Origin of the sequence: Salipiger sp. CCB-MM3 (assembly GCF_001687105.1) — a bacterium.
Taxonomy (GTDB): Bacteria; Pseudomonadota; Alphaproteobacteria; order Rhodobacterales; family Rhodobacteraceae; genus Salipiger.
This window is the reverse complement of record NZ_CP014596.1, coordinates 540,637-596,326: the sequence shown is the minus strand read 5'-3', so window position 1 is coordinate 596,326 and position 55,690 is coordinate 540,637. Positions and strand designations below refer to the sequence as shown.

51 protein-coding genes (1 of these 51 cut by a window edge) are annotated in these 55,690 nt (G+C 66.6%); 20 read left to right on the top strand and 31 right to left on the bottom strand.

The genetic code is table 11. From position 1 onward, the window contains the following. Positions 1 to 1,955, bottom strand: the 5' portion of a protein-coding gene (locus AYJ57_RS16590; protein WP_066108484.1) for a lytic transglycosylase domain-containing protein. Its footprint begins 1 nt before the window's first position; the window shows 1,955 of its 1,956 coding nt (coding positions 1-1,955); the start codon lies at positions 1,953 to 1,955; only part of the stop codon is in view: it crosses the left edge, with 2 bases visible at positions 1 to 2. 140 nt (positions 1,956 to 2,095) lie between these two features. Here AYJ57_RS16590 and dapA point away from each other — a divergent pair, with 140 nt between their 5' ends. Beyond that, positions 2,096 to 2,971, top strand: coding sequence for a 4-hydroxy-tetrahydrodipicolinate synthase (gene dapA, locus AYJ57_RS16585; protein WP_066108481.1), 876 nt, complete (start codon positions 2,096 to 2,098; stop codon positions 2,969 to 2,971). 181 nt (positions 2,972 to 3,152) lie between these two features. Here dapA and AYJ57_RS16580 read toward each other — a convergent pair whose 3' ends face one another. The 8 genes from AYJ57_RS16580 to AYJ57_RS16545 form a co-directional block, all read right to left on the bottom strand. Then, positions 3,153 to 4,469 carry a M16 family metallopeptidase gene (locus AYJ57_RS16580; protein ID WP_066108478.1) on the bottom strand — a complete coding sequence of 439 codons (1,317 nt, stop codon included), beginning with the start codon at positions 4,467 to 4,469 and terminating at the stop codon, positions 3,153 to 3,155. A 14-nt stretch (positions 4,470 to 4,483) separates the two neighbouring features. Beyond that, positions 4,484 to 5,893, bottom strand: a complete 1,410-nt coding sequence (locus tag AYJ57_RS16575; protein WP_066110418.1) for a M16 family metallopeptidase — start codon at positions 5,891 to 5,893, stop codon at positions 4,484 to 4,486. A gap of 101 nt (positions 5,894 to 5,994) precedes the next feature. Continuing rightward, entirely contained in the window at positions 5,995 to 6,510 is a 516-nt protein-coding gene (locus AYJ57_RS16570; RefSeq protein ID WP_066110417.1) for a DUF3035 domain-containing protein, read from the bottom strand. 55 nt (positions 6,511 to 6,565) lie between these two features. After that, on the bottom strand, positions 6,566 to 7,054 hold the full coding sequence (gene lspA / locus AYJ57_RS16565) for a signal peptidase II (RefSeq protein ID WP_066108476.1): 489 nt from the start codon (positions 7,052 to 7,054) through the stop codon (positions 6,566 to 6,568). 84 nt (positions 7,055 to 7,138) lie between these two features. Further along, a complete protein-coding gene (locus AYJ57_RS16560; protein WP_193789549.1) occupies positions 7,139 to 8,305 on the bottom strand; it encodes a serine hydrolase in 1,167 nt (388 codons plus the stop codon). Positions 8,306 to 8,459: 154 nt separating this feature from the next. Continuing rightward, entirely contained in the window at positions 8,460 to 10,049 is a 1,590-nt protein-coding gene (gene purH / locus AYJ57_RS16555; RefSeq protein ID WP_066108473.1) for a bifunctional phosphoribosylaminoimidazolecarboxamide formyltransferase/IMP cyclohydrolase, read from the bottom strand. A gap of 19 nt (positions 10,050 to 10,068) precedes the next feature. Then, positions 10,069 to 11,817 (bottom strand): heparinase II/III family protein, encoded by a 1,749-nt coding sequence (locus AYJ57_RS16550; RefSeq protein ID WP_066108471.1) that lies wholly within the window; start codon positions 11,815 to 11,817, stop codon positions 10,069 to 10,071. A 166-nt stretch (positions 11,818 to 11,983) separates the two neighbouring features. Beyond that, on the bottom strand, positions 11,984 to 13,306 hold the full coding sequence (locus AYJ57_RS16545; protein WP_083191327.1) for an RsmB/NOP family class I SAM-dependent RNA methyltransferase: 1,323 nt from the start codon (positions 13,304 to 13,306) through the stop codon (positions 11,984 to 11,986). 101 nt (positions 13,307 to 13,407) lie between these two features. Here AYJ57_RS16545 and AYJ57_RS16540 point away from each other — a divergent pair, with 101 nt between their 5' ends. Both AYJ57_RS16540 and AYJ57_RS16535 read left to right on the top strand, forming a co-directional pair. After that, positions 13,408 to 13,611 (top strand): DUF1674 domain-containing protein, encoded by a 204-nt coding sequence (locus AYJ57_RS16540; protein WP_066108468.1) that lies wholly within the window; start codon positions 13,408 to 13,410, stop codon positions 13,609 to 13,611. A 90-nt stretch (positions 13,612 to 13,701) separates the two neighbouring features. Then, entirely contained in the window at positions 13,702 to 16,386 is a 2,685-nt protein-coding gene (locus tag AYJ57_RS16535) for a cation-translocating P-type ATPase (protein WP_083191326.1), read from the top strand. 2 nt (positions 16,387 to 16,388) lie between these two features. On the opposite strand, the gene dapB is transcribed toward AYJ57_RS16535, so the two are convergent. Next, the gene (gene dapB, locus AYJ57_RS16530; protein ID WP_066108466.1) at positions 16,389 to 17,204 is read right to left on the bottom strand and encodes a 4-hydroxy-tetrahydrodipicolinate reductase; all 816 of its coding nucleotides are present in this window, start codon (positions 17,202 to 17,204) and stop codon (positions 16,389 to 16,391) included. Between the two features lie 228 nt (positions 17,205 to 17,432). Here dapB and rbfA point away from each other — a divergent pair, with 228 nt between their 5' ends. The 7 genes from rbfA to lpxK all read left to right on the top strand — a co-directional run bounded on the left by rbfA (position 17,433) and on the right by lpxK (position 23,429). Then, a complete protein-coding gene (gene rbfA, locus AYJ57_RS16525) occupies positions 17,433 to 17,852 on the top strand; it encodes a 30S ribosome-binding factor RbfA (protein WP_066108464.1) in 420 nt (139 codons plus the stop codon). Between the two features lie 2 nt (positions 17,853 to 17,854). After that, entirely contained in the window at positions 17,855 to 18,598 is a 744-nt protein-coding gene (locus AYJ57_RS16520) for a phosphodiester glycosidase family protein (RefSeq protein WP_066110413.1), read from the top strand. Positions 18,599 to 18,703: 105 nt separating this feature from the next. Continuing rightward, on the top strand, positions 18,704 to 20,074 hold the full coding sequence (locus AYJ57_RS16515) for a TldD/PmbA family protein (RefSeq protein ID WP_237220259.1): 1,371 nt from the start codon (positions 18,704 to 18,706) through the stop codon (positions 20,072 to 20,074). Further along, positions 20,061 to 20,849: an inositol monophosphatase family protein gene (locus AYJ57_RS16510; protein ID WP_066108461.1), complete on the top strand. Its 789-nt coding sequence runs from the start codon at positions 20,061 to 20,063 to the stop codon at positions 20,847 to 20,849. The genes AYJ57_RS16515 and AYJ57_RS16510 overlap by 14 nt, the downstream gene beginning before the upstream one ends. A 134-nt stretch (positions 20,850 to 20,983) precedes the next feature. Then, on the top strand, positions 20,984 to 21,226 hold the full coding sequence (locus AYJ57_RS16505) for a DUF4170 domain-containing protein (protein ID WP_066108458.1): 243 nt from the start codon (positions 20,984 to 20,986) through the stop codon (positions 21,224 to 21,226). Between the two features lie 5 nt (positions 21,227 to 21,231). Next, the gene (locus tag AYJ57_RS16500) at positions 21,232 to 22,443 is read left to right on the top strand and encodes a 3-deoxy-D-manno-octulosonic acid transferase (protein WP_066108457.1); all 1,212 of its coding nucleotides are present in this window, start codon (positions 21,232 to 21,234) and stop codon (positions 22,441 to 22,443) included. Then, positions 22,443 to 23,429, top strand: coding sequence for a tetraacyldisaccharide 4'-kinase (gene lpxK / locus AYJ57_RS16495; RefSeq protein WP_066108455.1), 987 nt, complete (start codon positions 22,443 to 22,445; stop codon positions 23,427 to 23,429). Before AYJ57_RS16500 ends, lpxK begins: the two co-directional genes overlap by 1 nt. A gap of 113 nt (positions 23,430 to 23,542) precedes the next feature. Here the strand turns inward: lpxK and AYJ57_RS16490 are convergent, their stop codons facing one another. Next, positions 23,543 to 24,982, bottom strand: coding sequence for an aldehyde dehydrogenase family protein (locus tag AYJ57_RS16490; protein WP_066108452.1), 1,440 nt, complete (start codon positions 24,980 to 24,982; stop codon positions 23,543 to 23,545). Positions 24,983 to 25,152: 170 nt separating this feature from the next. On the opposite strand from AYJ57_RS16490, the gene AYJ57_RS16485 reads away from it, so the two are divergent. Together AYJ57_RS16485 and AYJ57_RS16480 are read left to right on the top strand one after the other, a co-directional pair. Further along, positions 25,153 to 25,806 carry a peroxiredoxin gene (locus AYJ57_RS16485; protein ID WP_066108450.1) on the top strand — a complete coding sequence of 218 codons (654 nt, stop codon included), beginning with the start codon at positions 25,153 to 25,155 and terminating at the stop codon, positions 25,804 to 25,806. A gap of 236 nt (positions 25,807 to 26,042) precedes the next feature. Further along, complete coding sequence (locus AYJ57_RS16480; protein WP_066108447.1) at positions 26,043 to 27,614, top strand: mechanosensitive ion channel family protein; 1,572 nt, start codon at positions 26,043 to 26,045, stop codon at positions 27,612 to 27,614. An 18-nt stretch (positions 27,615 to 27,632) separates the two neighbouring features. On the opposite strand, the gene AYJ57_RS16475 is transcribed toward AYJ57_RS16480, so the two are convergent. Further along, complete coding sequence (locus tag AYJ57_RS16475) at positions 27,633 to 29,255, bottom strand: MFS transporter (protein WP_066108444.1); 1,623 nt, start codon at positions 29,253 to 29,255, stop codon at positions 27,633 to 27,635. A gap of 410 nt (positions 29,256 to 29,665) precedes the next feature. Beyond that, on the bottom strand, positions 29,666 to 30,961 hold the full coding sequence (gene glyA, locus AYJ57_RS16470) for a serine hydroxymethyltransferase (protein ID WP_066108441.1): 1,296 nt from the start codon (positions 30,959 to 30,961) through the stop codon (positions 29,666 to 29,668). A 193-nt stretch (positions 30,962 to 31,154) separates the two neighbouring features. On the opposite strand from glyA, the gene AYJ57_RS16465 reads away from it, so the two are divergent. Continuing rightward, positions 31,155 to 31,916 carry an NAD kinase gene (locus AYJ57_RS16465; RefSeq protein ID WP_066108439.1) on the top strand — a complete coding sequence of 254 codons (762 nt, stop codon included), beginning with the start codon at positions 31,155 to 31,157 and terminating at the stop codon, positions 31,914 to 31,916. Between the two features lie 45 nt (positions 31,917 to 31,961). Here the strand turns inward: AYJ57_RS16465 and AYJ57_RS16460 are convergent, their stop codons facing one another. Beyond that, positions 31,962 to 33,401, bottom strand: coding sequence for a hypothetical protein (locus tag AYJ57_RS16460; protein WP_066108435.1), 1,440 nt, complete (start codon positions 33,399 to 33,401; stop codon positions 31,962 to 31,964). Positions 33,402 to 33,541: 140 nt separating this feature from the next. Between AYJ57_RS16460 and gloA2 the strand changes: the two genes are divergently transcribed. Continuing rightward, a complete protein-coding gene (gloA2, locus tag AYJ57_RS16455; RefSeq protein ID WP_066108430.1) occupies positions 33,542 to 33,925 on the top strand; it encodes an SMU1112c/YaeR family gloxylase I-like metalloprotein in 384 nt (127 codons plus the stop codon). Positions 33,926 to 34,004: 79 nt separating this feature from the next. Here the strand turns inward: gloA2 and nqrF are convergent, their stop codons facing one another. The 6 genes from nqrF to AYJ57_RS16425 are packed head-to-tail and all read right to left on the bottom strand — an operon-like array spanning position 34,005 to position 39,858. Beyond that, on the bottom strand, positions 34,005 to 35,228 hold the full coding sequence (gene nqrF, locus AYJ57_RS16450; protein ID WP_066108427.1) for an NADH:ubiquinone reductase (Na(+)-transporting) subunit F: 1,224 nt from the start codon (positions 35,226 to 35,228) through the stop codon (positions 34,005 to 34,007). Positions 35,229 to 35,247: 19 nt separating this feature from the next. Next, entirely contained in the window at positions 35,248 to 35,856 is a 609-nt protein-coding gene (nqrE, locus tag AYJ57_RS16445) for an NADH:ubiquinone reductase (Na(+)-transporting) subunit E (RefSeq protein ID WP_066108422.1), read from the bottom strand. Next, positions 35,856 to 36,509 (bottom strand): NADH:ubiquinone reductase (Na(+)-transporting) subunit D, encoded by a 654-nt coding sequence (locus AYJ57_RS16440; protein ID WP_066108419.1) that lies wholly within the window; start codon positions 36,507 to 36,509, stop codon positions 35,856 to 35,858. Before AYJ57_RS16440 ends, nqrE begins: the two co-directional genes overlap by 1 nt. Then, positions 36,509 to 37,318, bottom strand: a complete 810-nt coding sequence (locus tag AYJ57_RS16435; RefSeq protein WP_066108415.1) for a Na(+)-translocating NADH-quinone reductase subunit C — start codon at positions 37,316 to 37,318, stop codon at positions 36,509 to 36,511. Before AYJ57_RS16435 ends, AYJ57_RS16440 begins: the two co-directional genes overlap by 1 nt. After that, positions 37,311 to 38,510, bottom strand: coding sequence for an NADH:ubiquinone reductase (Na(+)-transporting) subunit B (locus AYJ57_RS16430; protein WP_066108413.1), 1,200 nt, complete (start codon positions 38,508 to 38,510; stop codon positions 37,311 to 37,313). Before AYJ57_RS16430 ends, AYJ57_RS16435 begins: the two co-directional genes overlap by 8 nt. 4 nt (positions 38,511 to 38,514) lie before the next feature. Continuing rightward, entirely contained in the window at positions 38,515 to 39,858 is a 1,344-nt protein-coding gene (locus AYJ57_RS16425) for a Na(+)-translocating NADH-quinone reductase subunit A (RefSeq protein WP_066108410.1), read from the bottom strand. A gap of 164 nt (positions 39,859 to 40,022) precedes the next feature. Here AYJ57_RS16425 and AYJ57_RS16420 point away from each other — a divergent pair, with 164 nt between their 5' ends. Continuing rightward, on the top strand, positions 40,023 to 41,051 hold the full coding sequence (locus AYJ57_RS16420) for an FAD:protein FMN transferase (RefSeq protein ID WP_066108407.1): 1,029 nt from the start codon (positions 40,023 to 40,025) through the stop codon (positions 41,049 to 41,051). 35 nt (positions 41,052 to 41,086) lie between these two features. Then, the gene (nqrM, locus tag AYJ57_RS16415; RefSeq protein ID WP_066108403.1) at positions 41,087 to 41,335 is read left to right on the top strand and encodes a (Na+)-NQR maturation NqrM; all 249 of its coding nucleotides are present in this window, start codon (positions 41,087 to 41,089) and stop codon (positions 41,333 to 41,335) included. 247 nt (positions 41,336 to 41,582) lie between these two features. On the opposite strand, the gene AYJ57_RS16410 is transcribed toward nqrM, so the two are convergent. Next, the gene (locus AYJ57_RS16410; RefSeq protein WP_066108400.1) at positions 41,583 to 41,765 is read right to left on the bottom strand and encodes a hypothetical protein; all 183 of its coding nucleotides are present in this window, start codon (positions 41,763 to 41,765) and stop codon (positions 41,583 to 41,585) included. Between the two features lie 80 nt (positions 41,766 to 41,845). Here AYJ57_RS16410 and AYJ57_RS16405 point away from each other — a divergent pair, with 80 nt between their 5' ends. After that, positions 41,846 to 42,367, top strand: coding sequence for a CBS domain-containing protein (locus AYJ57_RS16405; RefSeq protein ID WP_066108396.1), 522 nt, complete (start codon positions 41,846 to 41,848; stop codon positions 42,365 to 42,367). A 70-nt stretch (positions 42,368 to 42,437) separates the two neighbouring features. On the opposite strand, the gene AYJ57_RS16400 is transcribed toward AYJ57_RS16405, so the two are convergent. From AYJ57_RS16400 to AYJ57_RS16365, 8 genes are all read right to left on the bottom strand, one after another. Beyond that, a complete protein-coding gene (locus AYJ57_RS16400; RefSeq protein WP_066108393.1) occupies positions 42,438 to 43,112 on the bottom strand; it encodes a DUF1028 domain-containing protein in 675 nt (224 codons plus the stop codon). Positions 43,113 to 43,118: 6 nt separating this feature from the next. Beyond that, positions 43,119 to 43,544, bottom strand: a complete 426-nt coding sequence (locus AYJ57_RS16395; RefSeq protein WP_066108390.1) for a RidA family protein — start codon at positions 43,542 to 43,544, stop codon at positions 43,119 to 43,121. Between the two features lie 15 nt (positions 43,545 to 43,559). After that, the gene (locus AYJ57_RS16390; protein WP_066108388.1) at positions 43,560 to 44,843 is read right to left on the bottom strand and encodes a flavin-containing monooxygenase; all 1,284 of its coding nucleotides are present in this window, start codon (positions 44,841 to 44,843) and stop codon (positions 43,560 to 43,562) included. Between the two features lie 203 nt (positions 44,844 to 45,046). After that, positions 45,047 to 46,033 carry a bile acid:sodium symporter family protein gene (locus AYJ57_RS16385; RefSeq protein WP_066108386.1) on the bottom strand — a complete coding sequence of 329 codons (987 nt, stop codon included), beginning with the start codon at positions 46,031 to 46,033 and terminating at the stop codon, positions 45,047 to 45,049. A 106-nt stretch (positions 46,034 to 46,139) separates the two neighbouring features. Next, positions 46,140 to 47,729 carry a gamma-glutamyltransferase family protein gene (locus AYJ57_RS16380; protein ID WP_066108382.1) on the bottom strand — a complete coding sequence of 530 codons (1,590 nt, stop codon included), beginning with the start codon at positions 47,727 to 47,729 and terminating at the stop codon, positions 46,140 to 46,142. Next, the gene (locus tag AYJ57_RS16375) at positions 47,713 to 49,230 is read right to left on the bottom strand and encodes a tripartite tricarboxylate transporter permease (protein ID WP_066108378.1); all 1,518 of its coding nucleotides are present in this window, start codon (positions 49,228 to 49,230) and stop codon (positions 47,713 to 47,715) included. Before AYJ57_RS16375 ends, AYJ57_RS16380 begins: the two co-directional genes overlap by 17 nt. A 1-nt stretch (position 49,231) precedes the next feature. Beyond that, positions 49,232 to 49,747: a tripartite tricarboxylate transporter TctB family protein gene (locus AYJ57_RS16370; RefSeq protein ID WP_066108376.1), complete on the bottom strand. Its 516-nt coding sequence runs from the start codon at positions 49,745 to 49,747 to the stop codon at positions 49,232 to 49,234. Then, complete coding sequence (locus AYJ57_RS16365) at positions 49,744 to 50,691, bottom strand: Bug family tripartite tricarboxylate transporter substrate binding protein (protein ID WP_066108373.1); 948 nt, start codon at positions 50,689 to 50,691, stop codon at positions 49,744 to 49,746. The genes AYJ57_RS16370 and AYJ57_RS16365 overlap by 4 nt, the downstream gene beginning before the upstream one ends. Before the next feature lie 134 nt (positions 50,692 to 50,825). Between AYJ57_RS16365 and AYJ57_RS16360 the strand changes: the two genes are divergently transcribed. Beyond that, on the top strand, positions 50,826 to 51,710 hold the full coding sequence (locus AYJ57_RS16360) for a LysR family transcriptional regulator (protein ID WP_066108370.1): 885 nt from the start codon (positions 50,826 to 50,828) through the stop codon (positions 51,708 to 51,710). A 15-nt stretch (positions 51,711 to 51,725) separates the two neighbouring features. Here AYJ57_RS16360 and AYJ57_RS16355 read toward each other — a convergent pair whose 3' ends face one another. Further along, entirely contained in the window at positions 51,726 to 52,001 is a 276-nt protein-coding gene (locus tag AYJ57_RS16355) for a hypothetical protein (protein WP_066108367.1), read from the bottom strand. Positions 52,002 to 52,191: 190 nt separating this feature from the next. Further along, complete coding sequence (locus tag AYJ57_RS16350; protein ID WP_066108364.1) at positions 52,192 to 53,430, bottom strand: aminopeptidase; 1,239 nt, start codon at positions 53,428 to 53,430, stop codon at positions 52,192 to 52,194. 183 nt (positions 53,431 to 53,613) lie between these two features. On the opposite strand from AYJ57_RS16350, the gene AYJ57_RS16345 reads away from it, so the two are divergent. Together AYJ57_RS16345 and AYJ57_RS16340 are read left to right on the top strand one after the other, a co-directional pair. Then, complete coding sequence (locus AYJ57_RS16345; RefSeq protein ID WP_066108360.1) at positions 53,614 to 54,102, top strand: NUDIX hydrolase; 489 nt, start codon at positions 53,614 to 53,616, stop codon at positions 54,100 to 54,102. Positions 54,103 to 54,140: 38 nt separating this feature from the next. Further along, positions 54,141 to 55,622: an inorganic phosphate transporter gene (locus AYJ57_RS16340; RefSeq protein ID WP_066110411.1), complete on the top strand. Its 1,482-nt coding sequence runs from the start codon at positions 54,141 to 54,143 to the stop codon at positions 55,620 to 55,622. The last annotated feature ends 68 nt before the right edge of the window (positions 55,623 to 55,690 follow it).

Sequence of the window (55,690 nt, the reverse complement as noted above, 5' to 3'; positions counted from 1 at the left end):
TATTGCTCGGCCACCGGCAGCAACGTGCTGCCTGTCAGTTCCTCGCTGAAGGGCACCGGATGCGGGTCTTGGCCCAGCCGCGCGCGATAGACCGGCAGGCTTTCCGAGACGCGCATCACGTAGTTGCGGGTCTCGTTGAAGGGGATCATCTCGATCCAGTCGATCATATCGATCTCGCCCTTCAGCGGGTTGCCGAAAATCTTCATCCAGCTAACCGGCCGTGACGGTCCCGCGTTATAGCCCGCCGACATCATCACCACATTGCCGTCGAACTGCTGAGACAGGCTTTGCAGGTAGCGCGCGCCGAGCTTGGCGTTATAGCCCGGATTGTCGAGCAGCCCGTCGAAACTGTAGGGCACGCCCAGCCAGCCCGCGACCTCTTTGGCGGTGCCCGGCATCAGCTGCATCAGACCCCGCGCCCCCGCGCCCGACACCACCCTCGGATCAAACTCCGACTCGCGCCGCGCGATCGACAGAACCATCTCGCGCGGGATCGGGAAGCTCGCCTTCAGCAGATCCGGGTGCAGCGCGTAATACGGCCCCGGCATTTCGATACCGTATTGCGCCGCGCGCTTGCCGACCATCACCTCCACATGCGGGCGCTGCATCTCGGCAAGCATCTGGCCAAGCTGCCCGATCTGCTGCCGGTCCAGCCCCTCGGCGAGATGCGTCAAGAAGCGCTCGCCCAGCGAGGTCTCGCCCGAGGCCAGCAGCAGCACGGCGGCGTTATAGACGCTGCTCTTGGTGAAGGGCGCCTCGCGCCAATCGGGAAACTCCTCGGTGCCCGCCAGCTTGGGATCCGGCGGCAACCCGGCGCGTTCGGCGGCAAGCAGCCCGTAAAACGACGTCTGATAGCGCGCGCCCTGCGCGTAGGCTTGGCGCGCGCCCTCGGTGTCGCCCATCGCCTCCAGCGCGCGGCCCATCCAGTAGCCCGCGCGGCCCTTGGAGATCGGCGAGGTCACCGCGCCATCGTGGTTGCGGAAATGGCTGAGCGCGCTCTGCGGATCGTCGAGGAACCGCAGCGCGATGAAGCCCGAGAGCCATTCCAGCGCCGCATATTGATCGCCCTCGGTCAGCCCGTGGCGCGAGGCGATGGCATAGGCAGTTTCAGGATCGCCGCGGCGCATCTTCTCATGCGCCAGATCGTCGCGACGCTCGGCCCAGGCCCAGGGCTCTCCGAGCGCATCGGCGCTCCTCGAGCGTTCGAGCAGCAAGGAAATGGCATCTTCGTCGCGGTTCTTGCGCACCCGCCACAGGAAACGCTCATAGGCAAGGCCGGGGTCATCGGCCAAGGAGGCGGGAATCGCCTCGATCCGCGTGTCCACACCGGCCTGCAGGCCACGCAGCGCCAGCCGCGCCTCGGCGAGCTTGCGCCAGCCATCCGAGACCAGCGGCAGCAGCGCCCGGGCATTGTCCTCCCAGCCCTGCCACAGCGCCATGTCGAGCCGCGCCTCATGATGCGGCTTCAGCAAGTCGCCCCAGTCGCGCAGGAAGGTCTGCCGCTCTTCGGAACTGAGCGGCAGCGTGCGCCACGCCAGCACGACATCGGCCTCGGCGGCACCGCGCTCGCCCTCGGCCATATGCGCCCGCGCCAGCGCCAGAGCGCCGGCCCCGGTCTGCGGCAGATAGCCGGTGAAAAACTCGCGGATGGTGGGCAGATCCGCCTCGGAGATGGCGATCTCGCTCTTTTCGCGCAGGTAGGGCATGCCCGGCCAGTCGGGGTTGCGGCGGATGAAATCCATCACCTGCGGTGCCTCCCCCCGACTGGCGCGCAGGTAGTTCCAAAGAATGACATCGAGCGCAGCCTGACCGTCGCCGCGCGACTCGATCAGCGCAGAGGCCCAGTTGCCCGAGCGCATGTCGGCCATCGCCTTGGCGAGGGGCCGGTCCTGAGACAGCGCGGGCGTTGCGAGAATGGCGAGAAGCAGCAGGAGAGCGGCGCGGAGGCGCGACATGAGCTTGCAATTTCCCTGGCGAAAAGGAATAGACACGCGGCGAAGCTTAGCGCGGGGTATGGAGCGTTCCAATTCACATTCCCTCCAGACCGGCGCTTCGCGATAGCGAAACGAACACATCAACATTCAAGGAGCGTGTCATGTTCAAAGGTTCGATGCCAGCACTGGTCACGCCGTTTAAAGACGGCGTCGTAGATTTTGACGCGCTCAAGAAACTCGTCGACTGGCATGTGGCAGAGGGCAGCTCGGCGCTGGTCCCCGTTGGCACCACCGGCGAGAGCCCGACTCTCAGCTACGAAGAGCATGAAGCGGTCATCGAATGCGTGGTGAAGACCGCCGCGGGCCGCATCCCGGTGATCGCCGGGGCCGGGTCGAATTCCACCGCCGAGGCGGTGCATTTCACCCAGTTCGCCGAGAAAGTCGGCGCGCAGGCGGCGCTGGTTGTGACCCCCTATTACAACAAGCCGACGCAGGCCGGGCTGATCGCGCATTTCACCGCGATCCACGACGCCACCAATCTGCCGATCATGATCTACAACATCCCCGGCCGCTCGGTGGTGGACATGAGCCCCGCCACCATGGGCGAGCTGGCCAAACTGCCGCGCATCGTCGGCGTCAAGGACGCCACCGGCGATCTCGCACGGGTCAGCCAGCAGCGCATCACCTGCGGCAAGGACTTCCTGCAGATCTCGGGTGAAGACGCCACCGCGCATGGGTTCAACGCCCAAGGCGGCGTCGGCGTGATTTCGGTCACCGCAAACGTCGCTCCGGCGCTCTGCGCACAGGTGCAGGCGGCGACGCTGGCGGGAGACTACGGTAAGGCGCTGGACCTGCAGGACCGGCTGATGCCGCTGCACCAGGCGATCTTTGCCGAGCCGGGCCTCTGCGGTGCGAAATACGCCATGAGCCGCCTTGGCCTCTGCGACGAGGAAATGCGCCTGCCGCTGCTGCCGGTGACCGAGCCGGTGCGCGCGCGCATCGACGCAGCGCTGCGCCACGCGGGGCTGATGAACTGAGCTTCTGACCGGGGCTCTGCCCCGAATTCAGGAAAAGCGGGGGCTCTGCCCCCGTACGCAGCTAAGACGGGGGCTCTGCCCCCGCACCCCCGGGATATTTCGATCTAGACGAAGGGGCGGGCCTGTTTCTGGTCCGCCCCTTTTTTCTATGGTTCGATTGTGGATTACGGGCGGCGCGCGGTCAGCCCGCGTCGTCGCTTTCGACACCCTCGGGCTGGCCGACCACCACAAAGCGCAGCGCGTCGGGCTTCAGAAGCTCGCCCGCGACGCGCTTGACGTCCTCGAGCGTGACCGCCTCGATATTGTCGTTGCGCGTGGCGATGTAGTCGGGGGTCAGCCCGTCCATCTGCATGCCCACGAGGATGCGCGCGATCGGCCCATTGCCATCGAACCGCAGCGGATAGGCGCCGGTGAGATAGGTCTTGGCCTGCTCGAGCTCGGCCTCGGTGGCGCCGTTCTCGGCCATCTTCGCCCATTCGTCCCGGATCACCTCGATCGCCTCGCCGATACGGTCGTTCGATGAGGCGACACGGCCGAGGTAAAGCTCGGCGTGATCCATCGGCACGAGGTAGGAATAGACGCCATAGGTCAGCCCGCGCTTTTCGCGCACCTCGCTCATCAGCCGCGCCTCGAAGCCGCCGCCGCCAAGGATCGTGTTCATCACATAGGCGGCGAAGAAATCGGGATCGTCGCGCTTCATGCCCTTGTGGCCGAAAATGGCCACCGATTGCGGCGTGTCGAAGGGCACCACGGTGGTGCCTGCCGTGGTCTCGACGTCATAGCCCTCGGGCATCGCCGCGCCGGTGTCGGGCAGATCGCCCAGAAGATTGTCGATCAGCGCCGACAGCTCATCGGGGCTGATGTCGCCGGTGGCGGCGATATAGACCCGGTCCTTGGCCATGGCCCCCTGCCACGCGTCGACGATGTCATCGCGGGTCAGGGCTTTGACGCTCTCCACCGTGCCGGATTGATCCGTGGCATAGGGGTGATCGCCAAAGACGGCCTTGTCGAACGTCGCGCTGGCGATGGAATCGGGATCCTTCGCGTCGCTGCGAATGCCCGAGATCACCTGCTGGCGCACGCGCTCGATCGCGGTCTCGGAAAAGCTCGGCTCGATCAGGCTCTGGCGCAGAAGCTCGGCGGCCTCATCGCGGTTCTCGGTCAGAAAGCGCGCCGAGACCGACACCGAATCCGGCCCCGCGTCGTAGCCGAAGCTGGCGGCCAGCGCCTCGGATTCGGCTGCGAACCCCTGCGCGTCATAGGCGCCTGCGCCCTCTTCCAGCAGACCCACCATCAGGTTGGTGGCGCCGCGCTTGCCCGGCGCATCCAGCGATGTTCCGCCTTTGAAGCGGATCTCGAGCGAAGTGAAGGGGATCGAGGGCTCTTCGACCAGCCACGCCTTGAACCCCATGGGCGTTTCGATCTGCTGGATGTCGACCTCCGCCGCGGCGGGCAGGGCGAACATCAGCGAGGTGGCCGCCGCAAAGAGCGGCATCATTACGGTGCGGGCGTTCATTGGGTCACCTCGGTCTCGGTCTGCGGCATGGAGGGCGGAACGGCGCCGGGCTGAGCGGCCTGCGACGTCCCGGCGGGGCTGCTCAGGTAGCCGGTCACCGAATGGCGCTTGTCCAGAACCTCGCGGGCGGCGGCGACGATGTCCTCGCCGGTGACCTCCTGCAGCAGTTCCGGCCACGCCTGAACGTCTTCGATGGTCAGCCCGGAGGTCAGCGCATTGCCATAGCGCTGCGCCACGCTGGCGACATCGTCACGCTCATAGGTCTCGGCGGCGCGCATCTGGAACTTGATCCGATCAAGCTGCTCGGGATCGACGCCATCTTCGATGAACTGCGCCAGTTCCGCGTCGAGCGCCTCTTCGGCCTCTTCCAAGCTCACGCCGGGGGCCGGGACCAACCCAAAGCCAAAGCTGCCGTCGTCATAAGAGGTGCCATCGTAGAAGGCCCCCACGTAGATCGCCTTTTTCTGATCGAATTGCAGCGACTGGTTCAGCACCGAGGTCTGACCGCCGCCAAGCACCTCGGCCAGCAGGGTCAGCGCGGCGGCCTCTGTCTGATCGCCCGGATCGCGTTCGGGCGCGAGGTAGCGGCGCATCACATAGGGCTGGGCGACGCGCGGGTCTTCCATCTCGATATGGCGCGCGGCAAGCTGCGGCGGCTCCTGCGGGCGCACCCGCTCGGCGGCGAGATCGGGATTGGGCTGCAGTTTGCCATAGGTCTCTTCGGCAAGGCTGCGAACCTCATCGGGCGTGGTGTCACCAGCGACGACGAGGATGGCGTTATTGGGGGCGTAGAACCGTTTGTAGAAGGCCAGAGCGTCGTCGCGGTCGAGGTCTTCCATCTCGCGGCGCCAGCCGATCACCGGCACGCCATAACGGTGATTGAGGTAGAGCGAGGCGCCCATCTGCTCGCGCAGCAGCGCGCCGGGGTCATTGTCGATGCGCATGCTGCGCTCTTCGAGGATCACATCGCGCTCGGTGGCGATCTCTTCCTCGGTGAGATGCAGGTTGACCATCCGGTCGGCCTCCATCTCCATCATCAGCCCCAGCCGGTCGGCGGCGACGCGCTGGTGATAGGCGGTCTGGTCAAAGGAGGTGAAGGCGTTGTCGGTGCCGCCGTTCTGCGCCACCACCTTCGAGAACTCACCGGACTCCAGCTCGTCGGTGCCCTTGAACATCAGATGCTCGAGGAAATGCGCGATGCCCGAGGTGCCGGCGGTCTCATCCGCCGAGCCTGCCTTGTACCAGACCATATGCACCACCACCGGCGCGCGATGGTCCTCGACCACCACGACCTGCATGCCGTTGTCGAGCGAGAAGGTGGTGACCGGTGTCTTCTGCGGCGTCTCGGCGCGCAGCGGCATCGCGGAAAGCACCATCGCGGCCAGCGCCGCGGTCCATGACTTCATCTGCAAGCCCCAATCTCCGCTAAAATGAAAACTGCTCCCAACCTAGGCGGCGGGAGCAGGCTTTCCAAGCTGGGCTTGCACGATCGTGATGCGCTGCGCGCTCACTCGCCTCCCGGCGGTGCCGAAGGGGTGCGCGCACCCGCGCCGCGATAGGCGTTCAGCACGGCATAGGGGTCAAGCATCTGCGTGCGATACGCCCGATTGTACTCGTCGTCCTTAAAGAGCCGCCAGTTGAAGATCGAGCGGTCCTTGCGGAACTGCGCGTCCTCGACCGCCAGCTGCGCGCGGATGTTGCCGTCACGTCCAAAGCGCGAGGCGCGGTTCACCAGCGCGGCATCGCGGCCCGGCACCTCGCCCACCGCAAGCTGCGCGGGGTTGCCACCAAGCGCGGCCACGGCGTCCTGACGCGGCGTCTGCTCGGTGCGGTTGGCGCTGCCCGGCGTCGGCGCAGGAAGCTCGGCAAAGCTCTGCGGCATCTGCAGCGGCTTGTTCGGCACGATGGCGAACTCCTCGGGGGTGCCGCGGTTGTTGCGCATTTGGTGCAGCGTGCGATCACTCGTCGTGCAGGCGACGAGCCCGGTCACTCCGAGCATCAGCACGAGATGCGGCAGCTTCATGGCCATACTCCGGTTCTTGCCTCTGGGTCCGCTCTATACGATCCGGCGCGCCCCGTCACGGGGCCTTTTTACGCTTGCCCGGCTGGGAATTGCCGGAAAACAGCACAAGCCCCACGGCACCGGCAAAAATTGCGATATCGGCGACGTTGAAGGCAAAGGGGTTGTCGAGCCCGCAGCACGACATGTTGAGGAAGTCCGCCACCGCGCCATAGAGCAGCCGGTCGACCACATTGCCAAGCGCGCCGCCGATCAACAGACCGCCCGAGATCAGCCCCAGCCGCCCCGGCGGATCGCGCCGCAACCAGACCGCCACAAACAGAACGATCCCCAGCGCCACAGCGATCAGCGTCCAGCGCGCCGCTGCTGCGTCATCGGCGAACAGTCCGAAATTCACGCCGCGGTTCCACGCCATGCGGAAGTTGAGGAACGGCGGCAGTACGTCGATCGCCTGCCGCTGCGCGAGCCCCATCACATGCACCACGAGCCATTTCGAAAGCTGATCCACCATGAAGGTGATCAGCGCGGTCACCGATACCAGACGCATGAGGTCTCCTATTGCCGGGGCCCCGCCCCGCTCCACGCGCATCGGTCTACAGGCAGCGCCGGCAGAGGGAAAGCCCCGCCCGGCTCACGGCTGCGCCATGGCGCGGCGCAGCAGCGCGCGGAAGGCCCCGCTGGCCGCGATCTCGTCGATCGGGCCGGGGTCATTGACGGTGAGCGCGGCGCAGATCAGCCGCTCCTCGCTGCCATGCAGAGCAACGGTGAAATTCAGCACGCCGGGCTCCGAGCCGCCCTTGTAGGCCGCCGGGGCAAGGCCCGAGGCCGGGCCGGGATTGAGCTGCAGCAGCGGCAAATCGGCCATCGGCTCGATCAGCGCGCAAAGGGTCTCAAGCGGCAGATACCACTCGATGCCGGGCACCGACGGGCCATTCACCGCCGCAACATCGGGCGGCAGGATCGCGGCTTCGGCCGCGATGGATGGCCGCGCTTCGGGCTCCGCATCGCGCCAGACCTGCGCCGCCACGGGATCGGCCTTCAGCGCAAAGAACTCCCGCGTCGAGAGCAGCGCCTCGGGCGCGATCCCCAGTTCCTCGGCCACGGTCTCGCGGCCCAGCAGATCAAGCAGCAGATCGGTGGCGGTATTGTCGCTCTCGGCAATCATCAGCAGCGCGGCGGTGTGCAGCGTCACCGGCGCATCCGTCGGGAAATCCTGCAGCCGCCCGGTGGGCAGCGAGCGGTGCGGCTCCGCGATCCGCAGCACCCGGTCCCAATCGGTCTTTCCGGCCCGCACCTCGCGCGCCAGCACCGAAAGGATTCCCAGCTTGAAGGCCGAGGCCACTGCCAGCGGATGCGCCGCGCCCTGCGCCGCCAGCACCTCGCCATCGCGCTGCACCAGCCAGGAAACCTCGGCGCCGAGCCCCTCCAGCCCCGCCACCGCCGCGCGCAGATCGGCCACCAGCGGCTCTGGCGCGCCAAACCTCAGCCCGGCGATCCGGCCCTGATCATCGAGAACGATGCGCACCGGCACCTCATGGCTGGCGCTGCGCAACTCGCCAGCGCCGCTGGGCTGCAGATCGATCTCCTCGACCGGCCCCACCTGCGCCGCCAATGTCTCCAACAGGCCATCGAGCTGCGCCTCGGGCACCGCTTGGGCAAACTCGGGCGTGACCGTCACCGCCCCGGCCCCATCGCTCAAAAGCGCCTGCAGCGCCGCCCGCTCGGCCTCTTGCGCCTTGGTGGGCGCCGCAAAGCCCATCCCGGCCAGCATCAGCGCGACCGCCAGAAATCCCCTCACGCCAATCACTCCCTCAAATCCCATCGGGCAAATCCAATTGCGCAAATGCAAAGAGAGGCCCCGGCAGGGCCCCTCTTTCATCTTTCCACAAATACGTCCGGGGGTGAATTGGCCATCGGCCAAGAGGGGGCAGAGCCCCCGCCCCTGCTCGGATTCAGTGCCGGAAGTGGCGCATTCCGGTGAAGACCATGGCAAGGCCCGCCTCGTCGGCCGCCGCGATCACCTCGTTGTCGCGCATCGAGCCGCCCGGCTGGATCACCGTGGTCGCGCCTGCAGCCGCCGCTTCGAGCAGACCGTCGGCGAAGGGGAAGAAGGCGTCGGAGGCCACGGCAGAGCCTTTGGTCAGCGCCTCGGGAAGCTCCAGCGCCTCGGCCATGCGCTCGGCCTTCTTGGCGGCGATCAGCGCCGAGTCGACACGGCTCATCTGGCCCGCGCCCACACCGACGGTGGCGCCGTTCTTGACGTAGACGATGGCGTTCGACTTCACGTGCTTGGCGACTTTCCACGCGAACAGCAGGTCCTGCAGTTCCGCGTCCGAGGGCTGGCGCTTGGTGACCACTTTGAGATCTTCCAGCGTGATCAGACCGTTGTCCTTGTCCTGCACGAGCATGCCGCCCGACACCTGACGGTAGGCGAGCCCCGGCTCTGCGGTGTTGGCAAGGCCGTTGGTGGTCAGCAGGCGCAGGTTCTTCTTCTTGGCAAAGATCTCCTTGGCCGCGTCATCGGCGCCCGGCGCGATCACCACCTCGGTGAAGATCTCGGTGATCGCCTCGGCGGTCTCGGCATCCAGCGGCTTGTTCAGCGCGACGATGCCGCCAAAGGCCGAGGTGCGGTCGCAGTCGAATGCCTTCTGGTAGGCTTCCTTCAGGGTCGCGCCCTTGGCGACGCCGCAGGGGTTGGCGTGCTTGATGATCGCGCAGGCCGGGCCGTCGGCGGGCAGAAACTCCGAGACCAGCTCGAAGGCGGCGTCGGTGTCGTTGATGTTGTTGTAGCTCAGTTCCTTGCCCTGATGCTGCACGGCGGTCGCCACGCCCGGACGGTCCGAGCCGTCGCGGTAGAAGGCGGCTTTCTGGTGCGGGTTCTCACCATAGCGCAGGGTCTGGGCAATCTCGCCCGAGAACACCCGGCGGCGCGGCGCGTCGTCGTTCAGCGCAGCGGCCATCCAGGTCGAGACGGAGGCGTCATAGGCGCCGGTGCGGGCATAGGCGACCTGCGCCAGCTTCTGGCGGAAGGCATAGGTGGTCGCGCCGTCATTGGCGTCAAGCTCGGCCAGCAGCGCCTCATAGTCGGCCACGTCGGTCACGACGTTGACGAAGGCGTGGTTCTTGGCCGCGGCGCGGATCATCGCCGGGCCGCCGATGTCGATGTTCTCGATACAGGTGTCGTAATCGGCGCCCTTGGCGACGGTTTCCTCGAACGGGTAGAGGTTGACCACCAGCAGGTCGATCCCGGTGATGCCATGCGCCTTCATCGCCTCGACATGCGCGGGGTTGTCGCGCAGCGCCAGCAGGCCGCCGTGGACGCGCGGGTGCAGCGTCTTGACGCGGCCGTCCATCATCTCGGGGAATTCGGTCACATCCGACACGTCGCGCACCGTGAGGCCCGCCTCGCGGATCGCCTTGGCGGAGCCGCCGGTGGAGAGCAGCTCGACACCCCTTGCGCTCAGCGCCTTGGCCAGGTCGATGAGACCGGTCTTGTCGGAGACGGAAATCAGAGCGCGGGCGACGGGGTGCAGATCAGGCATAAGGAGGGTCCCAGATGGTTCAGAGCGTCACATCCGGCTCGTCCTGGGCAAGGTCTCGGATCGCGACAGCGGTGTCCTGCGCTTTACCCAGCGACCAGCGGATGCGCGTCGCATACTCTATCGCGCGCCCGGATAAAACGATCTGTTGCGCCCCGCGGGGCCTCAAACGGCCCTTTTCGAGGTAAACCGAGCTTTCAAGGGATAAATCCGCGCCCGGCTCGGTGCGAAACACCCAGATCTCGCCCGACCGCAGCGCCAGAGAGACCGCCGTGCCGCCCATGTCGATCTCGGCATCCACGTCCGGATGCAGGTGAAAACGAATCTCATAGGGAATGCCCGAAAGCCCCGCCTTGTCGATCCGCCGGTCGAAGGCCTTGCGATCCCCGGCGTCGAGCGCAAACAGCATGTCTTCGCCCGACAGCATGCGCCCATCCAGTGTCAGTTCCAGCTTGCGCGCGTGGGTCAGCCCGTGGCTGCGTTTCCAGCCGTCATGCGCGCCCTCGAAGCGCCAGCCAGAGGCGTCCTGCTCAAGCTCCACCGGCACATCGGCGGGCGCCTCGACGATCAATTCGCGCTCGATGCCGCCGATCCGGCGACGCGCGCCGAGCTTGGAACTGGAGGAGGCATCAAGGCACAGCGTCGAATGCGAGGGCGTGGCGCGTCCCGCGCGGCGCCATTCCTCGCCAAAGACTTTGCCCGCGCCGCAGCTGACGATCAGCGGACGTCGCCCCGAGGTCAGCTCAAAGCCCAGCGTCGCGGCATGCGCCTCGGCGGAGGCGCGTCCCGCCGGAGGTGCGGCGGCGTCGATGATCACCGTGCTGCGCCCGCCTGCCAGCCGCGCAAACCCCATGGCCAGCCCCTCGACCGGGCGGCGCCGCACGCCAGAGGCCGCCAGCGCCTGATCGAGCCGCCCCTCGGCGCCGCGCCCGCCGCCGTGGAACCGCGCCAGCCCGCCATCGGCATGACGCAGCGCGCGCAGGCTCGGCGCGATACGGGTGATCGCGTTGAGGTGCGCGGGACCGGGCTCGATATCGCCCTCTTCCAGCGCCGCGCGCGCCCATGTCAGCAGGGTGAAGACCTCAAGCAGTTCTTCGGGGTTGCGCGTCGGCAGCCCGCCCGCCACGTCGATCTGCCGGGTGCATTCCAGATCCAAGGCGCGGCGCGCCGGATCGAGATAGGCGCCCATCCCTTCCAGCGAAAGCGACGCGTAGATCAACCCGGTGAGCGCCTCGAAGCGCGGCAGTCCGGGCAGCGCCGCACCCCGCCGCTTGGCCAGAAAGCGGGTCTGCGCCGCCAGCGCGCGGTAAAAGCGCGTCGATTGCTCTGGAGTCATGCCGCGCAGCAGGAACAGCGCGTGATGGATCCAGCGGATCAGCCGCCGTCCCGACAGCTCGGGCACCCAGCCCGGCCCGGTGCCGCGCCCATAGCGGTCGATCCAGCCCATCAGCCAGTTCTGCGCGAGTTCCCGCGCCTGCGCGTCCCCCACCGCCGCAAGATCGTCAAGCCAGCCGAAGGCATGGATCTCTTCCTGCCACGCGCTGTCGTCGACTTCGATGTCCCAAATGCTGGTGCCCGGTGCTTCGGCCAGATAGCCGGCGAACATCAGGTTCCCGGCGCAAAGCTGCCGCCCGCGGGCAAATTGACCGGTCGCGCGCGGCTCGGGCTGCGAGACAAAGGCGGTGGCGCTTCCGGCCCGCGCGGCGAGCCGCGAATGCACGCGGTTGAGAAACTGCGTGGCGGTGACCGACCAGCTCGCCATATCTACCATGCCCTGCCCTTCTGCCCGCCTCGGGGCTTTTGCGGCAAGGGTAGACCCGGCAGAGGCGCAAGTCACCGGGCAAGCGGCTTAAATCGCGCAAACGCGATGCCATGCACCCGCCTTTGCGGCCTGCGCGCAACGCCGGACGGCCCCGCCGCCCGGAAACGAGGCAGGCTTACCCGGCGGGCTTTTCCAGAACCGCCATGTAAAAGCCGTCCATGCCGCCGCGCTCGGGCCAGAAGTCCGGACGCAGCCGCAGGCCGCCTTCTTCGCTGCGCCAGCCGTCTTCGATCCACGGCGCGTCGAGCGGCAGAACCTTCAGCCCGTCGTGGCGCGTCAGCGCCTCTTCGATGTGGCATTCGCCCTCGTCGGGCAGCAGCGAGCAGGTACAGAACACCAAACGCCCGCCCGGCTTCAGCAGCGACAGCGCGTGATCGAGCATCGCCTCCTGCAGGCCGATCAGCTCCGAAATGCCCTCGCCCTGTTTGGCGTGGGGCAGATCGGGGTGGCGGCGGATGGTGCCGGTGGCCGAACAGGGCGCGTCCAGCAAGATCGCGTCATAGCTGCCGGTCGCCTCCAGCGCGTCGCCCACCTGCGTCTTGGCCTTCAGCCCGGTGCGGATGAGGTTCTCGAGCACCCGCGCCATGCGGCCCTCCGAAAGGTCGAGCGCCGTGACCTCGGCCCCGCCTGCGGCCAATTGCAGTGTCTTGCCCCCCGGCGCGGCGCACATGTCCAGCACTTGCAGGCCCTTCACGTCGCCCAGCAGCTTGGCGGGCAGCGCCGCGGCGGCATCCTGCACCCACCATCCACCCTCGTCGAAACCGGGCAGCGCCGAGACCTGACCGGGATCCGCCAGCCGCAGCGAGCCGGTGGGCAGAAGGTCGGCCCCAAGCCGCTCGGCCCAGCCTTCGGCATTCGCGCTGACCGAAATATCAAGCGGAGCGCCCGCCAGATGTGCGCGCTCCATCTCCGCAACGGCTGGGCTGCCCCATGCCGCGACCAGCGGATCTCGCAGCCAGCGCGGCAGGCGCGGCACGCGCAGTTTGGCCCACAGCTCGGGGCCCTCGTCGGCGAGCCTTCGCAGCACCGCGTTGACCATGCCCGACATGGTCTTGGTCTTGCGATCGGCGGAACTCAGGCTGACGCAATCGTTCACCACCCCATGCGCCGCGCCGCCGGTGCAAAGCTCATAGGCGCCAAGCCGCAGCACGTTGCGCACCGACAGCGGCGGCGCCTTGCGCAGCCGCGGCTTCAGCACCTGATCACAGCGCGGCAGGTTGCGCAGCACATCGGTCGCGAGCCGCTGCGCCGCCGCGCGGTCCGCCGGGTCGAGCCGCGCAAAGGATCCGGCCTGCATGGCGTCGCTCAGTTGGCGCCCTTGCCCCAGCACCTGCCCAAGCAGCGCCACCGCCGCGGCCCGCGCGGGGCTCGCCGACGGGGTCTCCTTGGTTTTGCCCGGACGCTTGCCCTTGCCGGGGCGTTTTGTGCTCTCTGCCATCGGACCCACTCCGCGAACCTGCGGGTCTTGCCCGCGCCTGATCTCGGGGCCTATATCAAGGGGACCCACGCAAGGAAAGCGCGCCCGAGGAGGGCATAGCCATGAGCGACGAGACACGCCCCGAGATTTCCGCCGATCTTCCCCCCGCCGCGCAGCGCGCGCTGGCCGAGGCCGAAGCGCGCCGCAAGGCCGAAGCCGAGGCCCGCGCCAAGGCCCCGCAGGCCAAGGAATACGGTGGACGCGACGGACTCGACCCGGCGCGCTATGGCGACTGGGAGAAGAAAGGCATCGCGATCGACTTCTGAGATCGCGCACCTTCCGCGACGCCAGCGCCTGTTGACGCGCCCGCCCGCCTTGGCAATCGTCGGATTATCCGTCGATCAAAGAGGTAAAGCGTGCCGCCCCCTGCCGAAACCGGCTTTCACGCGCTGAGCGCAGCGGACACGGCGACCCGCCTTGGCGTGGCGCCGGACGCCGGCCTGTCCGGGGCCGAGGCCGACAAGCGGCTGGCACAGGTCGGCCCGAACCGGCTGCGCGAGCAGAAACCCCAAAGCCTTCTGACGCTCCTCCTGCACCAATTGCGCAGCGTCATCGTCTGGCTCTTGGTCGCGGCCGCCGGGTTCTCGCTGCTGGTGCAGGACCACGTAGAGGCGCTGGCGATCCTCGCGGTGCTGGCGCTCAACACCGCCATCGGCTTTTTCACCGAATTGCGCGCCGCCCGCTCGATGGAGGCGCTGCTGCATATGGCCGAGGTGCAGACCCGCGTGCGGCGGGGCGGCGCCGCACGGATGGTAGATGCCCGCGATCTGGTGCCCGGCGACGTGGTGATCCTCGAAGCGGGCGACGTGATCACCGCCGATCTGCGGCTGACGCGCGCCTCGGGCCTCTATGCCGATGAATCCGTGCTCACCGGCGAATCGCTGCCGGTGGAGAAGAGCGCCGATCCCGCCGCGCCCGAGGCTCCGCTCGCCGAACGCCGCAGCATGGTCTTCAAGGGCACGGCGCTGACCCGCGGCAGCGGTGAGGCCCTCGTCACCGCCACCGGGATGGCGACCGAACTGGGGCGCATCTCGAAACTGGCGCAGGAAGCCGAGGCCGAGGCGTCGCCGCTGGAACGGCGGCTGGCGCGGCTGGGGCAAAAATTGGTGTGGCTGACTCTGGCCCTCGCGCTGGTGATGATCGGTGCCGGGGTGGCGCGCGGCCATGCGCTGATCGACATGATCCAGACCGGCGTCGCACTCGCCGTCGCGGCAATCCCCGAAGGGCTGCCGGTGGTCGCGACGCTCTGCCTTGCGCGCGGCATGTGGCGCATGGCGCGGCACAACGCGGTGATCACACGGCTCGCGTCGGTGGAAACGCTGGGCGCGACGACGGTGATCCTCACCGACAAGACCGGCACCCTCACCGAGAACCGCATGCAGGTGGCGCGTTTTCTGCTGGACGAGGGCGATACCGCGTTCCCGCCGGAAAGTGCCGTGGCAAAGGGATCCCCCCTCGCGCTGGCGCTGCAGGTCGGCGCGCTGTGCAACGGCGCCGAGCTTGGGCAGGATGGCACGCGCGGCACTGGCGATCCGATGGAACTGGCGCTTCTGGAGGCGGCAAAAGACGCGGGCATTGCGGCGGACACCCCGGCGCTGATCGAACATGCTTTCGACCCCGAGCGGCGCATGATGGCGACAGTGCACGCGGGCGACGGCGGCGTGCTCTACGCGGTGAAGGGCGCGCCGGAGTCGGTGCTTGAGGTCTGTGACCGGGTTCTGAGCGCATCAGGAGAGACCCGCCTCGACGAGACCGCGCGTGCCCGCTGGCTGGCGCGCAACGAAGCCGCGGCGGCGGATGGTCTGCGCGGGCTGGCGCTGGCGATGAAACATGCCGCAACCCCGGATGAGGCGCCCTACGAAGGGCTGACCCTGCTGGGGCTGGTGTGTTTCGCCGATCCGCTGCGCGCCGATGTGCCCCCCGCCATCGCCGCCTGCCGCGCCGCGGGGATCCGCGTGGTGATGATTACCGGCGATCACGCCCAAACCGCCGCCCGCATCGCCCGCGACGCGGGTCTGCACGAGGGCGCGGCAGAGGTGATCGAAGGCAGCGCGCTCGCCGGGTTCGATCCCGCCACCGCCAGCGAGGACGACCGCGCCCGGCTGCGCCGCGCCGATGTTTTCGCCCGCGTCGCGCCGGAGATGAAGCTGGCGCTGGTCGCCGCCTATCAGCGCGACGGCGAAATCGTTGCGATGACCGGCGATGGGGTGAATGACGCCCCGGCGCTGAAGAAGGCCGACATCGGCATCGCCATGGGCCAGCGCGGCACGCAGGTGGCCCGCGAGGCGGCGCATATGGTGCTGCGCGACGACCGTCTCGCCACCATCGTCGAGGCGGTGCATCAGGGGCGGGTGATCTTCGGCAATATCCGCAAATTCGTGGTCTATCTAATGTCGTGCAACCTGTGCGAGGTGCTGGTTGTCACGCTGGCGGTCAGCGCCGGGTTGCCAGCGCCGTTGCTGCCGCTGCAGATCCTCTTTCTCAACCTCGTGACAGATGTCTTCCCCGCCTTCGCGCTGGGGATGGGCCGGGGCGATGCGCAGGAGATGCAGCGCCCGCCGCGCGATCCCGCCGAGCCGATCCTTGGCCGCGCACAATGGATTTGGATCACCGCGCTTGGCGGTCTGCTGGCCGCCGCGACGCTGGGGGCCTTTGCGCTGGCGCTCTACGCGCTGCATCTGCCTGGCGAGGAGGCGATCACCGTCGCCTTCGTGACGCTGGCGCTGGCGCAGCTGTGGAACGTCTTCAACATGCGCGCGCCGGGCACCGGGCTTTTGGACAATGACGTGTTGCGCAACCCCTACGTCTGGGGCGCGCTGGCGCTCTGCACCGGGCTCATCGCCGCGGCGCTGTGGCTGCCGGGGCTGTCGCAGGTGCTGCGCCTGCCCTCTCCGGGCGGTATCGGGCTGGGGCTGGCCTTTGGCCTGAGCCTCGTGCCGCTGGTCGTTGGACAGATCGCGACCGGGCTGCGCGCAGCCCGGCCCAGTGAAGCCCGGCCCGATGAACCTGCGCCTGAATCAGGCGCACAGGTTCGTCGCTGAGTTCAGTCGCCGAGGCCAAGCACGTCGAGCATGTCATACTCGCCCGGTGCCTTGTCCTGCCCCCAGACCGCCGCCTTCAGCGCACCGCGGGCAAAGAGCGCGCGGTCCGAAGCGATGTGCTTGAGCGAGATCCGCTCGCCCGCGGCGGCAAAGATCACCTCATGCTCGCCCACCACGTCACCGCCGCGCAGCGCGGCAAAGCCGATGGTGCCGCGCTCACGCGCGCCGGTGATGCCGTCGCGGCCCCGGTCCGAGGCTTCCGAAAGCGTCACGCCCCGGCCCTCTGCCGCCGCCTCGCCCAGCATCAGCGCGGTGCCCGAGGGCGCATCGACCTTGCGGTTGTGGTGCATCTCGACGATCTCGATGTCCCAATCCTCATCGAGCGCCGCGGCCACCTGCTTGGTCAGCTTGGTGAGCAGGTTGACCCCAAGGCTCATGTTGCCGGCGCGGACGATCACCGCGTGGCGCGCGGCGGCGCGGATCTTTTCCAGATCGCTCTCTTCGAGGCCGGTGGTACCGATCACATGCACCGCGCGGGCCTGCGCCGCTAATTCGGCGAACTGCACAGTCGCGGCGGGCGCGGTGAAGTCGAGCACCGCTTGCGCCTTGGCGAAGGTCTCGAGCGGGTCATCGCTGACGGTGATGCCCATCTCGGTGCCACCCATGCAGGTGCCGAGATCGCGGCCCACCCAATCATTGCCCTCACGCTCGACCGCGCCGACGAGTTTGACCTTGTCGCTGGCCAGCACCTCGCGCACCAGCATCTGGCCCATGCGCCCCGACACGCCCGTGACGACAATCCCCGGCAGTTCCGACATCTTGCTCTCCGTTCCGCGTAGCTTTGCGCCCGGCTTACTCTGCCTCGGGGCGGTTGGCAAAGCAGATGTCCCAAAGGAAGGCGCACTGCCGCAGAGGGCACATTCTGACCTTGGCCTTCGCGCGGTGTAGCGAGAGGCAAGAAATGCGCCCTTCTACCCCGCCGCGCCGCGTGCAGATCTCGGTGACATCTTCTTGGCAAAGCCCTGCGGGAGGCCTATGTCTGCGCCATGGCAAAAAACAGATTCCACGAGGGCTCCGGCCCCAGCCAGAGACAGCTTCGGGTCGGCGAACTCATTCGCCGGACCTTGGCGGACGTGCTCAATCGCGGCGATGTGCACGACCCCGAGCTGAACCGGCTTTCGATCACCGTCGGCGAAGTGCGCTGCTCGCCCGATCTCAAGGTGGCCACCGCCTATGTGGTGCCCCTTGGCGGCAAGGACAGCGGCAATATGTTCGAGCTGCTCGAGCGCAACAAATCCGAGCTGCGCCGCGCGATCTCGAAAGAGATGACGCTGAAATACGCGCCCGACCTGCGCTTCCGCCTCGACGAGACCTTTGACCGGCTCGATGAAACCCGGCGGCTGTTCTCGCAAGAAAAAGTGCGCCGCGACCTTGATGGCCCGTCGGACGAGGACGACGACGCGTGAGCCTGCGCGCCGCCCTGACCGCGCTGTCGCTGGCGGCGGCGGCGCTCGTGCCTTCGCTGGCCGCTGCGGTAAGCTGTGAGAGCAAGACCTTCGAGGATCGCGACTACACGCTCTGCCGGGTTGGCGCAGACGAGGACCTGCGCACCTTCCTGCGCGCGCCGGGTGGCGAGGTCTGGGGGCATTTCGCCTCTCTCGACGCCGCGCTGCGCGAAAAGGGGAAGCGGCTGGTCTTCGCGATGAACGCGGGCATGTACCATGAGGACCGCGCCCCGGTCGGCCATTATGTCGAGGACGGCACCGAGGAGATGCGCGTCATCTCCAGCCCCGGCCCCGGCAACTTTGGCCTGCTGCCGAACGGCATCCTGTGCATCGCGGAAGGCACCGCACAGGTCTATGAGACCCGCGACTTCCTCGCCAAGAAGCCGCAGTGCCGCTATGCGACGCAATCCGGGCCGATGCTGGTCATCGACGGCGAACTGCACCCGCGGTTCCTGCCCGATAGCACGTCGCGCTACATCCGCAACGGCGTCGGCACCTCGGCGGACGGCAAGGATCTGATCTTTGCCATCTCGGAGGAACCGGTGAGCTTTTACGAGTTCGGCACGCTGTTCCGCGATGGTCTGGACATGCCCAACGCGCTGTTCTTCGACGGCAATGTCTCGCGGCTCTTCGCGCCCGACTTTGGACGCACCGACATCGGTCGCCCGCTTGGACCCATCGTCGGGGTGGTCGAGCCATCGAGCTGAGCAGCCCCGCCTTCGCGCCGCCGAAGGTGGCGCTATCGCCGCGCCCCCGGCTTGCCTTGCAGGCCCCCGCGGCCTACCCAGATATCAAAGACTTCCGGAGGTGACATGGACGGCGTGATGGATCGCAACGAAGCCAAGGACCTGCAATCGCTGACCGCGCAGCTGCTCGACGTGGCGAAACAGGCGGGCGCAGATGCTGCCGACGCCATCGCCATCGACGGCACCTCGCTCAGCATCGACGTGCGCGGCGGCGCGCTGGAACAGGCCGAACGCGCCGAAGGCACCGACATCGGACTGCGCGTGCTGATCGGCCAGCGCAGCGCGGTGGTATCCGCCTCGGACGTGAAGTCCGAGACGCTGCGCGCCATGGCCGAACGCGCCGTGGCCATGGCCCGCGAAGCGCCCGAAGACCCCTATGCCGGGCTCGCCGATCCTTCGCAGCTAGCGCAGGACTGGGATCTTGCGGCGCTCGAACTGGCCGACCCCGCCGCCGATCCGGCACCCGACGCGCTGCAGCGCGATGCGCTGGAGGCCGAAGCCGCCGCGCTGGCGGTGAACGGCATCACGCAGGTGCAGGCCTCTTCGGCCTCTTACGGCGCGCAGCGCGTGCATCTTGCCGCCAGCAACGGCTTTTCCGGCGGCTACGCCCGCACCTCGCGCTCCACCTCCTGCGTCGCTATCGCTGGCAGCGGGCTGGGCATGGAGCGGGACTATGATGGCGACAGCCGCACCTTCCAAAGCGACCTGCGCAGCCCCGCCGAGATCGGCCAAAGCGCCGCTGAGCGCGCGCTGGAGCGGCTAAACCCTCGCAAGCCCAAGACCGGCGCCTATCCGGTGCTGTTCGACGAGCGTATCTCGGCCTCGCTGATCGGGCATCTGGTTTCGGCGGCCAATGGCGCGGCGGTGGCGCGCGGCGGCTCTTGGCTGCGCGACGCGCTTGGTGAGCCGGTGCTGCCCGACGCCCTGTCGCTGATCGAGGATCCGCACCGCGCCCGCGTGTCGGGCTCGCGCCCCTTCGACGCCGAGGGTCTGCCGACGCAGCGCCGTGCGCTGGTCAAGGACGGTGTACTGCAGGGCTGGACGCTTGATCTGGCCAATGCCCGCAAGCTTGGCATGGACCCCACCGGCAACGCCGCGCGCGGGCCCTCCTCGGGCCCTTCGCCGACGGTCTGGAACCTTGCGCTGACGCAGGGCGAGAAGACCCGCGCGCAGCTGATCGCCGAGATGGGCCGGGGCCTTCTGGTCACTTCGATGATCGGCGCGACGATCAACCCCAACACCGGCGACTACTCGCGCGGGGCGGCTGGCTGGTGGATCGAGAACGGCGAGCTGGCCTATCCGGTCTCGGGCGTCACCATCGCGGGCAACCTGCGGCAGATGCTGCGCTCGGTTGTGCCGGCCAATGATGCGCGGCCGTGGCTGTCGCGGGTGGTGCCCTCGCTGCTGGTCGAGGGGCTGACGCTTGCCGGCGAGTGACAGCGACCGCCTGCTGCTCGAGCGCGCCGCCCGCGAGGCGGGCGCGCTGGCGAAATCTTTCGGCGCCAATGATCTCGACGTGCGGCGCAAGGAGGCGGACGGCAGCCCGGTAACCGCCGCCGATCTGGCGGTGAACGATCTTCTTGGCAGCACCTTGCGCACCGCCCGCCCCTCCTATGGCTGGCTCTCCGAAGAAAGCGCCGAAGACCCCGCCCGCCACGCCGCCGAGCGGGTGTTCATCATCGACCCGATCGACGGCACCCGCAGCTTTATCGAGGGCGCCGATACATGGGCGCATTCGCTCGCGGTCGCCGAGAACGGGCAGATCACCGCCGCCGCGGTCTACCTGCCAAAGCGCGACCTGCTCTACAGCGCCGCCGCCGGTCAGGGCGTGACGCTCAACGGCGTGCCGATCCGCACCACCGGCACTTCGGTGCTGGAAGAGGCCGAAGTTCTGGCCCCGCGCCCGGTGATCGACGCGCCCTATTGGCGCGTGCCGCTGCCGCCGCTGCGCCGCGCGCACCGGCCCTCGCTGGCCTACCGGCTGGGACTGGTGGCCGAAGGCCGGTTCGACGCCATGCTGACCTTCCGCCCGACGTGGGAGTGGGACATCGCCGCGGGCACGCTGCTGCTGCAAGAGGCTGGCGCCACGGTCACCGACCGGCTGGGCCGACCGCTGCGGTTCAACGCGCGGCATCCGCAGCACCCGGGCGTTGTCGCCGCCAACCCGGCGCTGCATGGCGACATCATGAACCGGCTGACCCTCGCCCCTTAGCCGCCCCTGATCGACCTGCCTGCGCCACGCGATCATCGTCTCGTGATCACGGAAACCACCTGACCCGCGGTCGAATCTTGACGCTGCGGCCGCAGAAAGTAGGTTGCGCGCGTCAACACGGGAAAGGATCCCCCATGCCTCAACGACTTCACCTCGTCTTCGGCGGCGAGCTCGTCACCCCCGAAAAATCCGTGTTCAAGGACGTGAACGACATCCATATCGTCGGCATGTACCCCGATTACGCCTCTGCCTATGACGCCTGGAAGGCCGAGGCGCAGCGCACGGTCGACAACGCCCACATGCGCTACTTCATCGCCCATATCCACCGTCTGCGGGACGAGGAAACCGAAGTGTCGCCGACCGAAGAACTCGGCTGACCCGCATGGGGCGCAGGCCGTTTTCCCTTGCGGCCTATCTGGCCTACGCCCGCGGTCGCGGCGGCGCCTCGGCGCCGGTCAGCGCCCCGCCGCGTCCTAGTGGCGCGCTGCTCTGGCTGCATGCGGGCGGGCCCGGCTCGGGCCGCGCCCTCGCCGCTCTGGCCGCGCGGCTGCTGGTCCAGCGCCCCGACCTGTCGCTCATGGTGACCGGGCAGCCCGATCACCCGCCCGAAGGCGCGCTGCCCGTCCCCCTGCCCGGAGAGACCCCGGCGGAAGTCGAGGCCTTCTGCGCCCATTGGCATCCGCAGGTGTGTTTCTGGATCGGTCAGGACCTGCGCCCGGCGCTGCTGCAGAAGATGCAGGACACTGGCACCAAGCTGGTGCTGCTCGACGCCCGTGACGCGCCATGGACCAGCCCTGCGCCCAGCTGGGTGCCGGACCCGGCAGGCGCGACGCTGCAGCTGTTCGACCGCATCTGCCCGGTGGATGACCCCGCCCGCCGCCGTCTGCGCCGCGCCGGCGTCGAAGAGCGGGCCATGCCCGCCACCGGCCCGATCACCGACAGCGCGCCGCCGCTCGATTGCAACGCAGCGCTTTACGAAGAAATGGCCGGGGTTCTGACCGGGCGCCCGGTCTGGCTCGCCGCGCGGCTGCGCAGCGCGCGCGAGGCCGAGGAGGTGCTGCTGGCGCATAAACGCGCGGTGCGCCTCGCGCACCGGCTGCTGCTCATCCTCGTGCCCGCCACCTATGATCTCGCCCCCGAGATCGCCGAGGCGGCGCGGACCTCCGGGCTGCGGCTCTGCGCATGGGAAGCGGGTGAAATGCCCGATGAGAACACGCAGGTTCTGGTCACCGAGGACGCCTCGGAACTGGGCCTGTGGTACCGGCTGGCGCCGGTGGCCTTCCTTGGCGGCTCGCTGGTCAATGGCCACGGCGGCGAGGATCCGATGGAGGCGGCGGCGCATGGCACGGCCCTGCTTTACGGGCCCAACGTCGGGCGCCATCTGCCCGCCTATTCGCGGCTTGCAGAGGCCGGCGCGGCGCGCATCGTGCGCGATTTCGACTCGCTTGGCGCGGCGCTCACGCAGCTTGTGGCCCCCGACCGCGCCGCCGCCATGGCCCATGCGGGCTGGGATGTGATCACCGAGGGCGCCGAGCTGACCGACGAGATGATCGCACTGGCCTGCGGCTGGTTCGACGAAACGGAGCACGCCTGATGCGCGCGCCCGACTTCTGGCAAACCGCCCCCGAGGCCCCCGCGTGGCAGGCACGACTGCTTGCGCCGCTGGGCGCGCTCACCGCAGCCGCCACCGCGCGGCGCGTGGCCAAGGGACCCGGCGCACGCGTCGGGGTTCCGGTGATCTGCGTCGGCAATATCAACGCCGGCGGCACCGGCAAGACCCCGACCGTCATCGCTCTGCTCGAGCGGCTGAGCGAGGCGGGCGCGCATGTGGTCTCGCGCGGGCATGGCGGCAGCCTCTCGGGACCGGTCGAGGTGGACCCGCGTCAGCACAGCGCCGCCGAGGTCGGTGACGAGCCGCTGCTGCTGGCCGCCTTCGGACGAGTCTGGGTGTCGCGCGACCGCGCCGAGGGCGCTCGTGCCGCCGTGGCGGCGGGCGCCAAGGCGATCATCCTCGACGATGGCTTCCAGAACCCCGGCCTTGCCAAGGACCTCTCGATCATCGTGGTCGACGCGCGCTACGGTTTCGGCAATGGCCGCTGCCTGCCCGCCGGTCCCCTGCGCGAGCCGGTGGCGGTGGGGCTGCAGCGCGCCGATCTGCTGCTCTCGATCGGCGACGACGACGCGCAGCGGGCCTTCGACGCGCAATGGGGCGATCAGATCGCCCTGCCCCGCCTGCGCGGCGCGCTGGAGCCGCTGCAGACTGGCATGGACTGGCAGGACCTGCGCGCGCTGGCTTTCGCCGGCATCGGCCATCCCGAGAAGTTCTTTGCCACGCTCCGCAGCCTCGGTGCCGAGATCGTTCGGGGTGAGGCGCTGGAGGATCACCAGCCCTTCACACCCGCGCTGCTCACAAGGTTGGAGCGCGAGGCGCAGATGCTGGGCGCCCAGCTTGTCACCACCGAGAAGGACGCCGCGCGCCTGCCCGCCGCCTTCCGCCCCAAGGTGCTGAGCCTGCCGGTCCGCCTGCGCTTCAAAGACCCCGCACCGCTGGACGTTGGGCTGGAGAAGCTCGGGCTCTGAGAAGGCCTTTCATCTTTCCTCAAATACTCCCGCCGGAGGCGCCTTGCTGACACGACAAGCGCGGCGCCCGTGGAGGGCGTCGCGCTGCGAGTATTTTTAGAAAGATGAAAGGGTTATTCGGCGGCCCAGCCGCTGACCGATTTCACCTCGAGGAAGTCGAGAATGCCGAAGGATCCGCCCTCACGGCCATTGCCCGACTGTTTCATGCCGCCGAAGGGCGCGCCCGCGGCGCGGCCGGTGCCGTTGTTCTGCACCATGCCCGAGCGCAACTGCCGGGTCATCCGGTTCACCCGCGCGGCATCCTGGCTCTGCACGTAGTTGGTGAGGCCATAGGGCGTGTCATTGGCGACGCGCACAGCCTCTTCCTCGGTCTCGAACTTCATCACCGAGAGCACCGGGCCGAAGATCTCTTCGCGCGCGATGGTCATCTCGGGGGTCACATCGGCAAAGACCGTGGGGCGCACGTAGAAACCCTTGTTCAGCCCTTCGGGACGACCAAGGCCGCCCGCCACGAGGCGCGCGCCTTCGTCGATGCCCTTCTGGATGAGATCCTGGATCTTGCCCCACTGGACCTCGTTGACCACCGGACCGATGTGATCGCCTTCCTGCTGCGGGTCGGCGACCTTCACCGCCTCGGCGGCCTTTGCTGCCTGCTCGACCGCCGTGTCGTAGAAGGGCGCTTCGACCATCATGCGCGAAGGCGCGTTACAGCTCTGGCCGGAGTTCTCCATCATATGCAGCACGCCGCGCTTCACCGCCTCTGGATCGGCATCGGCGAAGACGAGGTTGGCGCCCTTACCGCCGAGTTCGAGATAGACGCGCTTGAGCGTGTCCGCAGCCGCCTTCGAGATCGCCCGGCCCGCGCGGGTCGAGCCGGTGAAGCTGACCATGTCCACGTCCACATGCGACGACAGCTGCGTGCCGACGCCCGCGCCATCACCGTTGACCAGGTTGAACACGCCCTTCGGGAACCCGGCCTCATCCATCATCTCTGCAAAGAGGATGGCGTCGAGCGGGCTTTCCTCGGAGGGCTTCAGCACCATGGTGCAGCCCGCGACGGCGGCGGCGCCAACCTTCAGCGTCACCTGGTTCATCGGCCAGTTCCACGGGGTGATCAGCGCCGCGACGCCCACCGCTTCATGGATGATCCGGTGCTCGGGAATGTCCTCGCGCAGCGCGTGCTCGAAGGGGAACTCCTTGGCGGCGCGGATGAAATTGGTGAGGTGAAAGGTGCCCGCCCCGACCTGATCCGAGCGCGACAGCGAGATCGGCGCGCCCATCTCGAGGGTCATCGCCTGCGCCATCTCTTCGGCCCGCGCCTTATAGACCTCGAGCAGCTTTTCGACATAGCCGATACGCTCGGCCACCGGGGTGGCCATCCAGCCCGGCAGCGCGGCCTTGGCGGCGGCGACGGCGGCGTCGGTGTCGGCCTGATCGCCCAGCGAGATGACCGCGCAGGGCTCTTCGGTGGCCGGGTTAATCACGGCGTGGTCGCGCGGCGTGACCGGGTCCACCCATTGACCGTCGATGTAGAACTGGCGCTTCTCGATCATGATGCTCTCCGCAAGTCTGGAACTGAGTCTGGATTTGATCAAATTATCCCTGGCGGCACAGTGTCACTGCGTCGCGGGCTCCGCAAGCGGCCTCTTTACATCAGGTTTGCAGGACGTATCTATTTCGCGAGACCAAACGCCGATCACTCGGACAGGAAAGGACTATTCCAATGGCTCTTCGCATCAACGACACCATCCCGAACCTTCACGTGGTCACCGATCAGGGCGAATACGACCTGCACGACTGGATCGGCGACAGCTGGGCGATCCTGTTTTCGCACCCGAAGGACTTCACGCCTGTCTGCACCACCGAGTTCGGCGCGGTCGCACAGCTGGCCGACGAATGGGCCAAGCGCGGCACCAAGGTGATGGGCATCTCGGTCGACGGCGTCGAAGAGCACAAGAAGTGGAAAGGCGACATCGAAGCGGTGGCCGGCTCCGAAGCGGGCTTCCCGATCATCGCCGATGACGGGCTGGAAGTGGCCAAGGCGCTCGACATGCTGCCCGCCGACGCCTATCTGCCCGACGGCCGTACCCCGGCGGACAGCGCGACCGTGCGCTCGGTCTTCATCGTCGCGCCGAACAAGAAGGTGCAGCTGATGATGACCTACCCGATGTCGGTGGGCCGCAACTTCGCCGAGGTGCTGCGCGCGCTCGACGGTCTGCAGCGCACCTATGAGCAGCCGCTGGCGACCCCGGCGAACTGGGAGACCGGTCAGGACGTGATCGTCGCCTTGTCGCTCGACAACGAGGCGGCGGCGGCCAAATACGGCGAGCTGGACATCAAGCTGCCCTACCTGCGCTTCGCCAAGAACCCGGACTGACGCGCAGTTCTTAGGTACTGATTTGGGAAACCACCCGGCGGCGCCGCCGGGTGGTTTTCTTTTGCCAGTCCGCCAATCATGTGGGCGTGGCAAAGCGTGCGCTCGCGGCAAATGCGAGGAACGGCGCTTTAAAACTCCCTTGGGTGGTGTGTCTGCGCCGCTGTCCTGCTAAACTCGAAACAAGTCTTTTTGTAACTTACCAATCCATTGAAATCACGACTTGAATCGAGGCCTACATGCCGCGCGACATATTGCGACTTCTTTCCATTCTCCTGCTTTCTCTGACCGCCTGCATCGCCATCCCCGCCATCGCGCAGGAAACCGCCGATGCCCCGCCCGAGGCCGCTGCTGAAGAGCCGCCCTCCCCCGCCGAGCAAGTGATCGAAGGTGCCGAGGAACGGGGCCGTCAGGCCGCGATCAGCCGGCCAGAGGTGCTCTCGGCGGCGGGTGCCGCCGATGCACCGCTGGAGCCCGAGAGCGATGCTGCGCTGCTCACCGCGCTGGCCAATCCGTCGATCCCGTCTGACGAACTGGCGCTGCGCACGCTGCCGCTGACCGCCGCCGAGCTTTCGCAGCTGGCGCAGGCCTGGGAGGGGATCGCCAAGGGCATGACCAAGGCGGTGGTGCAAGAGCAGATGGCGATCAACGCTCGCGAGGCCAATGGCGAAGAGGTGCCGCGCGAGCGGCTGACCCAGCTTACTGAGGTCCGCAATGACGCCTTCGAGAACCTCAGCACCGTGGTCGCCGCGCTGGAAGCCAAGGGCGGCGACGAGGCCGAGGTTGCGGGCTACCGCGCCTACCGGGCGGCCATTCATGTCGACGAAACCCAGCGCGCCGATTGGCGCACGCTGCTGTCGCAGGCGGCGAACTGGGCGACGGATGAAGATGGCGGCGTGCAGCTGGCGCTGCGCGTGGCGGTCATCGTCGGCTCGCTGCTGGGTCTGCTGATCCTCGCCCGCGCGGTGCGCGGCGTGGCGCGCCGGGCGCTCTCGCGGGTACCCGACCTGTCGAAACTGCTGCAGGCCTTCATCGTCATGGTGATCTACTGGTTGACCATCGCGTTCGGGTTGATGATCGTGCTCAGCGCCTTGGGGATCGACGTCACACCGCTCTTCGCTCTGGTCGGCGGCGCGTCCTTCATCATCGCCTTCGCCATGCAGGACACGCTGGGCAACCTTGCGGCCGGACTTATGATCATGATCAACCGGCCCTTCGACGAGGGCGATTACGTCACCGTGGCGGGCACCGGCGGCACGGTGCAATCGGTGTCCATCGTCTCGACCACCGTGCTGACGCCCGACAATCAGGTGATCGTCATCCCCAACTCCAAGGTCTGGGGCGACGTGATCACCAATGTCACCGCCAGCGCCACGCGCCGCGTCGATCTGACCTTCGGCATCGGCTACGGCGACTCGATCGAAAAGGCGCAGGAGGTGCTCGAAAAGGTGGTGGCCGAGCATCCGCTGATCCTCGACGATCCGGCGCCGGTGGTGCGGGTCAACGCGCTGGGGGCCAGTTCGGTGGATTTCATCTGCCGGCCATGGGTGAACGTCGAGGATTACTGGACGGTCTACTGGGACCTCACCCGGCAGGTGAAGGAGGCCTTCGACCGCGAGGGGATCTCGATCCCCTTCCCGCAGACCGACATGCATGTGCATATGGCCAAGCCCGGCGCGCTGCCCTTCACCGAGGAGCCCGGAAAAACCGCGCCGCCCGAGGAGGGCACGCCCTATCACGCGCGCGAGGATCGGGTGACCTCGTTCCGGCGCGGCGACGAGGGCTATGACGAGGACAGTGACAACACCTGAAGCGCTAGCCGCGCCGCCTCAGATGTTGAAATCATAGACCCCGCTGCGGCGGCGCGGGATCGACTGACGCTCGATCATCCGGCGGGTGTGCGGACGCTCCGACCCGCGGTGCAGCGCCATCAGCCGCTCGAACGTACCGCCGTCGGCCTTGGTCCGGCGCGTATTATGGCGGATGTATTCGACCCATGTGGGCACGTGGTAGGTCTCTTCCCACATCCGCGGGTTCTCGAGATCGCGCATCAGCACCCAGTTCTGCGCCCCGTCCCGGATGCGCACGCGGCGGCGCTCGGCCATGATCGCAAGGAACTCCGGCACGTCGTCCGGGTCGATCTCGAACTCGGTCGAGGCGACGATCGGACCGCTGCGCATCTTCAGGTCGAGATGCAGCACCGGCTCTTTGAAGCGGTCGAGCGGCGACAGATCGAGATCGCTGTATTCCGGCAGCGGCATCTTGAACCCAATCACGGCGGCGATCGCCAGCAGCACCGCCGCGCCGCCGAGCGCCGTGCTGAGCCCCCAGCCGTCCGACACCGACCCCCAGACCCAGCTGCCCGCCGCCATGCCGCCGAAGCTGGCCGACTGGTAGAGCGCGATGGCCCGCCCGACGACCCAGCGCGGCGTCGACAGCTGCACCGTCACGTTGAACAGCGACAACGCCACGGTCCACGCCATGCCGTTGAGCAGCAGCGCGGGCAGGCACAGCAGCAGCGTCGGCGCCACCGCAAGGATCGACGTGCCGGTCACCGCTGCCAGCGCCGCGACCCGCACCAGATGCTCGTTGTCGAACCGGTCGCGCAGCCGCGCGTTGTTGAGCGCGCCGATCACCGCGCCGACGCCGAAACAGCCCAGCATGATCCCGAAGGTCGAGGCGTCGCCGCCCAGCCTTTCATGGGCGATCAGTGGCAGCAGCGACAGCACCGCGACCGATCCCAAGCCAAAGAGGAAGGCGCGCGCCATGACGTTCATCAGGTTCGGCGACATGGCGACATAGCGCAGCCCCGAGCCCACCGCGAGCCGCATCGGCTCGGGCGGCAGCGAACTGTCCGGCGGCGGCGACTTCCAGCGCCAGAGCACGGCGATCATCGGCAGATAGCTCACCGCGTTCAGCGCGAAGGCCGCCGCGGCCCCTGCCACGGCGACGATGACCCCGCCGATCGCCGGACCGACCGAGCGCATGGCGTTGAACGCCATGGAGTTCAGCGCCACCGCCGAGGGCAGATCGTTGCGCGGCACGATGTCCCCCAGCGAGGCCTGCCACGACGGGTTGAAGAAGGTCGACCCGGTGCCGATCAGAAAGGTCAGCACCAGCAGCAGCCAAGGCGTCAGCAGCTCGAACCACGCCAGCGTGCAGAGCAGCGCCGCCGAGGCCATCATAAAAAGCTGCGCGCCGATCATCACCCGGCGGCGGTCGAAATTATCCGCCAGCGTCCCGGCGAAGATCGCGAACAACATCGCCGGCACCGATACACCCGCCTGCACCAGCGCCACCATCGCGTCGCTGTCCGAGATCTGCGTCATCATCCAGCCCGCGCCCACCGACTGCACCAGCGTGCCGAGGTTCGAGGCCATCGAGGCCGTCCAGCGGGCGCGGAAGGCCGGGATGCGCAAGACGGTGAGGGGCGAGGCGGATTTGGTGGGCATGGCTCTCGGGGGGCTCTCGGGGGCTGGTCGCCGGCCCTTGGGAGCGACAGAAGCGAGGGGCCTGCCGCCAAGGTAGAGCGGTTTTTTCCCGCGTCGCCAAGGGGGCTGCGGGAAAATAGATGCGCGGCGCATGTATTTTCCGAAGGCCCCCTAATAGGAGCGAGGGGGGAGTCCGCCCGGAAGCAAGGCGAAGCCGCCGGGCCAGCGCCTGCCCGTCCCGGCGGGCTGGCGCTTTGTCACCCTTGCGCGGAGATCGTGTGTTTCACGGACATGGCGGAGATAAAGCGCCGACCCCAACCGTCGCGGCGCCATCCCACGGGCAGGCGCCCACCCGACGACCAAATCACCATAACACAACGAAAAAGAGCGGGCCTTCCGGCCCGCCCCTCAATTTCTCAATGAACCGAAGCTCAGAGCGTCGGGTACATCGGGAAGCCCTTGAGGAACTCCTGCACCTCAGCCTTCACCTTGGCTTCGACCTCGGCATTGCCCTCTTCGCCGTTGGCCGCCAGACCATCGACCACCTCGATGATCCAGTCGGCGATCTTGCGGAACTCCGCCTCGCCGAAGCCGCGGGTGGTCCCGGCGGGCGAGCCGAGACGGATGCCCGAGGTCACGGTCGGCTTTTCCGGATCGAACGGCACGCCGTTCTTGTTGCAGGTGATATGCGCGCGGCCCAGAGCCTTCTCGGTCGCGTTGCCCTTCACACCCTTGGGGCGCAGGTCAACCAGCACCACATGGGTGTCGGTGCCATGGGTCACGGTGTCGAGCCCGCCCTTGATCAGCTGATCCGACAGCGCCTGCGCGTTGGCGATCACCTGCTTGGCGTAATCCTTGAACTCGGGGCGCAGCGCCTCGCCGAAGGCCACCGCCTTGCCGGCGATGACATGCATCAGCGGGCCGCCCTGAATGCCGGGGAAGATCGCCGAGTTGACCTTCTTGGCGATGGTCTCATCGTTGGTCAGGATCATGCCGCCGCGCGGGCCGCGCAGGGTCTTGTGCGTGGTGGTGGTGGCCACATGCGCGTGCGGGAAGGGCGACGGGTGCTGACCACCGGCCACGAGGCCCGCGAAGTGGGCCATGTCGACCATCAGATAGGCGCCAACGCTGTCGGCGATCTCGCGCATCTTGGCAAAGTCGATCTGGCGCGGGATGGCCGAGCCGCCCGCGACGATCAGCTTGGGCTTATGCTCGTTGGCCAGCTCCTGCACCTGATCGTAGTCCAGCAGGTTGTCCTGCTTGCGCACGCCGTATTGGATGGCGTTGAACCATTTGCCCGACTGGTTGGGCTTCGCGCCATGGGTCAGGTGACCGCCCGCGTCGAGGCTCATGCCGAGGATCGTGTCGCCGGGCTGGATCAGCGCCTGATAGACACCCTGGTTGGCCTGGCTGCCGGAGTTCGGCTGCACATTGGCGAACTCGCAGCCGAAAAGCTGCTTGGCGCGGTCGATGGCGAGGTTCTCGGCCACGTCCACCCAATCGCAGCCGCCGTAGTAGCGCTTGCCCGGGTAGCCTTCGGCATATTTGTTGGTGAGCACCGAGCCCTGTGCCTGCATGACGGCATGGGAGACGATGTTCTCGGACGCGATCAGTTCGATCTCGTCCCGCTGGCGGCCAAGCTCGCCGGTGATGGCTGCGAAAAGTTCGGGATCACGCGACGAAAGCTCTTCGGTGAAGAAGCCGGTGTCGTTGGGCGCTGCGGTCATGGGCAAGCCTCCGGAGTGTCAAGGATTCGAGTTCCGCGGCCTGAGTAAAGGAAACCGCGCGTAACGCAAAGATGTCAAAGCGACAGCTTGCGTTTCTCTTGCGCCCTCTCTGGCGGCTGGGGAAAACTTGTGATTGTTTCGGAACGTCCCGTCAGGGACAGGAAACCGCAGGACACCCAAGGCCTTTGTCCCCATGTCGCTGAGAATTGCCTTCTGCGCCTCGCGCGCGCCCATCGCGCAGGCTGCCCATGCCGCGCTGAGCAACCGCTACGGCGACCACACCGAGCAGGGCGCGGATGTGATCGTGACGCTGGGGGGCGACGGCTTCATGCTGCAGACCCTGCACCGCACGCAGGAACTCAACGTGCCGGTCTATGGCATGAACCGCGGCACCGTGGGCTTTTTGATGAACGCCTATTCCGAGCACGGGCTGGAAGAGCGGCTGCGCGAGGCCGAAGAGGCGGTGATCAACCCGCTTTCGATGCGCGCCACCACGGTCGATGGCCGGATCCATGAGGCGCTTGCGATCAACGAGGTCTCGCTGCTGCGCACCGGTCCGCAGGCCGCGCGACTGGCGATCCATGTGGATGGCAAGCTGCGCCTGCCCGAACTGGTGTGCGACGGCGCGCTGCTGGCCACCCCTGCTGGCTCGACCGCCTACAACTACTCGGCGCATGGGCCGATCCTGCCCATCGGCTCCGAGGTTCTGGCGCTGACCGCCGTTGCGGCCTTTCGGCCGCGGCGCTGGCGCGGGGCGCTGCTGCCGAAGGCGGCGGAGGTTTGCTTTGAGGTGCTCGAGCATGAGAAGCGCCCGGTCATGGCCGAAGCGGACAGCCAATCGGTGCGCGATGTGGTTCGGGTCGATATTCGCTCCGAGCCGACCGTCGCGCATCGCGTGATGTTCGATCCGGGCCATGGGCTGGAAGAGCGGCTGATCCGAGAGCAGTTCGTCTGATCAGGCAGTCGGTGTCCCGTTGCCCTTCGGACCGCTGCGCCTCTCTCATGCCGAGGCGTCCAGCTCTGGCTGACTGTGCAGAAGCGCCAATTCGTCCGCTCCCCAGCTGGCCACGCCGATGGCAGCGCTCTGGCTGACCCCTTCGAAGCGGATCGAGCCGCTGCCGATCTGCAGCAAAAGGCTGTCGCCCTCGCGGCTGAAGGACCAGTCTTCGGTATCCTCACCCAGTTGCACGACCACCTCGCTGCCCGGCGCCAGAGTGACCGTGTCATGACCGTCACCCGCCCCATAGCGCAGCGCAATCGTCCCGCCGCCGAGCACGAGGGTATCGTCGCCCGCGCCTGCCTCCAGCGCGATCGCCTCTGCGACGGTGACCGAAAGCACATCGTCCCCTGCCCCGCTGTGCACATCGGCGGTCGTGCTGCGCGCAGCCAGGAACCGTGCCTCAACCGTATCGCCAAGGCTCCAAGGCTCGGCAGGATCAGCGCTCAGCCGCGAGACCTGCGAGGCGCCGACCACCGCATTGATGCTCACCGCGTCCCGGCCCGCCCCGGTATAGATGCCGCCGAGCAGCCCCGCCTTCAGGGTCACCACATCTTCGCCACTGCCGGTATAGAGCGAGGTGATGCTGTGCGCCGCGATACTGACGGCATCGGCCCCGCCCCCAGTGTAGGCCGAACTCACCTCGCGCGCGGTGATCGTGAGTGTATCAGCGCCCGCTTGGGCCAGCGTGCGTGGTCCGGGATCGGTGTATATATCCGCTACACTCTCGGCGGCGATGCTCAGCGCGTCGCTGCCAGCGCCGGAGTAGATGCCACGAACCGACCCGGCGACCATCGCCAGCGCATCATTGCCGCCCCCAGTGTAGACCTGCCTCACCTCTTCCGCCCGCACCGCCAAAGCATCATTGCCACCCTGAGCGCTCGCCGCGCCGCCGTCGGTGTGGATGTTCTGGACCCGCTGCGCCTCTACCGTCACCGCATCATGCCCGGCACCGATATAGAGCGCCGCGACTTGGCCGGCCCTGATCGAGAGTGCATGGCCCGATGACGATCCAGCGGCGGCGAGCTGACTGCCGCTGCCCGCCGTTGCCCCAGATGCACCGCCGGAATAGATGGCCACGCCGTTGCCTTTCCTGCCGCCTTGCAGATGCGCCAGCGCGCGCGCCATCCGGCGCATGCGGATCCGGATGCGTCCCAAGCCGCGCTCTCGGGCGTCGGCCAGTCCGCGCTCGCGCGTATCTGAAGCGCCGTTCCTCGATTGCGGCGCATCGCTTTCAGCGCGGGCCTCGCTCCGCGCTTCGGCCCCGCGCAGCAGGCTCGCGCGGTCCCCTTCTACGTCGCCGCCCACGCCAGCAGCACCAATAGACAGGACGCCAACCTCTGCCCCGTCTGGCCCGGCGCGGGCGCTGAGGCTGGCAAGCTGCAACTGCGCGAGCCAAACTGTGCTCGACCCATAGTGCGCACCGGACGTTTGCAGGCTCATCTCGCGGGCTCCTTTTCCGGCAAGCCTGCGCCAAAGCTCTGAACGTCTGGTAAATTTCCCCGCCCCGGCTGTTTCGCATTGGAGGCACCTCGACGAGGGCCCATAACGGGCACCAAGCTAAGACGCCGGAAAGGACCACCATGCTGCACGGCCTTCATCACGTGGCGCTGATCTGCGGCGACTACGCCCGCAGCCGCGCCTTCTATGTGGACCTGCTGGGCCTCACGGTGATCGCCGAGACCCACCGCGCCGAGCGCGACAGCTGGAAGCTCGACCTTGCGGTGCCCGGCGGCGGACAGCTGGAGCTGTTCAGCTTTCCCAACCCGCCGGAGCGGGTCTCGCGCCCCGAGGCGAAAGGGCTGCGCCACCTTGCCTTCACCGTGGCCGACATGGACGCCGCCGTTGCGCGGCTCGAGGCGGCGGGCGTCGCTGTCGAGCCGGTGCGCGTGGATGCGCTGACCGCCAAGCGGTTTACCTTCTTCGCCGATCCCGATGGCCTGCCGCTGGAGCTTTACGAGGGCTGAGGCGGCGACGCCCCGGAGCCCCCACAAAAGCAAAAGGCGGGGCCAAGACCCCGCCTTTCGTTTTGTCCGAACTTTCGGCTCAGCCGCCGAAGTCGTCGAGCATGATGTCCTCTCGGTCCACGCCCAGATCCAGCAGCATGTTGATGACCGACTGGTTCATGATGGGCGGACCGCACATGTAGAACTCGCAGTCCTCGGGGGCCGGGTGGTTCTTCAGATACTCTTCGTAGAGCACGTTGTGGATGAAGCCGGTGTAGCCCTTCCACTCGTCCTCGGGCAGCGCGTCCGACAGGGCGACGTGCCATTCGAAGTTGTCGAACTCTTTGGCCAGTTCGTCGAAATCCTCGACGAAGAACATCTCGCGCTTCGAGCGGGCGCCGTACCAGAAGGAGATCTTCCGATCGCGGTTCTCGAGCCGCTTGAGCTGGTCGAAGATGTGCGAGCGCATCGGTGCCATGCCCGCGCCGCCGCCGATGAAGACCATTTCCTTCTTGGTGTCGCGGGCGAAAAACTCGCCGAACGGACCCGAGATGGTGACCTTGTCGCCGGGCTTGAGGTTGAAGATGTAGGACGACATCTGACCTGCCGGGATGCCGGTCGAGCCCGGCGGCGGCGACGCCACGCGGACGTTGAGCATGATGATGCCCTTTTCGTCCGGGTAATTGGCCATCGAGTAGGCGCGTTCGATCGGCTCTTCGACCGTCGACTCGTACTGCCACAGGTTGAACTTGTCCCAGTCGCTCCGGTACTCCTCGGCGACGTCGAAGTCCTTATACGACAGCTTGTGCGCGGGCGCCTCGATCTGGATGTAACCACCGGCGCGGAAGTTGACGTCCTCGCCCTCCGGCAGTTTCAGGACCAGCGCCTTGATGAAGGTGGCGACGTTCTCGTTAGAGATGACCTCGCATTCCCATTTCTTGACGCCGAAGACCTCTTCGGGAACTTCGATGTCCATGTCCTGCTTGACCGCGACCTGACAGGACAGGCGGTCGCCGCAGGCGGCCTCACGCTTGGTGATGTGGCTCTCTTCGGTGGGAAGGATCGACCCGCCGCCCGAATGCACGCGCACCCGGCACTGGGCGCAGGTGCCGCCGCCGCCGCAGGCGGAGGGCACAAAGAGCTTTTGACCGGCGAGGGTCTGCAGCAGCTTGCCGCCGGCGGGGACCGAGATGGTCTTTTCGCCGTTGATGGTGATGTTGACGTTCCCCGTCGACACCAGACGCGAGCGGGCGGCCAGAATGATGGTCACCAGCGCGATCACGATCAGGGTGAAGAGGATGACGCCGAGACTGAAAGTTTCCATTGTTCTTTGTCCTCCTGCCTCAGAGTTTCACGCCGCTGAAGGACATGAAGGCCATGGCCATCAGACCTGCGGTGATGAAGGTGATGCCCAGCCCCTGAAGTCCGTCGGGAATGTCCGAGTACTTCAGTTTCTCACGCACACCGGCCATCGCGGTGATCGCCAGCGCCCAGCCGAAGCCCGACGAGACGCCGTAGGTCAGGCTCTCGGCGAAGTCATACGAGCGCTCCACCATGAACAGCGAGCCACCAAGGATGGCGCAGTTCACGGTGATCAGCGGCAGGTAGACACCCAGCGCGTTGTAGAGCGGCGGGAAATACTTATCGAGCACCATCTCGAGGATCTGCACCAGCGCGGCGATCACCCCGATGTAGGAGATCAGGCCGAGGAAGGTGAGGTCGATGTCGGGAAAGCCAGCCCATGCCAGCGCGCCCGGCGCGAGAAGATAGTCGAGGATCAGGTTGTTGGCGGGCACGGTGATCGCCTGCACGATCATCACCGAGACCCCAAGACCCATGGCCGTCGAGATCTTCTTCGACACGGCGATGAAGGTACACATGCCGAGGAAGAACGACAGCGCAAGGTTCTCGACGAAGACCGCCTTTACGGCGAGTGAGATGAGACCTTCCATCAGTGCGCCTCCACGCTCTGGATCTTGTATTCACGCTCTTCGACCTGACCCGGTTTCCAGGCACGGATCGCCCAGATCAGCAGGCCGATCACGAAGAACGCCGAGGGCGGCAGCAGCAGCAGGCCGTTGGGCACATACCAGCCACCGTTGTTGACGGTCGGCAGGATGGTGATGCCGAACAGCGAGCCCGAGCCGAAAAGCTCGCGGATCACGCCGACGACCATCAGGATCAGGCCGTAGCCGAGGCCGTTGCCCAGACCGTCCACAAAGCTGGCACCCGGCGGGTTGCTCATGGCGAAGGCTTCGGCACGGCCCATCACGATGCAGTTGGTGATGATCAGGCCGACGAAGACCGACAGGGTCTTCGAGATCTCATAGGCATAGGCCTTGAGCAGCTGGTCCACCACGATCACGAGGCTCGCGATGATCACCATCTGCACGATGATCCGGATCGACCCGGGGATCTGGTTGCGCAGCATCGAAATGAACATCGACGAGAAGGCGGTCACCAGCGTCACCGCGATGGCCATCACCAGCGCCACCTTCAGCGAGGAGGTCACGGCGAGCGCCGAACAGATGCCAAGCACCTGCAGGGTGATCGGGTTGTTGTCGATCAGCGGATCGACGAGCTGGGATTTGCGGGTCTGGGCCATCAGATCTCTCCTGCCTTAAGCCGCTCGAGGAACGGGCCGTAGCCCTGTTCACCCATCCAGAAGCGGACAAGGTTGTCGACACCGCGCGAGGTCAGGGTCGCCCCGGCCAGCGCATCGATATAGTACTCGCGGCCCGCTGCGGGCGGCTGCTTGGCAACGGTGATCTGCAGCGTGCCGTCTTCGTCACGCAGCTTCTTGCCGTTCCAGAGCGCCTTCCAGCGCGGGTTGTCCACCTCGGCCCCAAGGCCGGGGGTCTCGCCCTGCTGGTAGAACTGCAGGCCGTAGATGTCGTTGCCGTTCTCTTCCAGCGCGATGAAGCCGTAGAGCGTCGACCACAGGCCGTAGCCCTCGATCGGCAGCACCACCTTGTCGATCTCGCCCGCGTCGTCGCGCAGGATATAGACCATCTGGAAGATCTGCTGCGAGCCGCCAAGGCCCGCCGGGTCCTCGTCGAGCGCACGCACCAGAGCGGGATCACCCGAGGTTGCAAGCTCTTCAAAGGTCGCGACGTCATACTCGTCGGTGAACTCGCCGGTGTCGAGTTCGAGCACATGCGGCTCGAAGGACTTGAAGGCTTCGGCGATGTTCATGCCGGGCTCGTAGACGCCGGCCACTTCCAGAACGTTCCGCTGCTTGTCGCGCAGGCGGTTGGTGTCCTGTACCGGGCGCAGCGAGACCGCCGCAGCCGACACGATCATCGACGCCACGAGGCAGAGCACCACAGCCACGGTCACCGTCTTGACGGTGGAATCCGGCGGCATGTCCAGAAAACGGCGGATCATGCCCTTGTTCGCATTGGTGTCAGACATTGCGCTTGGCCCTCCGTTTGATGTTGGCCTGAACGACGAAGTAGTCGATCAGCGGCGCGAACACGTTGCCGAACAGGATCGCAAGCATCATGCCCTCGGGGAAAGCCGGGTTGATGACACGGATCATCACAACCATGAAACCGATCAGCGCGCCGTAGATGTAACGCCCGAAGTTAGTGTGGCTGGCCGAGACCGGCTCGGTCACCATGAACACGAGGCCGAAGGCGTAGCCGCCGATCACCAGATGCCAGTACCACGGCATGGCGAACATCGGGTTGCTGTCGGACCCAATCAGGTTGAGCAGCGTCGAGAAAGCGATCATCCCGCCCAGACAGCCGACGATCAGGCGCCAGTTGGCGATCTTCGTGGCAAGCAGGAAAGCCAGACCGATCAGGCAGGCCAGCGTCGAGGTCTCGCCGATACAGCCCTGAATCGTGCCGATGAAGGCGTCCATCCAGGTGATGCCGTGCTGCGGCAGCGCGGCGACGCCGTCGCTTGCACCCACCGCCAGCGCGGTTGCGCCCGAGAAACCGTCAACCGGGGTCCAGATCGTGTCGCCCGACATCTGCGCCGGATAGGCGAAGTAGAGGAACGCACGTCCGACCAGTGCCGGGTTGAGGAAGTTCTTGCCGGTCCCGCCAAAGACTTCCTTGCCGATCACCACGCCGAAGATGATGCCGAGCGCGACCTGCCACAGCGGCGCAGAGGCCGGCATGATCAGCGCATAAAGCATCGAGGTCACGAGGAAGCCCTCGTTCACTTCGTGGCCGCGCACGACCGCGAAGATCACCTCGAAGATGCCGCCCGCGATCAGCGTCACGATGTAGATCGGCAGGAAATACAGCAGCCCGTGCAGGATGTTGGCCAGCGGGTTGGCCGGGTTGAACCCGATGCCGAGCGCGTCGATGATCGCCGCGCGCCAGCCCGATGCGCCGTATTCGGTGATCGCCATGTTGGTCTGCAGACCGGTGTTGTACAGGCCGAAGAGGATACAGGGGATCGTCGCGATGACCACATAGGTCATGATCCGCTTCATATCGATGTACGAGCGGGCGTGCGGCGCGGCGGTGGTCACCGTCTTCGGGGTGTAGATAAAGCTCTCCACCATCTCGTAGACGGGGAAGTACTTCTCGAAGCGGCCGCCTTTTAGGAACTGCGGCTCGATCCGATCAAAGAAATTGCGAAGACCCAAGGCCTTACCCCTCCTTCTCGATCTTGGTGAGGCTGTCGCGCAGGGCGATGCCATATTCGTATTTGGCCGGGCAGGCAAAGCCGCAGAGGCCAAGATCCTCTTCGTCCAGCTCCATCGCGCCAAGCGCCTGAGCCGTGTCGGTGTCCATCACCAGCAGCGCGCGCAGCAGCTGAGTCGGCAGGTAGTCCTGCGGCATCAGCTCTTCGAAAGTGCCGATCGGCACCATGGCGCGGCGGCCACCGTTGAGGTTCGAGGTCAGCGCATAGAGCTTCTTGGTGAAGGCGGAGCCGAGCACCGGCTGAACCGCGAACTTCGACGGCATCGGACGAATCCAGCCCATCGGAATCTGTTCGTGGTCTTCCTTGATCACCGTGATCTGGCGCGCGTAGCGGCCCAGATAGGCCGTCGGTCCCTCGCCAGCGCGACCGCTGAGGATCGAGCCCGAGATCACCCGCAGCGGCGTATCGGTCTTCAGATCATCGCCGAGCAGGTCGGTCATCGACGCGCCCGCCACGGTGCGCACGAGGCGCGGACGGCTGCACATCGGACCCGAGAGCGCGATGGTGCGCGACGAATCAAGCTTGCCGGTTTCCAGCAGCTTCCCGATGGAAATCACGTCGTGATAGCCGATGGACCAGACCGTCTTGGCGGTCGACGGCGGCTCGAGGAAATGCATGTGCGTCCCGGCAAGACCCGAGGGGTGCGGCCCCGAGAAGCCCGCTGCGGTGATTCCCGGCAGGTCCGCGCCGGGCACGTCCTTGCCGATTTCCTGACAGAGGTAGGTCTTGCCCTCGGTCAGCGCGGTGATTGCCTGCAGGCCACGGCTGAAGGCAGCGCCATCCTCGGCGATGATCGCCGCGGCGTCGCCCGAGAGCGGCTCGCTGTCCATCGCGGTGACGAAGATCGCCGCGGGACGCGCGTCGGCGGCGGGAACCTTCGAATAGGGGCGGGTGCGGAACGACGTCCACAGGCCCGACGCACAGAGGCGCTCGGCCAGACCGTCCGCAGTGCTCGAATCCCCTACAGAGGAGAAATCCACCGGCTCTGCTGCGCTCGGGTCGACCTCGATCTCGACGCTGATCAGCACGCGGCGGGCGCCGCGGTTGATCGCCTTGATTCGGCCAGATACCGGCGCAGTCACCTGCACTTCGGGGGTATCCTTATGGGCGAAGATCGGCGCGCCAGCGGCGATGATATCGCCCTCCTGAACCGCCAGTCTCGGCTTCAAACCGATGTAATCCTGCCCCAGAACTGCAACGGTCCGGACCGCTGCACCGTCTTCGATTCCGCCTTCGGGTGTCCCCAGCACCGGGACATCGAGACCTTTTCTCAACGTATATTGCTGCACGTCGCTTCGTCCTGTCCATTTTCCGGCAGCCTTATGCGCCGCTAAGCCGCAGTTTGGAAGAGTTTGACGAGAAAGTTTCGAATTTAATATTGAATCACCCGCCAAAACGGCTCAGAAGCCCTTTGTCTCATCGTCGACCCAACAGTTTCTTGCGGAGATCCCGGATGAACCCTCTTACCTTCTCTCGCCGTAGCTTCCTCGTGATGCCCTTTGCATTGGCAGCGTGCAAGAAAGGATGGTCTGTCCTCGAACTCTCCGGCCTGACCATGGGCACCAGCTACTCGATCGCTGCGATCGACCACAGCAACAAGATCGACAAGGCCGAGCTTCAAAAGGCCGTGGACGCCAGCCTGGCACAGGTGAACGCGCAGATGTCGAACTGGGATTCCAGCTCGGAAATCTCGCGCTTCAACGCCGCAGGCGCCACCGACGACTTCGCCGTCTCGCATGAAGTCGCGCATGTGATGAAAGCCGCGCAAGAGATCAACGCCGCCACCGATGGCCGCTTCGATGTCACCGTTGGCCCGCTGCTCGACCTCTGGGGCTTTGGCGCAGGCAAAACCCGCTCCGACATGCCCAGCGATTCGGAAATCGCACAGGCGCTGGCCTGCTGCGGCCAGTCCCAGTCGGTGAACGTCGGCGACCGCGCTCTGCAGAAGATGCGCCCCGACGCAGAAGTTTACCTGTCGGCGATCGGCAAGGGCTTCGGCATCGATCAGGTGTCGCGCACCCTCGCCAGCTTCGGCATCACCGACTACATGGTCGAGGTCGGCGGCGATCTCTACACCGCGGGCAAGAACCCCGATGGCCAGCCGTGGCACATCGGCATCGAGACGCCCGAAGCCTTCAACCGCGGCGTTCAGCAGGTCGTGGCCGTGTCGGACATGGGCATGGCGACCTCGGGCGATTACCGCAACTTCTTCGACTACGAAGGCAAGCGCTACTCGCACATCATCGACGCCACCACCGGCCGTCCGGTCACCCACAGCACCGCCTCGGTGACCGTGATGACCGAGAACGCCATGCTGGCCGACGCTTGGGCGACCGCCCTGCTGGTGCTGGGCCGCGAGCGCGGTCTCGAGATCGCAAATGAGCGTGATATGGCGGTGCTCTTCATTGATCGTGCCGGCGAAGCGGGCGACAAAGGCTTCGAACTGACGCCGAACAAGCGCTTCACCGCGCTGCAGGCCTGAGCCTAAACCGCCGCAACCGCTGAAAGGAGGGCGCAGTGTCGACCTTCATCCTTGCTTTCGGACTTCTGATGATCGTGATGCTGGGCATGGCGCTTGGCGTCATCCTCAACGGGCGCACGATCAAGGGCAGCTGCGGCGGGCTCAACGCCATAGCCGGCGCCGATCACTGCGTGGTCTGCAAGCAAGAGATCGATCCCGACAGCCCGCTGCGCGACCGCCTGCATTGCCCCAAGGCCCGCAAGATGCTCGAGGACATGGAGCGTGAGGAACGCGCCACCACCTGAGTTGCGGATCACCTGACAGATAGCGAAACGCCGGCCCAAGGGCCGGCGTTTTCGTTTGTCGGAACTGACCGTGCCGCGCGAGCCGGGCGAGCGCCGGCCCGTGGGATGGCGCCGCAAGTTCTGAACTCCGCGATTTATAGCAGCCAGATCCGAGCGCAATCAACACGTCGTGCAATGTGGCCAAAGCGCCAGCCCGCCGGGACGGGCAGGCGCTCGCCCGGCGGCTTCGCCTTGGTTCCGGGCAGCCTTACCCCCCGGTCAGCGGCGTCAGCCCAAGTACCAGCAGGCAGACCGCCGCGACCAAGCCGAACAGCCACAATTGCCAGCGCGGCCCCTCGGCCTTCCACACGCTGCGATAGCGATATCCCGCAAGGCAGGCGATCACGAAGATCACCGTTGCGAGGGCCGGTGTGAGCGTCATCTCGGGCATGGGGCACGGCTCTCCGTCGGAATGCGTTTACAGGTGCGCTGATTGCACTAACCTAAGAGAGGTTCAAGGAGGGGAGCATCATGCCCGCATCATACAAGCCTCATACCCGCGACGACGACCAGCACGAAACGACTCACAGCCAATCGATCGAGACGAATCTCTCGGCTGCCGAAGCGACGGTCGGCCATGTTCTGGACGCCAAGAGCGGCGAGCTTTTCTGGATCCAGCCGCAGGAGACCATCGCCGAGGCGGTGAAGATTCTGCGCGACAAGCGGATCGGCGCGCTGCTGGTGAAGGACCCGCAGGGCGAACTGGTCGGCATCCTGTCCGAGCGCGACGTCGTGCGGCAGCTTGCCGACACCCCCGGCGGCACGCTGCCCAAGACCGTGGCCGATCTGATGACCTCCGAGCTCGAGACCTGTGGGCGCGACGAGACGCTGGTGCGGGTGCTGCGCCGGATGACCGACGGGCGGTTCCGTCACCTGCCGGTGCTCGAGGACGGCGCGCTGATCGGCATGGTCTCGATCGGTGACGTGGTGAACTACCGGCTCACCGCGCTGGAATATGAGGCGCTGAAGCTCAAGCAACTGATCGTCGGCTGAGCCGCCGGACCCTGAGCCTGAAGGCAAGGCGGCCCTTGGCCGCCCTGCCCTGCCTTCACCTGACCTGCCGTTATTCGTCGCCCGGCACACCGTAGGACGGCGCGTCGCGCGGATCGAGCGCGCGTTGCACATAGGCGTCCATCTGCGGCTTGTAGACTTCCCACGCTTTGGCAACCGCGTCGATCGGGCACGCCTCGGTCCAGTCGCAGCGCAGGTCGGCCACGGGCCAGCTGACCTGATCGACGATCTTCATCCCCGCCGAATGCACCGGCCCCGCCTCGCCACCCGCCATCAGCCCGGCGCGCAGCGCCGCGATCAGCCGGTCCCCAATGTGCCCCGTGGCACCAAGATAGCCGTCGACCATGGCCTCGGGCACGCTGTCATTGGCCAAAAGATTGCCGCCCGCCGCAGCGTTTTCGGCCTGCGCCTGCGTCCAGATGCCCAGCGAGTTCGGCCCCGAGTGGATCGCGGTGCGGCCCGCGCTGTCCACCGCCAGAACCTGCCGGTATTCGATGAACTTGCCGCGCGCGCGCACCTCTTCGATGGCCTCGGGCGCGGATTTGCCCGCCTGCATGAGGTCCAGCGCCAGCGGCCCGAGCGAAGGATCAGTGACATTCTGCGAGGACACAGCCCCGACCCCGGCGCGCGCATAAGAGCAGCGCGCCGCGACGGCGGGCGACGAGGACGAGATCACCAGACCGAACATGCCGGTCTCGGGACAGCGGGCGACGAGCGAGAAAGTCATGCGGGGTCAGCCCTTGTAATCATGGGGGATGACAGCGGTCGCCTCGATCTCGACCAGCCAGTCGGGACGCGCCAGCGCAGTCACAACGAGGCCAGTGGACACCGGGTGCACCCCCTTGATGTACTCGCCCATGGTCCGGTACACCGCCTCACGGTTGCGCACGTCGGTCAGAAACACCTGCACCCGGCACACATGCTCCATGGCGCCGCCGCATTCTTCCATCAACTGCTTGATGTTCTGCATGACCTTATGGGTCTGCTCGACCGGGTCATGGCTTTCGATGTTCTTGGCATCGTCGAGGTTCTGCGGACACTGACCGCGCAGAAACACCATCTTGCCCTCGGCGACCACCGCCTGACACAGATCGTTGTCGAGCTTCTGCTCGGGGTAGGTGTCCTTGGTGTTGAACTTGCGAATGCGGGTGTGGGCCATTTGGCGCTCCGTTGGTTATTCTGCAGCTTCGCTGCCGCTGCCAAGGCCACGGGCCTCGGCATCATAGGTGTCATAGGTGTGCTGGATGGCGATCTGGTCGGCGATGTGCTTTGCATCGTGCCAGACCCCCCAGATAAAACTCGAGCCCCGCCGGGACAGCCACGGCAGGCCGAGGAAATAGAGCCCGCGCTCGGGCGAGACGCCGCGCTGGTGACGCGGGCGGCCGGTTTCGTCGAACACATCGAGCTCCATCCAGCCGTAATCGAGCGCATAGCCCGTGGCCCAGATGATGCTCGTGATCCCCGCCTCGGCCAGATCCAGCGTCTCAAGCGGCGACAGCATGCAGTCCGGATCCGGCAGAAGCGCACGGGCCTCGGGCTCTTCGGGCAGGTCGAGCCCGTTGCGCGCCACGAAAGCGTCGGCCTTGTCGAGCATGGCTAGGTAGTCGGCATCCCCGCCCTCGACATTGGCGCGCAAATCCCCGGCAAAGCTGATGCGCCCTGCGGCGTAGCTTTCCGTGCGGCCCACCAGCGTGATCCCTTCCGACGCGAGACGGCGGAAGTCGATGGTGCGCCCGCCCTCGGCGCCGCTGACGGCGATGGTCACATGCTCGGTGCCGGGCGCCGGGGCTTCGATGTCCCAAAGGCCCAGAACCCCCAGCCACCAGACGAAATCGCGCTCGCGGTAGCGCCGCGGCGGGCGCCCATGCGGGCCGACCGAGAGATAGACCTGCCGCCCGGCCCGGTTCAGCTCATCCGCGATCTGCACGCCGGAGGAGCCCGCGCCGACCACCAGCACCGCCCCCTCGGGCAGCGCCTGCGGGTTGCGATAGGCGGCGGAATGCAGCTGCGTGACCGGCGCGTCCTGCGGCACCACCGGCGGGATCACCGGCCTCTGGAACGGCCCGGTCGCCGAGACCACGTTGCGCGCCTCGATCACCCCGTCCGAGGTCTCGACCCGGAACCCGGCCTGCCCGTCCAGCCGCGTGAGCCGCGTCACCTCGACGCCGCAGCGGATCGGCGCGCCCAGTTTTCCGGCGTAGCGCTCGAAGTAGTCGGCCACATCGTCCTTGCCGACGAAGGCCTCGCCGTCGCCGTCGAACTCCATGCCGGGAAAGCGGTCGTGCCACGCGGGTCCATTGGCCACCAGCGAATCCCAGCGCCCGCTGCGCCAGCGCTCGGCGATACGGTCTTTCTCGAGCACCAGATGCGGGATGCCCGCGCGCCCCAGATGCTCGCTCATGGCCACACCGGCCTGACCGGCGCCGATGACGAGCGTATCGATGGTTTCCTTGGGCATGCGCAGTCCTTCCGTGGCGACGGGCCGATACTGCCCCTTCTAACGCTCGGGAAACATCGAAAAAATTACGAAGTTCTTCTGCCTTGATTAGGCTTTGCCTATGCCGCCGCCAAAGCAGGCAGGCAGGGAGAGAGGGAGGCGTCTCAAAAAGAAAAAGACCCGGCGCCAGCCGGGTCTTTTCGGGTATCGCATTGGGAAGCCGCTCAACTCGCGGGCACTGCGCCCGCCTCTTCGCGCCGGGCCGCCTTTTGTGAGATGAAGGCACAGACCAGCAGTTGGCTCATGTGATAGATCATCACCGGCAGCACGATCGCGCCCACCTTGTCCGCCGCGAAAAGCGCCGTTGCGATGGGCAGGCCCGATGCGAGGCTCTTGGTCGAGCCGCAGTAGAACAGCACCGCCCGGTCCGGATACGGCAGGCCGAAGAGCTTTCCGGCTCCGACCATCAGCCCCATGGTGATGGCAAGAAAGACCAGCACCACCAGCGCCAGCATGATCAGGCTGGCCACCGGGATCGACTGCCAGAGCCCAGACACCGTGCCCGCGCTGAACGCCGAATAGACGATCAGCAGGATCGAGCCACGGTCGACCACCATGGTCAGAACCTTGTGCTTCTTCACAAAGCCCCCAATCCACGGCCGCGCGATCTGGCCAACCACGAAGGGCAGCAGGATCTGCGTGCCGATCTTGATCACCGAGTCGAGGCTGACGCCGCCATCGCCGGTGTGCAGCAGCAGCGCCACCAAGAGCGGGGTCAACACCACGCCGACGATGTTCGACACCGAAGCGGCGCAGATCGCCGCGGGCACATTGCCGCCCGCGATCGAGGTGAAGGCGATCGACGATTGCACCGTCGAGGGCAGCACCGACAGGAACATCAGCCCCAGCGTCACCGTCGCCCCCAGCGCGGGCGAGAAAATCGCCGCCAGAGCAAGACCGATCACCGGGAACATCAGGTAGGTCGCGGCGAAGGTCAGCCCCTGCAGCCGCCAGTTCATCAGCCCCGCGCGCACCGAACTGGGATCGAGCTTGGCGCCATAAAGAAAGAACAGCAGCGCGACGGCCCAGAAGGTCACATGCTTCAGCCCGGCTGCCGCCACGCCCTGCGCGGGCAGCAGCACGCCAAGGCACACCGTCGCGATCAGCAGCAGCATATAAGTGTCGATGCCGATGCGTTTGAGATACTTCATCTCGTCTCCTGCTCTTTCCTCGTCGGCGCGCGCGCCGCTCCCTTCAATGGCGAAGGCGCGGCTTGCCCCGCGCCCTCACCCAAACTTGCGGGGGTCTGCCGGGGCTTCAGAAGCCCGCGGCTTGCCCATCCTTACGCGGATCCGAGCCCGCCGCATAGCCGCCTTCCGGCAGACGATGCACCAACTGTGCTCCGCCGAAACCAAAGGCGTTGTCCGGGGCTTCGATCTGCACCTTGTGCCCAAGCGCTTTGAGCCCGTCCAGAAGTTCGGGCGCCATGCTCGGCTCACAGGCGACGTCGAGCCCTTGGATCATCCGCCAGCGCGGGGCGTCGGCGGCGGTCTGCACGTCCTGCTCCCAAAGCTCGGTGCGCAGCAGCAGCTGCATATGGCCCTGCGCCTGGATCGGACCGCCCATCATGCCGTAGGCCATGAGCGGCTGACCGTTCTTCATGGCAAAGCCCGGAATGATCGTGTGGAACGGACGCTTATCGCCTGCCACCTGATTGGGGTGCCCTGCTTCGGTGGTGAAGCCGAAACCGCGGTTCTGCATCGACACGCCGGTGCCCGGCACCACCACGCCCGAGCCAAAGCCCGCATAGTTCGACTGGATGAAGCTGATCATCATCCCTGAGGCATCTGCCACGTTCAGCAGCACCGTGCCGCCGCGCTTCGGCGCACCGGGGCCAAAGTCCTGCGCCTTGTCTTCCGAGATCAGCGCCGCGCGCGACTTCAGATACTCGGCATCAAGCAGCGCGGTCTCGTCGACCTCGGTCATATGATCGCGATCGGCGACGTAGGCGTGCAGGTCGGCATAGGCCAGTTTGATCGCCTCGATCTGTAGGTGCACGGCGGTCAGATCGTCCGGGCCATGCTCGCGGATCGAGGTGTGCTGCAGCATCCCCAGCGCCATGAGCGCGGCGATCCCCTGCCCGTTCGGCGGGATCTCGTGCAGTTCCACATCGTCAAAGGACTGGCTGACGGTGCCGCACCAGTCGGGCTTCTGAGCCGCGAGATCTTCCATCGTCATCGCGCCGCCATTGGCGTTCGAGAAGGCGATGATTTCCTCGGCGATCTCCCCTTCATAGAACGCACGGCCCTTGGTCTCGGCAATCGCCCGCAGAGTGCGCGCAGCGCCCGGATTGCGGAACCGCTCGCCCGCTTTCGGCGTGCGCCCGCCGGGCATGAAGGTCTCGGCGAAACCGGGCTGCTTGCCCAGCGTCTCGGCCCCCTTGGCCCAAAGCGTGGCGATCACCGGCGAGACGATGAAGCCTTCCTCGGCATAGCGGATCGCCGGAGCCAGCACCGTCGCCAGACCCAGTTTGCCAAAGCGCTCCGACAGTTCCACCCACGCGCTGACCGCACCGGGGACGGTGACCGCGTCCCAGCCGTGCTGCGGCATGCCATTGGGGAACCGCTCGGGCGACCATGCCGCAGGCGCGCGGCCCGAGGCGTTGAGACCGTGCAGCTGCTTGCCGTCCCAGAGGATGCAGAAGGCATCCGAGCCAAGGCCGTTGCCCGTGGGCTCGACCACGGTCAGCGCGGCGGCGGTGGCAATCGCGGCATCCACCGCGTTGCCGCCTTGCTGCAGGATGGTCAGCCCGGCCTGCGTGGCAAGAGGCTGAGAGGTCGCGACGACGTTCTCGGCCAGAACGGGCGAGCGGCGCGACGGGTAGACGGGATCATGACGCAGACGCATCGGAACTCCTCCCGGAGGTTTTGCGGTGTTTGAGGTGGCCGCGGATCGCCCAGGCGATGGAAAGCACGGCTGCGATAAGGAAGATCAGGCTGATCGGGCGGGTAACGAAAAGCATCGGGTCGGCATCGGTCATCAGCGCCCGGCGCAGGTTGGTCTCGGCGATCGGGCCAAGGATAACGCCCAGCACCAGCGGCGCCAGCGAATAGCCGAGCGCGCGCAGCGCATAGCCCGCCACCCCGATGAAACCGAGCAGGTAGAGGTCGGTCACCCGGTTGTTCAGCGCGAAGGAGCCGACGACGCAACAGACCATCACCACGGGGACGATCAGCCATTTCGGCACCTCGGCGACGCGCAGGAAGAGCCGCATCGACAGGACCGAGACCACCAGCATCATCAGCGAGGCCACGGCCATGGCGACGAACATGCCATAGACCAGATCGGCGTGATCCATGATCAGCCGCGGGCCCACGGAAATGCCGTGCACCATCAGCGAGGCCATCAGGATCGCATCCACCGCCGAGCCCGGAATGCCAAGCCCGATCAGCGGGATAAGACCGCCACCGGCAGTCGCCGAGTTGCCCGCCTCCGAGGCGACGACGCCATCGGGATTGCCCTTGCCGAAGCTGTCCGGGTCCTTGGAATTGCGCTTGGCCTGATCATAGGCGACGAGGTTGGCGATCGAGCCACCGGCCCCCGGCAGCGCGCCGATCAGCACGCCGACGATGGACGAGCGGATCAGGTTCACCGGACGCATCAGCACTTCTTTCATCACTTTCCAGGTCTGGAAGTCGATGGCGCCGGTGACCAGCGCATTGCCCGAGCGGACGGATTTGGCGTCCTCGACCTCGGAGGTCAGCTGCGAGATCGCGAAGATGCCGATCAGCACCACGAGGAACGGCAGGCCCGACTGCAGCATCTCGATGCCGAAATCAAAGCGCGGACGACCCATGATCGGATCGGCGCCGACGGTCGAGATGGCAAGACCGATCAGCCCCGCCAGCATGCCGCGGATCACGCTGTCGCCCACCAGCGAGGCGACGATGGTCAGCGCGAAGACGATCAGCGAGAAATATTCCCACGGGCCGAGTTTCACCGCGAACATCGCCAGCGGCGGTGCGGCGACGATCAGCACCAGCGTCGAAATGATGGTGCCAAAGAACGAGGCCCAGACGCCCAGCGACAGCGCGCGTCCCGGCTCGCCGCGGCGGGCCATGGGGAAAGCGTCGAAGGTGGTGGCGACCGACGAGGGTGTGCCGGGAATGCCGAGCAGCGCCGCCGAGATCAGCCCGCCGGTGTAGCCGCCCACATAGACCGACAGCATCACCGCGATGCCCTGAAGCGGCTCCATGGTGAAGGTCAGCGGCAGCGTCAGCACGATGGCCATGGTGACGGTAAAGCCGGGGATGGCGGCGGCGATGATGCCCGCCACCGAACCGGCAAGCATGTAGATCAGCGTGGCGAGCGTGAAGATCTGCGCGACGCCGGAGATAAAGCTGTCCATGTCAGAGCACCCCGCGCGGCAGGAAGACGTTGAAGACCTCGGCAAACAGCCAGTTCAGCCCGAAGGAGAACACAACCGCCACGATCACCGCGATCAGCATGGTCGCCGGACGGCGCGGCATCAGCACCAGTTCGACCCCGAGGATGAAGAGGAAGCTGGCGATGGAGAAGCCCAGCAGCGGGATCAGGATCAGGTAGACCGCCAGCGCCGCCAGCGTCACGAAAACGAGGTAGCTGCGGCGCGCCCATGCGCAGGTCTGCGCGGCGAAACGGCCATAGGCGTCCGAAGGGATTTTGCGCAGCGCGTCGATGATGGCCACAACCGCCATCAAGGCGATGCCCGCAAAGACGATCTTGGGGAAGGCGCCAGCGCCGAGGCGCTCGAAACGCGATGTCGGAATCCCGGCCGCTGCAAGAAACAGACCGACCGAGGCGAAAAGGATCAGCACATAGCTCAGGAGACGGGCGATCTCGCCCGCCTCCTTCGCCAGCTTCTTGTCGTAGCCGGTCTCGCTCACGGTGCGAGAACCTCGGAGAGCGACTTCACGGTCTCGTCGAGCTTGGCGAGATAGGCGCTGTAGGCGTCCTGACCGCGGAACATGACCGATGCACCGGCATTGTTGGTCTGCTCGATGTAGGTCTCGTCCTTCGACAGCTCTTCAAGCGCCGCTTCCAGCGTGTCGCGGGCTTCTTCCGGCGCGCCCTTCGGCATCACGATGCCGCGGGTCACCTGCAGTTCGAGGTCCTGGCCAAGCTCGGCGAAGGTCGGCACGTCCGGGGTGGCGTCCATACGCTCGGTCGAGCCAACGGCGAGGAATTGCAGATCGCCGTTCTCGACGAATTGCAGCGACGAGGAGATGTCGCCGATCGCCGCGTCGAGGTTGCCGCCAACGAGGGCGCGGACGCGCTCGCCGGTGCCTTCATAGCCGACGTATTGGAACTGCAGGCCGTAGGCCTGTTCGATCATCGCCGCGTGCAGGTGCGGCACACCGCCCAGCGTCACGCCCATGGTGATCTCACCCGGGTGCTCTTTGGCGTAGGCGACGAATTCCTCGAAATCCGAGTAGTCCTCGGTCGGGTGGACCACAAGGTACTGCGGCGAGGCGGTCATCAGCGCGATCGGCTCGAAATCGTCCCACGCCAGATCGGTGATGCCGGTTTCGGTCGCGACCAGCAGGCCTTCGTGCACCTGGCTGATGGTGTAGCCGTCGGCATCGCGGCGCGAGGCTTCGCGCAGGCCGACAGTACCGCCGACGCCGGGCATGTTGATGATCGGCATCTCGGTGCCGAGATAGGGCTCGATGTTGCCGGCGATCAGACGCATCAGCGTGTCCGACCCGCCACCCGGCGACCACGGCACGATGAACTCGACCGGGTGATCGGGGTAATCGGCGGCGCTGGCGGGCGCGGCGATCATGGTGGCTGCGGTAAGAAGGGCGGCAAAGCCCGTGCGGAGTTTCATTGGGAGGCTCCCTGTTGCGAACCGGCGGTTTGCCCGCCAGTGGTTTTGCTTGCGCCAAAAGACGTAACACAAGCTCGAGCCACACAAAGCGCGTAATTATTGCCATCATTTGTAGTTTTACTTAACTTACAACCATGGATACACGTCAGCTTGAAACCCTTCTCGCCATCGAGCAGCACGGCGGCTTCGCCGCTGCGGCGCAGGCGGTCAATCTCACCGCCTCTGCGGTCAGCCAGCAGGTCTCAGCGCTCGAGGCAGAACTGGGCGTACGGCTCTACGACCGCACGCGCCGCCCGCCGGTGCTCACAGCCAAGGGCGCCGAAATGCTGCGCTCTGCCCGGCAGATCCTGCGCATCGTGACCGAGACCAAATCCTCGGTCAGCGGCGGCGAGGTTGGCGGAACGCTGGCGCTCGGCACATTGCGGACCGGGGCCAACTCATTGGTGCCGCAGGCGCTGGCGTCCCTGCGGGGACGCTTTCCCGAGCTGACCTATCGCCTGCGCATCGGCATGTCCGAAGAACTGATGGCCGAAGTGGTCTCGGGGCAGCTCGACGCCGCGCTGGTGGCCGAGCATGTGGCCGTGCCGCCAAGCCTGCGCTGGACCGAGGTGCTGAGCGAGCCCTTGGTGGTGATCACCCCGCCGGGCACCGGCGGGCTGGCGATCCAAGACCTCATCCGCCGCGTGCCCTATATCCGCTACCGCACGCAGGTGCCGCTGGCCCGGCAGATCGACACCGAGATCGCCCGGCTTGGCGTGGCGCCGCGGCAGGTGGTGTCGGTCAATACGATGACGGCGGTGGTGGGCTGCGTGCGCGCGGGGATGGGCTTTGCGATCATCCCCTATGTGGCGCTGCAGGATTCGATCACCGCGGCGCTGGATTGGTTTCCCTTCGGCGCGCCGCCCATTCACCGCAGGCTCGGGCTGGTGCAGCGCCCGACGAGCAGCCGCGCAGAGGTGCTCTCTGCGCTGATCGCCGCGCTGACCGAACACGGTCGCCCGCGCGACGATCACGATTGATCGCGGCAGATGCCCTTAGCTGCGGTCGTCGAGGATGCGCGCCAGCGCCGGGTCGTTGCCAAAGAACGGCTCGGCGGTGAGGGCCATCTCGCTCGACTGGTCGGGCTGGATCATCAGGCGTTGGCGCAGCTCGTTCTGGAACGGGCTGATCTTGCCCGACCGCCGGGCGCGCGCCTTCAGAAGCTCGCCTTCGATCGCGGCATCGATGTCGTGATACTCGCCCCGGGCCACCAGACCCTCGGCATAGGAGAGGATCTCTCCGCTTATGGTCACCGTCCGTGTCTTGCGCATGAACCAACCCCCCTCACTCGTGTGGCAGCGGCGGTCAGTGTAGCGCGAGTCGGCCCATGGGCCATCAGCAAAATTAACGTTGCGTTAAGACTTTTGTCGAAACTGCGACCTTAAGGAAAACCGGCCCGGACGGGGGAAACCGTCCGGGCCGGGTGCTGTCATTGACGCGTGCGCCAAAGCGCGCGCGCGATCAGGCCCATTCGCCCTTGCGGAAGACCGGCACGCGGGTGCCATCCGTGCGAATGCCGTCGATATCGGTCTCCGGCCCGCCGATCATCCAGTCGACGTGGATCATCGAGCTGTTGCCGCCCTTGGCCGCGATCTCCTCGGCATTCAGCGAGGCGCCTTCGAGGAAGCACTTCGAATAACACTGGCCAAGCGCGATGTGGCAGGCGGCGTTCTCGTCGAACAGCGTGTTGTAGAACAACAGACCCGACTGCGAGATCGGCGAGCCATGCGGCACCAGCGCCACTTCGCCAAGACGCGCCGCGCCCTCGTCCGTCGCCAGCAGTTCCTTCAGCACCGCCTCGCCTTTCTCGGCCTTCGCCTCGACGATGCGGCCACCTTCGAACCGCACCTCGATGCCGTCGATCAGGCTGCCCTGATGCGACAGCGGCTTGGTCGACCGCACGGTGCCTTCGACCTTCTGCGCGTGCGGCGTGGTGAACACCTCTTCGGTGGGGATGTTGGGATTGCACTGCACGCCGTTCTGCGCCGAGCTGGCCCCGCCGTGCCATTCGTGGTCGTCGGCCAGCCCCACCGTCAGATCGGTGCCCGGCCCGGTGAAATGCAGCGCCGCGAAACGCTCGGAGTTCAGCCATTCGGTGCGTGTGCGCAGCGCGGCGTTATGCTCGGCCCAAGCAGCGACGGGATCGGCCTGATCGACGCGCGAGGCGGCAAAGATCGCCTCGGCCAGCTTGGCCTGCGCCTCGGGTTCGGAAAGCTCGGGGAACATGCGCTTGGCCCATGCCACGCCCGGCCATGCGCAGATCGACCAGTTGATCTTGAAGTTGGTGATCTCTTCCATCGCCGGTTTGTAGGCCTTGGAGTTGGCCTTGCCGACTCGCGAGACCTTTGCCGGGTCCTGTTCAGCAAGCAGCATCGGGTCCTCGCCGACGATCGCCATGCGCGCCGCGCCCTCTCCGAAGGCCTCGGCCATACCGTTATAGAGCCAGCCGGGAGCCACATCGAAAGTGACGTCCTGCCCGTCCTCAAAGCGCGCGAGCGCAACCTCCGAGTCCGAAAGCAGCGGGGTCACCAGCGAGGCACCGGCGCGATAGGCGGCGCGGGTCACCGCCCGCACCAGCGGCAGCGCCGAAACCGGTGCGGTCAGCACAAGCTGCTGACCTTCCTGCAGGTTTACGCCGGTGCGCACGGCAACCTCGGCAAGGCGGTCGATCAGCTCGGGGTCGATGGCTGTGGACGTCATGGCAAGCTCCTTGAGTCTGTTTTGAGCGGTAAGCTGTGGCTCCGCCGGGCCGCCGTCAAGCAGATGAGCGCAGCAAAAGCCCATCCCCAAGGCCGATGACCATGCGTCACAGATGCGACATAAAAGCGACAGAGCCCTATGACAGATTGATGTCGCCGATCCTTTGGTGTTAGGAGGCCCGCCATGTTTCGGAAACTCTTGCATACGCTTCTTGGCCCGGCCTTCCGGCGGCCGCCGCGATTCCAGATCGCGGCGATGTGCTACCGCTATGCCCCGGACGGCGGCGCGCTTGAGGTTCTGCTGATCACATCGCGCGACACCGGACGCTGGGTGGTGCCCAAGGGCTGGCCCAAGGCCGGGCTCGACGCCGCAGGCGCCGCGATGGGCGAGGCGTGGGAAGAGGCCGGGGTCACCCCGCCGGACGTTCCGCCCACCGAGATCGGCACCTACCACTATGACAAGCGGCTTGATGGCGGCCTGCCGGTGGACACCAAAGTGCATGTCTATGCCACCGAGGTCACGAAACTCGAAGATAACTTCCCCGAGGCCGGGCAGCGCGAGCGGCGCTGGGTCAGCCCCGAAGAGGCTGCGGGCATGGTTCAAGAACCAGAGCTCAGCGCCCTGTTCCGCCGCCTGCCGGCGATCCTGAAAGCGCTCGAAAAGTTTCGCTGACCGCCGCTCTCTGACAGACACGGATGAAGGATGCGGCGATGAGCGCGCATGACACCAATAAAGATTGGCCGACGCTGGACAAGGACCTCAATCGGATGTCCCTGCTCGAGTCGGCGTCGCTCTATACCGCGCGCCCGCTCGTCGGTCTGGGCGTCTCGCTGGTCTTTATCGCCCTGATGGCGCTGCTCGCCGGTCTTGTCGCCGGTGCCACGCCCGGCACGATGATCATCGTCGTCGCCGCCGCCTTCGGGGCCTATATGGCGCTCAACATCGGCGCGAACGATGTGGCCAACAACATGGGCCCCGCCGTGGGCTCGAACGCGCTGTCGATGGCCGGGGCCATCGCCATTGCCGCGATCTGCGAAAGCGCCGGCGCGCTGCTGGCAGGCGGCGATGTGGTCTCGACCATCTCCAAGGGCATCATCGACCCCACCAGCCTCGATCATGGCGGGCTCTTCGTGCAGGCGATGCTGGCGGCGCTGCTCTCGGCGGCGCTCTGGGTCAACCTCGCTACGTGGATCGGCGCGCCGGTTTCCACCACCCATGCCGTCGTTGGCGGCGTGATGGGCGCGGGCATCGCCGCGGCGGGCTTTGCCACGGTGAACTGGCCAACCATGGGCGCCATCGCCGCAAGCTGGGTGATCTCGCCGGTGATGGGCGGTGTGATCGCCGCCGGTATGCTGGCCTTCATCAAGTGGCGGGTGATGTATGTCCCCGACCGCATCGCCGCCGCCCGTGTCTGGGTGCCGGTGCTGATCGGCCTGATGTCGGGCGCGTTTGCCACCTATCTCGCCCTCAAGGGCCTGAAGAAGGTGATGCATATCGACATGCCGATGGCGCTGCTGATCGGCCTTGGCGCCGCGATCCTCATCGGCCTGATCTCTGTGCCGCTGGTGCGTCGCCAGTCCGAAGGGCTGGAAAACCGCAACGCCTCGCTGAAGGTGCTGTTCCGGCTGCCGCTGGTGGTCTCGGCGGCGCTTCTGTCCTTCGCGCATGGCGCCAATGACGTGGCCAATGCGGTTGGCCCGCTGGCGGCCATCGTCGATGCCCTGCAGACCGGCACCGAAGGCGCGTCCGAAGTGTCCATCCCGCTTTGGGTGATGGTGATCGGCGCGGTGGGCATCTCCTGCGGTCTGATCCTCTTCGGCCCGCGGCTCATTCGCATGGTCGGCAGCCAGATCACCAAGCTCAACCCGATGCGCGCCTATTGCGTGGCGCTCTCGGCGGCGGTGACGGTGATCATCGCCTCGTGGCTGGGCCTGCCGGTCAGCTCCACCCATATCGCCGTTGGCGGCATCTTCGGCGTGGGCTTCTTCCGCGAATGGTACATGGCCCGCCGCGCCCGCAAACTGAACAAGGCCAATGGCCGCAAGCCGCTTCCGGTGGAAGAGCGTCAGCGCCGCAAGCTGGTGCGCCGCTCGCATTTCCTGACCATCGCCGCCGCGTGGGTGGTCACCGTGCCGGCCTCGGCGCTGCTGTCGGCGGTATGCTTCTATCTCATCTCGGCCATGCTCGGCTGACCCTAATCGACGCTTTACGGACTCGGATGCAGGGTATATAGCGCACCCTTTCCCGGCGCCCTGACTCG

What these genes read in the sequence shown, in the direction of transcription:
- dapA (WP_066108481.1), top strand. Translation starts at nt 2,096, where the DNA reads ATGTTCAAAGGTTCGATGCCAGCACTGGTCACGCCGTTTAAAGACGGC.
- AYJ57_RS16580 (WP_066108478.1), bottom strand. Translation starts at nt 4,469, where the DNA reads ATGATGCCGCTCTTTGCGGCGGCCACCTCGCTGATGTTCGCCCTGCCC.
- AYJ57_RS16575 (WP_066110418.1), bottom strand. Translation starts at nt 5,893, where the DNA reads ATGAAGTCATGGACCGCGGCGCTGGCCGCGATGGTGCTTTCCGCGATG.
- AYJ57_RS16570 (WP_066110417.1), bottom strand. Translation starts at nt 6,510, where the DNA reads ATGAAGCTGCCGCATCTCGTGCTGATGCTCGGAGTGACCGGGCTCGTC.
- lspA (WP_066108476.1), bottom strand. Translation starts at nt 7,054, where the DNA reads ATGCGTCTGGTATCGGTGACCGCGCTGATCACCTTCATGGTGGATCAG.
- purH (WP_066108473.1), bottom strand. Translation starts at nt 10,049, where the DNA reads ATGCCTGATCTGCACCCCGTCGCCCGCGCTCTGATTTCCGTCTCCGAC.
- AYJ57_RS16550 (WP_066108471.1), bottom strand. Translation starts at nt 11,817, where the DNA reads ATGGTAGATATGGCGAGCTGGTCGGTCACCGCCACGCAGTTTCTCAAC.
- AYJ57_RS16545 (WP_083191327.1), bottom strand. Translation starts at nt 13,306, where the DNA reads ATGGCAGAGAGCACAAAACGCCCCGGCAAGGGCAAGCGTCCGGGCAAA.
- AYJ57_RS16540 (WP_066108468.1), top strand. Translation starts at nt 13,408, where the DNA reads ATGAGCGACGAGACACGCCCCGAGATTTCCGCCGATCTTCCCCCCGCC.
- dapB (WP_066108466.1), bottom strand. Translation starts at nt 17,204, where the DNA reads ATGTCGGAACTGCCGGGGATTGTCGTCACGGGCGTGTCGGGGCGCATG.
- rbfA (WP_066108464.1), top strand. Translation starts at nt 17,433, where the DNA reads ATGGCAAAAAACAGATTCCACGAGGGCTCCGGCCCCAGCCAGAGACAG.
- AYJ57_RS16515 (WP_237220259.1), top strand. Translation starts at nt 18,704, where the DNA reads ATGGACGGCGTGATGGATCGCAACGAAGCCAAGGACCTGCAATCGCTG.
- AYJ57_RS16505 (WP_066108458.1), top strand. Translation starts at nt 20,984, where the DNA reads ATGCCTCAACGACTTCACCTCGTCTTCGGCGGCGAGCTCGTCACCCCC.
- AYJ57_RS16500 (WP_066108457.1), top strand. Translation starts at nt 21,232, where the DNA reads ATGGGGCGCAGGCCGTTTTCCCTTGCGGCCTATCTGGCCTACGCCCGC.
- lpxK (WP_066108455.1), top strand. Translation starts at nt 22,443, where the DNA reads ATGCGCGCGCCCGACTTCTGGCAAACCGCCCCCGAGGCCCCCGCGTGG.
- AYJ57_RS16490 (WP_066108452.1), bottom strand. Translation starts at nt 24,982, where the DNA reads ATGATCGAGAAGCGCCAGTTCTACATCGACGGTCAATGGGTGGACCCG.
- AYJ57_RS16485 (WP_066108450.1), top strand. Translation starts at nt 25,153, where the DNA reads ATGGCTCTTCGCATCAACGACACCATCCCGAACCTTCACGTGGTCACC.
- AYJ57_RS16480 (WP_066108447.1), top strand. Translation starts at nt 26,043, where the DNA reads ATGCCGCGCGACATATTGCGACTTCTTTCCATTCTCCTGCTTTCTCTG.
- AYJ57_RS16475 (WP_066108444.1), bottom strand. Translation starts at nt 29,255, where the DNA reads ATGCCCACCAAATCCGCCTCGCCCCTCACCGTCTTGCGCATCCCGGCC.
- glyA (WP_066108441.1), bottom strand. Translation starts at nt 30,961, where the DNA reads ATGACCGCAGCGCCCAACGACACCGGCTTCTTCACCGAAGAGCTTTCG.
- AYJ57_RS16465 (WP_066108439.1), top strand. Translation starts at nt 31,155, where the DNA reads ATGTCGCTGAGAATTGCCTTCTGCGCCTCGCGCGCGCCCATCGCGCAG.
- AYJ57_RS16460 (WP_066108435.1), bottom strand. Translation starts at nt 33,401, where the DNA reads ATGAGCCTGCAAACGTCCGGTGCGCACTATGGGTCGAGCACAGTTTGG.
- gloA2 (WP_066108430.1), top strand. Translation starts at nt 33,542, where the DNA reads ATGCTGCACGGCCTTCATCACGTGGCGCTGATCTGCGGCGACTACGCC.
- nqrF (WP_066108427.1), bottom strand. Translation starts at nt 35,228, where the DNA reads ATGGAAACTTTCAGTCTCGGCGTCATCCTCTTCACCCTGATCGTGATC.
- nqrE (WP_066108422.1), bottom strand. Translation starts at nt 35,856, where the DNA reads ATGGAAGGTCTCATCTCACTCGCCGTAAAGGCGGTCTTCGTCGAGAAC.
- AYJ57_RS16440 (WP_066108419.1), bottom strand. Translation starts at nt 36,509, where the DNA reads ATGGCCCAGACCCGCAAATCCCAGCTCGTCGATCCGCTGATCGACAAC.
- AYJ57_RS16435 (WP_066108415.1), bottom strand. Translation starts at nt 37,318, where the DNA reads ATGTCTGACACCAATGCGAACAAGGGCATGATCCGCCGTTTTCTGGAC.
- AYJ57_RS16420 (WP_066108407.1), top strand. Translation starts at nt 40,023, where the DNA reads ATGAACCCTCTTACCTTCTCTCGCCGTAGCTTCCTCGTGATGCCCTTT.
- AYJ57_RS16410 (WP_066108400.1), bottom strand. Translation starts at nt 41,765, where the DNA reads ATGCCCGAGATGACGCTCACACCGGCCCTCGCAACGGTGATCTTCGTG.
- AYJ57_RS16405 (WP_066108396.1), top strand. Translation starts at nt 41,846, where the DNA reads ATGCCCGCATCATACAAGCCTCATACCCGCGACGACGACCAGCACGAA.
- AYJ57_RS16400 (WP_066108393.1), bottom strand. Translation starts at nt 43,112, where the DNA reads ATGACTTTCTCGCTCGTCGCCCGCTGTCCCGAGACCGGCATGTTCGGT.
- AYJ57_RS16395 (WP_066108390.1), bottom strand. Translation starts at nt 43,544, where the DNA reads ATGGCCCACACCCGCATTCGCAAGTTCAACACCAAGGACACCTACCCC.
- AYJ57_RS16390 (WP_066108388.1), bottom strand. Translation starts at nt 44,843, where the DNA reads ATGCCCAAGGAAACCATCGATACGCTCGTCATCGGCGCCGGTCAGGCC.
- AYJ57_RS16385 (WP_066108386.1), bottom strand. Translation starts at nt 46,033, where the DNA reads ATGAAGTATCTCAAACGCATCGGCATCGACACTTATATGCTGCTGCTG.
- AYJ57_RS16380 (WP_066108382.1), bottom strand. Translation starts at nt 47,729, where the DNA reads ATGCGTCTGCGTCATGATCCCGTCTACCCGTCGCGCCGCTCGCCCGTT.
- AYJ57_RS16375 (WP_066108378.1), bottom strand. Translation starts at nt 49,230, where the DNA reads ATGGACAGCTTTATCTCCGGCGTCGCGCAGATCTTCACGCTCGCCACG.
- AYJ57_RS16365 (WP_066108373.1), bottom strand. Translation starts at nt 50,691, where the DNA reads ATGAAACTCCGCACGGGCTTTGCCGCCCTTCTTACCGCAGCCACCATG.
- AYJ57_RS16360 (WP_066108370.1), top strand. Translation starts at nt 50,826, where the DNA reads ATGGATACACGTCAGCTTGAAACCCTTCTCGCCATCGAGCAGCACGGC.
- AYJ57_RS16355 (WP_066108367.1), bottom strand. Translation starts at nt 52,001, where the DNA reads ATGCGCAAGACACGGACGGTGACCATAAGCGGAGAGATCCTCTCCTAT.
- AYJ57_RS16350 (WP_066108364.1), bottom strand. Translation starts at nt 53,430, where the DNA reads ATGACGTCCACAGCCATCGACCCCGAGCTGATCGACCGCCTTGCCGAG.
- AYJ57_RS16345 (WP_066108360.1), top strand. Translation starts at nt 53,614, where the DNA reads ATGTTTCGGAAACTCTTGCATACGCTTCTTGGCCCGGCCTTCCGGCGG.
- AYJ57_RS16340 (WP_066110411.1), top strand. Translation starts at nt 54,141, where the DNA reads ATGAGCGCGCATGACACCAATAAAGATTGGCCGACGCTGGACAAGGAC.